This is a genomic window from Bradyrhizobium sp. BR2003 (assembly GCF_009720285.1).
Taxonomy (GTDB): Bacteria; Pseudomonadota; Alphaproteobacteria; order Rhizobiales; family Xanthobacteraceae; genus Bradyrhizobium; species Bradyrhizobium elkanii.
The window spans coordinates 1-53,438 of the sequence record NZ_SMYJ01000027.1 but is presented as its reverse complement, the minus strand read 5'-3'; the positions used below and the strand labels follow the sequence as shown (position 1 = coordinate 53,438).

Genomic DNA, 53,438 nt, shown 5'->3' with positions numbered 1-53,438 from the left:
CGAGCTTACGGCCCCGCGGTATTTCAGGCTAGTCCCGCGATGTGACATAATCGTTGCGGCCGCACCGATGCGGCCTTTGCTGGAGCTGGTGATGGGTGTCGATCTCCTGAACGTCAAAGGCCTGAGCGAGCTGGACCGCGAGGCGCCGGTCGTGATGGTCAATCTGATGCGGTTTCGCGCGCGGTCGCTCGACGGCGACGGCTCGGGCTGGGATGCCTATTTGCGCTACAGCGCGCTCACGGTCCCGATGATCAAGGCACGCGGCGGCACGCTGCTGTGGACCGGCAGCGCCGAGACTGTCGCGCTGGGCGAGCCGGCCGGCCAGCGCTGGGATTACCTCGCGCTGGTCTACTACCCGAGCGTCGCCGCCTTCATCGACATGATGACCTCGGCCGACTACGAGGACCGCTGCGACCCGCATCGCCGCAACGGCTGCGAGGAGCACGTCATCATCGCGACGCGCGAGGCCTACAGCAAGTTCAAGGTGGGGTGAGGCGATTTGGAGCGAACTTTCGTGATGGAGGTCGCGCGCCCATATCTGTCCCCGTCAGCCTGAGGAGGCCGCAACGCGGCCGTCTCGAAGGGTCGACGGCCCGACTGGGGCCGATTCATCCTTCGAGGCGCGCAAGAGCGCGCACCTCCAGCGACAATGGCTTAGCCATTGCGCGGGGATGACGGGTTTGACAGCGCGAGCGGCTGCAGTGCCGCGTGGCAGGCTGCTTGCACCAGCCGGCAGACCTCATCCCCCGACCGCCCCGCGCTCAGCGAGGCGAAGGTCGGATAGCTCGTCAGCGCGAAGATCAGGTCGACGGCGTCCTTGCGGGCCTGCGGTGACGCGCTCTTGCCCGCGATCCGGTCGATCAATGCGGTGACGCCGCGGCGGCGGCGCTCGTTGCGCTCGCGCACGGCCTCGGCGAATTCGGGATCGGTCGCCATCGCGTCGTGCAGCCGGCCGACCGCGGAATCCCGGCTCCAGAATCCGCAGAAGATCTCGACCATCCGGTCGAGCGCGGCGCGCGGATCGGCCATCGTCATGGCGTCGGCGAGCTGCTGCAGCCCGCCATGGCGCGCGATCTCGTCGAATACCGCCTCGAGCAGCCCGCGCCGCGAGCCGAACTGGTTGTAGACGGTCAGCCGGGTCACGCCGGCCGCCTTGGCCACCGTATCCAGCGAGAAGCGCGCGACGCTCTCGTCGCGCAATGTGCGCGAGGCGGCCTCGATCACGCGCTCGCGGGTCCCGGCGGCGGCGGCGCTGCGCGCCGGGCTCACATAGCTGCGCGGCGGCATCGGTTTGCCTTGCTTTCGTCAGATTGACTATACATTATGTATATCTAATTTCCAATGCCCATCCGGAGCGACATCATGCAGACCGCCCTCATCATAGCGCTGTCCCTTCACGTCCTGTCATCGGTGTTTTGGGCCGGCTCGAGCTTCACCCTGGCGCGCACCGGCGGCCTCGGCGGCGAAAAGCTGCTGTTTCCGCAAATCGGCGCCGCGACGATCGCGATCGTGACCGGCGCCACGCTCTGGCGCCTGGTCCACGAAGGCTCGTTCGGGCCGTCGGAGCAGATTTTGGCCGGTGGCGCGATCGCAGCGCTGGCCGCGATTGCCGTGCAGGTCATCGTCGGCGGCGGCGCGGTCCGGCAGCTGCGCAATGATGCCGGCGATACGTCAGCCGCGCGCTCGCGTCTGGCGGTCGCGCAGCGCATCGCCGCCGGGCTGCTCGCGGTCACCGCGCTCTGCATGGGCGCGGCGCGCTACGCCTGATGGTTTCTTACCTCCCCCGCAAGCGGGAGAGGGACGTAGTTCCGTTGCGGATGCAATCGTCTCAGAACTTCCGCACCAGGTACGCCGTGATCTCCTTCAGGCTGCGGATGCCGAGCAGCGCGAGGTCGCGGTCGATCTCGGCATGCAGCAGCGAGATCGCGCGCGCCACGCCAGCCTCGCCCGCGACCACGGCGGCATAGAGGAACGGCCGGCCGATCCAGACGAAGTCCGCACCGAGCGCCAGCGCCTTGATCACGTCGGTGCCGCGGCGGATGCCGCCATCGACCATCACGGTCATGTTGCCCTTCTGCGCCGCGATCTCCGGCAGCGTGCGCAAGCCGGAGACGGTGTAGTCGAGCTGGCGGCCACCGTGGTTGGAGACCATGACGCCGTCGCAGCCATGCTCGCGCGCCAGCCGGGCGTCTTCCGGGGCGATTAGTCCCTTGACCACTAGCTTGCCGCGCCAGCGCTTGCGGATTAGTTCGACATGCTTCCAGGCCAGCTGGTCGCGGCTGCCGATGTTGCGCATCAGGTTCTTGGACAGCACCGGCGGGCCCTGCTTGGCGTCCATGTTCTCGAAATGCGGCATGCCGTGATTGAACACGGTGCGCGCCCAGGTGTTGAGCAGCCAGTCGGGATGGGTGATGGTGTCCCAGAACACCCGCGGCGTGATCTCAAGCGGCACCTGGAAGCCGTTGCGGATGTTGTTCTCGCGGTTGGGCGGCACCGGCACGTCGGCGGTGACGACGAAGGTGTCGTAGCCGGCGGCCGCGACGCGATCGACCAGCGGCTCGATCCGCTCGGGAAGGCCGGCGAGATAGGCCTGGTACCAGGCCGAAGGATTGGCGGCGCGAACGTCCTCCAGCGTGATCAGCGAGGAGGCCGACAGGATCATCGGGATGTTGGCGGCGGAAGCGGCGCGCGTCAGCACGATATCGCCGCGATAGGCGCACAGGGCAGAGGAGCCCATCGGCGGAATGCCGAACGGCGAGGCGTAGCTCTTGCCGAACAGCGTCGTGGTCTGGTCGCGGCCGGAGACGTCCTGCAGCACGCGCGGCACGAAGCCGTATTCCTCGAATGCCCGGCGATTGTCGGTGCGGGCCATATCGGTCTCGGCGCCGCCGGAAATGTAGCCGTAGAGGAATTTCGGCAGCAGCCGCCGCGCCTGCGGCTCGAAATCGTCGAGCGTGAGATAGCGCCGCAGATGCCGCGGCACGGCGGGTGCTGCGCGGTTGACGGTTACGGGAGGCGGAGAGGGGGCTGCGGTCCGGTCGTGCACGTTGAGCGTTTCCGTTGTTCTTGGTTCTTGGTCGGAAGGCCAGACTAGAGCATGATCCGGAAAAGTGGATACCGGTTTTCCGAAAAGATCATGCTCAAACGATGAGATCATGATGCGATTCCATGAAAACGCATCATGATCTAGCGCCTGCCGGCGGGCCCGACAAATTTCTCGTTGAACTTGTTGACGGACTGGTTGACGTCGCTGAGCGTCTTGCGGGTCTCGGCGATCATGGCGCCGGATTTCTTGTCGAAGCTCTGGATCAGCTCGCGCAGCGAGATCACGGTCGGCAGCAGCTCGCCGCCATATTTGTCGCTGCCGAAGCTCTTCAGGAACTTGTCGGCCGCGGTCATCTTGGCGTCGACCGCGCTGATCCCGTCATCGGCGGCGTCGATGAAGCCGGCGATCAGCTCGCCATTGCCGGACAGCGAGTTGGTGAAGTTCTCGAGCCCGAGCAGCGAGTCCTTGATGTCGGCCTCGTTCTCGCTGATGACGCGGTCGACATTGCGCAGCGCGACGCGCAGCTTCTCCTGGATTCCCATCGTGCCTTCGGCGTCGGCCGTCAGCTCGGGAATGCCGTCGGCGCCGAGCGTCGGCGACGGAGCATCGTCGGTGCCGCCGGTGAAGGAGATCGAGGCGATCCCGGTGAGGCCCTGGAATTCGAGGCCGGCCTGGGTGTCCTTCTTGATCGGGGCATTGCCCTCGATCCGCGTCATCGCCACCACGCGGTGCCGGTCGAGCCTGATCGAGACCACCTCGCCGATCCGCACACCGGCGAAGTTGACGCTTGCGCCGCGGCGCAGGCCGGAGGCCGAGCCCTCGAAGATGACGCGGAACGGCACCATCCGCTTGATGCCGGCATAGCGCTGATAGCCCAGCCAGCCGCCGAGCGAGCCGGCGATCAGGGCCAGCGTCAGGGTGCCGATCAAGAGATTGCTGGCGCGCGCCATGCGTAAAACCCGTCTGCGAAGCGGACCTCAAGAGATAGCGGATTTGCCGCCGATAGTCACCGCACCTGACCCCTTACCTCGCCCCGCTTGCGAAGCGAGCCCCTCACCCCAACCCTCTCCCCATAAGAACGGGGAGAGGGAGAGGAGAATTACACGCTCTGCTTCCGCGACGCCGCGAAGACGCCGGCCAGCACCAGCGCGAAGCCGATGAAATGGAAAGCCTGCGGATGCTCGCCGATGAACACGATCGACATGATGGTGCCGAACACCGGAACCATGTGGAAGAACGGCGCGGCGCGGTTGGCGCCGATCAGCTGCACACCGCGGTTGAAGCACAGATAGGCCAGTGTCGAGGGGAACACCGCGACATAGAACAGTGACAGCAGATTGTTGATCGTGAGCTGCATCACCGGACGCGCGCCGAGTTCCCAGATGTAGAGCGGGATCAGGACCAGCGCGCCGCAGCCGAAGGTGAAGGCGGCGACCGACAGGCCGTGGATGTTGGGCCGCTTCAGGGTCAGCACCGAATACAGCGCGAAGATCACCAGTGCGACGATGAAGATCAGATCGCCCTTGTTGAATTCGATCTTCGACAGCGTCGTGAGATCGCCGTGCAGCAGGATCACCAGCACGCCGGCGAGCGACAGCAGCACGCCGAACAATTGCGCCAGCGTCAGCCGTGCGCCGAGCAGGATCAGCGACCACAGCGCGACCACCAGCGGTGCCGCGGATTGCAGCAGCAGCGTGTTGAGCGCCTGGGTGTGCTCAAGCGCCCAGTATTGCAGCGTGTTGAAGGCGCTGATGCCGGTGATCGACATCAGCACCATGATGCCGAGATTGTTGCGGATCACGGGCCAGTCGCGGACGAGGTGCTTCCAGGCAAACGGCAGGATGATCAGGAATGCCGCCGACCAGCGCAGGAACGACAGCGTCACCGGCGGAATGTGGCCGGCGGCGAGGCGGCCGACGATCGCATTGCCGGCCCAGCATGTCGCGGTGATGCAGAGCAACAGGTACGGCTGGTTGACGATCCAGGAGCCGGCCGCAGGCGTTGTTGTGGTGGAATCGGAGGCAGACATGAAAGGGCCCGGGGTTCGCGACGCCGCGGCCTGCCCGGCTGGCACCGCCGGGCCGGTATGGATCTCCCCGGCTCGGATCACAGACACGGATTCCGCCATTCCATCAATGGGGATAGACGCATCGCGACCATGCGCGAAGACCCCTTCACCGAGGCAACATGGCGGCGCTTGGCAGGGGCAGCCCCGCGCCGGTCGCGCAGGGAATCGAACGCCTGGTCCTAGCCGGTCTCCGGCGGCGTGGTCTGGCGCTTGACGATCTGCTCGGCGAGCTCGATCAGGATCCGCTTGGTGTCGGGGTCCTGCACGTCGCGAAACACCCGCAGCATGCGCAGTTCGAGCAGGGACTGCAGCGATTCCGCCGTCTGGCCGGCTTGTGTCGGCGCTGCCGTGGCCGGCCGGCGATTGAGGATGTCGGCGGCGATTCCGAGCATCTCGGCGACGGTCGCCAGGCGACCGGTATCGATTTTCACCGTGCCGTCGACGCCGTTCTTTTGCAGGGAGGCCCCGGCGCACAGGATCTCGGCGAGATCCGCCTGCGACAGCCCGATGGCGCGCCAGCGCGCCTGCACCAATTGGTCGATCTGGTCGTCCTGCGATGTGCTCATGGTGCGTTCAGACCATCTCCAGCTCGGTCCGTGGACAGCATTTCCGCTGCGAAGATTGGTAGCAAATGAACCAGCGGTTCGTCGCGATGGGACTTCTACGGATCATGCGGCTGGACAACGGGTCCTGCCGTACCGGGCAACGTGCGGGATGATCCGCGTCTCTACGCCAGCCGGGCAGTCGCGCCGGACGGGCACCGGAGTGCGCACCCTGGTCTGGGATGCGCACGTCAGCGTCATCCGGCCCTGGCCTTATTATCAAGACCGTGCGCGAATGCAATCAGGGGGCGATCGGGGAGATGAACCCAACCCGGATGTGTGACCGCGCCACAGATCGCGGTGTTTGGTCCTGGCGGGGCGATGCGGTCGGCATGGCGGCAGCCCCGCGAGCACCGCCATGGCTGCGCGGCGCCGCTTACAAATCGATGATCCCGAGCGCGATGCTCTTGGCCACCCCGTGGGTCTTGTTGGAAGCCTCGAGCTTGCGCAGCGCCTGCTTGATGAAGCCTTCCACCGTCTCCGGCGAAATGCCGAGGATCTGCGCGGTGTCGGCCACGGTCTTGCCGCGCGCCGCCCAGGCGATCACTTCCTTTTCCCGCCCGGTGAGCTTGATGGTCTCGGCGGCGTCCGCGGGTTTCAGGATGGTCGGCGCGTTGCGCTGGTCGCGGTTGACGATATCCATCGCCCGCTGCACCCAGTAAATCATCAACAGGTGCAGTTCATGGCGATGGCAGACGAACAGCTTGTCGAAGTCGCGCGGCTCGTCTTCCCAGAAGAACACCGTCGAGCTCGAATGCACGGCGCCGAGCCGGTCGCGATAGTGGAACGGCACGACGAAGCCGTCCTTGAATCCGAACTCCCGGGCGGCGTCCATCGTCTTGACCTCGGGCGGTCGCTTGCGTCCGCTTCGCTCCGGCAGCTTCAGGCTGCTCCAGCTGAACGGCGTGTTGGTGCGTCGTGACCGCGCCAGCGCCGGATCGGCATGAACGAACTCGTTCTGCACATACGCCCGCTTCCAGGCGTCGGGAAATGTGCCGATATGGTAGGGCAGATCAAGGTCGGGCCGGCCGGCATCGACAAAGGCAAAGCCCGAGAAGCCGTAATTCTGGACAACGCGATGCAATGACGAGCTGAGCTCGTCGATGGTATCCGACGCCTCGATGGTCGAAATCGCGTCTACCAGGCCCATTACTAAAACCCCCGGTTTCCGGGGGTACCACAGTTAACCCCTTTCGTTCCAGATGTTCTGCATTTGGAGGAAGGGATAATGCCGCATTTATTGGACGGCTATCATGCACTCATCACCAGGGAAGAGCTTGATCCGGCGCATGTCGGGGCGATGTTGCGGCTGCGCAAACGCCTGTTCGTCGATCATTGCGGCTGGCTTCTGACCACGGTCGGGGATGCCGAACGCGATCAGTTCGACTGCTGGTATACCGAGCACTGCCTGTTGTTCTCCGGCGTCGAGCTCGTCGGCGGCTTCCGGGCGATCCGCACCGATTATCCCTACCTCACCGCGTCGGTCTTCCCGCAGCTTGCGGTGCGCCGCTTTCCGAGCCGTCGCGATGCCTGGGAGATCAGCCGTTTCGGCGTGCTGCCTGATGTCGCGAGGTCGCAGACCGCACGCGTGAACTACGCGCTGATGTTCCGCTTCGCGGAGCTGCGCGGAGCGACGGCGCTGGTGGCGCTGGCCGACCTCTCCTATGAGCGTTTTCTCACCCGCATGGACATCCGCACCCGCCGCTACGGCCCGCCGCAGGTGATCGGCAATGATCGCATGGGCCGCCCGCTGACGGCGCTCGCCGGAGAAATCCCGCTCGGTCCCGCCGCCAATCCCGGCCTGACCAAATTCCTCGACCTTGGACGGCAATTGGAGATCCACGATGCCTCACATGTTCTCGGACGTTCGAGCATTCCAGCGTGATCCGCTGCGTCTGCTGTTGACGCGTGGCAACGAGTCCGCGCTGGGGCTGGTGCCGCTGCGGCTCGGTCCTGCGCCCGTCTTCCTGGTGAACGATCCGGATCTGCTGCGCCCGATCCTGAAGGCACCGGAGACCGACATCGGAAAGGGCAAGCTGATCAAGAAGCTTTCGCCGGTGCTCGGCCGCAGCTCGCTGATGCTGAGCGGCGAGGAGCACAAGCGGCGGCGAACGGTGCTGCAGAAGCACATGGCCAAGGGCAGCGTCGAGAAATTCCTGCCGCATATGTGCGCCGAGATCCGCGCAGTCGGCGCCAGCCTGGCGCGGCTTGGATCGTTCGATCCGCACCATGTCACCGCAATGCTGGCGCTGCGGACGATCTGCGTCGCGATCTTCGGCTCCCAGGTGATGTCGTCGGGCGACGAGGAAGCCCTGGTTCAGGCGGTGGGCGCGATCGAGGACGATCTGGCGGAAGAGATGTTCCGCGCGTTGCCGTTCGGTCCGGTGGCCTGGTATCGGCGGCGCAAGAACCGGGTCTGTGCCAAGCTCGCCATGTCGACGGTGGTGCAGCGACTGCGCCGCAAGGCGGGCTCGAGCAGCGCGCTGCGCGATCTCGAGGCGCTCGGCCTGACCGATCGCGATCTCGAGGACGAGATCCTGACTTTGCTGCTGGCCGGCCATCACACCACAGGTTCGACTGCGGCGTGGATGTTCTACCAGATGGCTGCCGATCCCGCCCTGATGGACGAGATTGCCGACGAGGCGGCGGAGTGCCTTGGCGACGACGGCGAACTGCGGCTCGACGCGGTGAAGCGCGCCAATCTGAGCGCGACGCTGGTCAAGGAGGTCTGCCGGCTCTACCCCAGCGCCTGGTGGTTCTCGCGCGAGGTGATGCAGCCGGTGACGATCGGCGGGCGCGACCTCAAGGTCGGCACCTCGCTTCTGATCTGCCCCTGGCAGCTGCAGCGCGACCCCCGGCATTTCGAGGATCCGGACCGCTTCCTGATGACGCGGCGCTACAACACCGATGCCTATATCCCGTTCGGCGCCGGCCCGCGCGCCTGCGCCGGGATGGGGGTTGCGATGCTCGAGCTGCAACTGCTCGCGCTGGAGATCGCCGCGGCCTATCGCTTCACCGGCGTCAGCCCGAATCCGGCGCCGTGGCCGAAAGCCTCGGTGACGCTGATTCCGCCGCCGATGACCATCGAGATCGAAGTCCGCGAGATGCACCCGCGCATCCCGCATCTCGGCGAGGAAGCCGAGCATCTGCCGTACATCCCACCCGTGGGTGCGGCGTCCATCAGCACACTACAATCGGTATCCCAATGACAACTCAGCTAACAACGGCCAGCGCCGGGCAAAGGGCCATGGATCAAGTGCAAGTGCGCAGTTTGCGCGACGTCATCGCTGTCTTGATCGAGCAGCGCAGCATCGTGAGGGCGGCCGGCGCAAGCTTCGCCGCGCATCTGCTCGACCTCGCGATCATGCAGCTGCGCCTCAACGTCAACGATATTACCGCGGAGGAGTTATCCGGTCTGTCCGACTTCGTCGGCGCGGAGTTCATGAGGGACAAATCCTCGCATTGATCGCGGCGATCGGTCTTCGTAGGATCAGTCTCGCGCAGGTTCAGTCCGGCGTCGCCACCAGCGGCTTCATCATGGCGCCGGCGGCAAGCGCGGCGTCGTTCGGATCGATTTCGATCTGCAGGCCGCGCTGGCCGCCATTGACGAAGACCGTGACGTGGGTGAGGGCGGTCTCGTCGATCGCGGTCGGGACCTTCTTCTTCTGGCCGAACGGGCTGATGCCGCCGACATGATAGCCGGTCAGCCGCTCGGCATCGGCCGGGCGCATCATCCTGGCCGACTTGCCGCCGAGGGCGGCGGCAAGCTTCTTCATGCTGACCTCGCAGTCGGACGGCACCACGGCGCAGACCGGCTTGCCGTCGACCTCCGCCATCAGCGTCTTGAGCATGCGGTTCGGGTCGACGCCGAGCGCCTCGGCCGCCTGCAGCCCGATGCTCTCGGCGCTGGAATCGTAGACATAGGTGTGAAGCTTGAAGGCAATGCCGAGCTTGCGCAGCGCCATCGTCGCTTGTGTCGAATTGGGCATGGACCCTGCCGGTTAATCTAGGTGAATGATCGCCGTAATAGGAGCTGCGATCAATCCACGGCACGTCGAGCGTCACGTTGCCGTAACATTAAATTCCCACCAGCCCGGCGCGGCCGGGCGCAGCATGGAATTTAATGGGGATATCAAAGGGTTGTAGCTCGTCTAAAAGGCGTAAACGGGCCCCTTCTTGCTTGCGCAGCCGAGCCGCTTCCGTTATCCGGTAGGCGCCTTGCGTGCGCGCGGCCGGGCGCCGCGATTTAGGCTGGGCATATCAATGCAGGTCGCTGTGGGCGGACGCGTTTTCGCCGCGATCATGGTCTGAAACACCTGAAGGGAACATCTTCGCAATGGCCAATGTTGTCGTCGTCGGCGCCCAATGGGGTGACGAAGGGAAGGGCAAGATCGTCGACTGGCTGTCGGAACAGGCCGACATCGTCGTGCGCTTCCAGGGCGGCCACAATGCCGGCCATACGCTCGTGATCAATGGCGAGACCTACAAGCTGGCGTTGCTGCCCTCCGGCGTGCTGCGCCCGAACAAGCTCGCGGTGATCGGCAATGGCGTGGTGTTCGATCCGCAGGCCTTTCTCGACGAAGTCGCCAAGCTGAAGGGGCAGGGCGTTGCGGTCGGACCGGACAATCTGCGGATCGCCGAGAACGTCACGCTGATCCTGCCGCTGCACCGCGAGCTCGACGCCCTCCGCGAATCATCCAACGCCATCACCTCGATCGGCACCACCCGCCGCGGCATCGGCCCGGCCTATGAGGACAAGGTCGGTCGGAGAGCCATCCGCCTGATGGACCTCGCCGACCTCGACACCCTGCCGCACAAGATCGAGCGCCTGCTGGCGCATCACAATGCGCTGCGCCGCGGCCTCAACCTCGCGGAGATCGACGGCAAGAGCATCCTGAACGAGCTGTCGGCGATGGCGCCGAAGCTGTTGCCCTATGCCGAGACGGTGTGGCGGCTGCTGGACCTCAAGCGCCGCGAGGGCAAGCGCATCCTGTTCGAGGGCGCGCAGGGCGCGCTGCTCGACGTCGACCACGGCACCTATCCCTATGTGACGTCGTCCAACACGGTGGCGGCGCAGGCCGCGACCGGCACCGGCCTCGGCCCGGGCGCGGTCGGCTATGTGCTGGGCATCTGCAAGGCCTACACCACCCGGGTCGGCCAGGGTCCGTTCCCGACCGAGCTGAACGACGAGATCGGCGAGGAAATCGGCCGTCGCGGCAAGGAATTCGGTGTCAATACCGGGCGCAAGCGCCGGGTCGGCTGGTTCGATGCCATGCTGGTGCGACAGACTGTCCGTACCTGCGGAATTGCCGGGCTGGCGCTGACCAAGCTCGATATTCTCGACGGGTTCGACAGCATCAAGGTCTGCATCGGCTACAAGCTCGACGGCAAGGAAATCGACCATCTGCCGGCGGGTGAGGGCGCGCAGGCCCGGGTCGAGCCGATCTATGAGATCATCGAGGGCTGGAAACAGCCGACGGCCAACGCGCGGTCCTGGGCGGACCTGCCGGCCCAGGCCATCAAATACGTTCGCCGGGTCGAGGAACTGGTGGGGTGTCCGATCGCCCTGCTGTCCACCAGCCCGGAGCGTGAAGATACTATTCTGGTACAGAATCCGTTCGAGGCTTAACGGGATATTACCTATATCCCTCCAATTGTGTGGAAATGGCTGACTACTACCCGCTGATCGCCCGTGCCATCGCCGGATTGGACCCCAACGCCCCCGGCGAAGCCCGCCGTGCGCTGTATGCGCGGGCGCGAACGGCGTTGATCCAGCAGCTCCGCGGCGTGCAGCCGCCGCTCTCCGAATCCGAGATCACCCGCGAACGGCTGTCGCTGGAAGAGGCGGTTCGCAAGGTCGAGTCCGAGGCCGCGCAGCGCGCCCGCGAGGCCTCCCGCCCCGGTGGCGCGGCGGTTGCCCGCGGTGGCCGCGCCAATGCCCGGCCCCCCGAGCCCAGTCCGGCCGACGCTGCCGCGCGCCCGCGGCCCCCGGCCGAACCCCGTCCGCCGCGCAATTTGCGTCCCGACGCGCCGCCGCCGGCCCCGCCGCGGCCGCAGAACCCGCCCGGTCCCGAGACCCAGGCGCCGCCGGCCCGCCCAGGCCCGCCCCGCCGCGGTCCGGAAGGCGCGCCCGTGCCGCCGGCCGCGCCGGGAGTGCGCGGCTTCCGCGACATCACCGCCGATGCCGACGATCTCGGCCGTGCCGCGGCGCAAGCCAGCCGCAACGCGCGCAAGACCTACGCCAACGTGCCGTCGCCCTCGCCGGAATTCGACCGGCTCGAGCCGAGCCTGGAGAATCGCGGCGGCGATCCCGAGGCGCCGTATTCCTACGACGAGTCGATCGAGGAGGCCGAGCGTTACACCCCGCAGCCGCCGCAGGGCCCGCCGCCGCAGCGGTCGCGGGGCGGCACCGGCGAGCGCGAGCCGAAGAAGCCGCCGCGCGTCGGGTCGATGTTCCCGTTCAAGACCGCGATCGTGATCGGCATCCTGCTGATCCTGGTCGGCACCGGCATCCTGTTCCGGCAGCAGGCCATGACCCTTGTCAGCAGCCTGCTCAAATCCTCGGCCCCGGTCGAGGCGCCGAAGGATGCCGCGTCGACGCCCGCGAGCAAGAAGATCACCGACCGCGTCGGCCAGCCCTCGTCGTCGGGCGAGACGGTCGCCCCGGTGGCGCAGCGCGTGGTGCTGTATGACGAGGACCCGTCGGATCCGAAGGGCAAGCAGTATGTCGGTTCGGTGGTCTGGCGCACCGAGCAGGTCAAGGGATCTGGCAACCAGAAGCCCGACATCGCCGTGCGCGCCGACATCGACATCCCCGATCGCAAGTTCAAGATGACGATGTCGTTCCGCCGCAACACCGATTCATCGCTGCCGGCGAGCCATACCGCGGAATTGACCTTCATCCTGCCGCAGGACTTCGCCAATGGCGGCGTCGGCAACGTGCCGGGCATCCTGATGAAGTCCAACGAGCAGGCGCGCGGCACGCCGCTGGCCGGGCTCGCGGTCAAGGTCACCGACGGCTTCTTCCTGGTCGGCCTCTCCAATGTCGACGCCGACCGCTCGCGTAACCTGCAGCTCCTGAAGGAGCGCTCGTGGTTCGACGTGCCGCTGGTCTACACCAACCAGCGCCGCGCCATCATCGCGATCGAGAAGGGGGCCCCCGGCGAGCGGGCCTTCAACGAGGCGTTCGCCGCGTGGGGCGAGTAGCGGCTCTCGCCTCGGTCGCCAGCAATGTCATCGCCCGGCTTCGTCCGGGCGATTCCGTATCGCAGCAACCTCAGCGGCTGTTGCAGCGCATTCGACGCGCAGAGCTCCGGAACATCGCCGCAGCTTTCGATTTTTCCCTAGAACCGTCGCGCGACCGCGTTACACTTGGCTGACGTCGGGCAAGGGCACGCCATGAAACGCTATCTGATCTTCGCAGCCATCGGTCCGTTCATCGGCGGCTTCCTGCTGCTGCTCATGACCACCTATCAGTCCGGCTACTGGACCGAGACCAACGGCGGCGAGGTGACCAAGCTGCTCGTCGTGTTCGTGAAGTCGCTGCAATACAATTATCTGTTCGGCATCGTGCCGTCGCTGATGTTCGGTGCGATCGACGACATCCTGATGCATGTGAGGCGGATCGCGCCGGTGGTGCGGATGCTGCTCGTCGGCGCGGTGGCGTTCGTTGGTGCGGCATTGACCTACGCCTCGCACGGCTCCGAGAGCGGCGCGGTGCAGTTCATCCTGTACGGATTGGTCGGCTTCATCCCGGGCGTGATCACGTCCTGGCTGGCGCACAAATATGCCGAAGAGCTGCACGCGCCGGCGCAGCCGGCTTCGCAGCACTAGGGCAGGTGCTCATTGCCAAGGGAAAAGCAGAAATCGCGATCGGCGATTTCGATCCAACGCCTAAATGAGCACGTCGCGATCGGACACGGGCCGCGCTCACGCACGGCGCGGAATAGATCAGCCATTGCGGTAGTCTTGTCACCGCAAGAGGCGCCGGAGGTCCGGCCGCCTTCACACAACTGTCATATCTGCGTCATGCAAACGTAGTCCCAATGTCACATCCGCGTCCGTCCTCGCGACCCGCGGCCGTTCGGGGCAGCGGCGATGCTGATCTCGGGCCTGCTCTATTCCGTGTTCGCGTATTTATTTCAGCCGTCGCTGCAGACGACCGGGACGCACGGGATCTGCATCCGGATTCGGGGAAAGGAATTTCGAGTGGCAGATGCAAGCTTCAGCCTTCTGACGGGCAACAGTATCGAAACGCGCTTGGTCCGGGCCGGCGGCGTGATCTTTCGCGAGGGCGAGCAGGCCAACGAGCTCTTCGTGATCAAGAGCGGTTATGTGCGCATTCAGGTCGGCAACAAGACCATGGCGGACCTCGCGCCCGACACGATCTTTGGCGAGATGGCGTTGATCGACAACGAGCCGAGGAGCGCGACAGCTACAGCGCTCACGGATGTCGAGCTCGTCCCGGTCTCGGAAAAGCAGTTTCTCTTCCTTGTGAGCCAGACGCCGCATTTTGCCCTGAAGGTCATGCGGACGCTGGCGCAGCGGCTCCGGACCATGAACAAGGGCGTCTACTGAACGCGAGCACGGCAGAGCCTCGAGGTAGCAGGCCTTGAAGGTGACACGGTGGTAATGTGACGCAACTTGAACCGCCTGCCTGCGTTACCATGTGATGGCCATGCCCGAGGACGACATCTTCACGCCCCACGCCGCGCGATCGCGGCCGCCTTTTGGCGGCGCGCAGGCGCGCGGCAAGGTCATCGACCAGGACGGGCGCGAGCTCGCCGATGGCCCGCTGCATCCGCAGTTCCAGGGTTTTCAGGGAGCCTTTCAGGAAGGCTTCCAGTTCGACTTCCGCAACTCCACCGCCGATCCGTTCGGCGATCTGACCCGCGAGCAGCGGCTACAGCGGCTGGAGACGATCGCAAAGCTGCTCGACGTCGCCTTCATCGTGCCGGGCACCAATGTGCGCTACGGCATCGACGGGCTGATCGGCCTGATCCCCGTGGTCGGCGATATCATCACCACCGCGATCTCGCTGTGGCTGGTGCGCGAGGCCCGGTTGCTGGGCGCGCCCTGGCACATCACCGCGCGGATGCTCGCCAACGTCGCCGTCGACGGCGTGATCGGCATGGTGCCGGTGGCGGGCGATGCCTTCGACGTCATGTTCCGTGCCAATATCCGCAATGTGCGGATGCTGCGGCGCTGGCTCGACAAGCAGCCGAGACTTTAACTCTCAAAACAAAAGCCCCCGGATCGATCCGAGGGCTTTTCGTTGAGCGAACAGCAGAAAGCTTATGCGGCGTCAGCGTCGGTCTGGCTGGCGGCCGGGCGCGGACGACGCGGCAGCGGGAAGGCCTCGCTCTCATAGAGCGAGCGGATGCCGTTCTGGTCGAAACGGGCCTCCTCGACCTGGAGATAGGCGCCGTTCAGCGAGTCCGCCGGCAGCTGCTCCATCGCGAACTGCACGGCCTCGGCAGCGGTGCCGAAACGGCGGTAGGCGAAACCCGCCCGCTTCTTCTTGCGGATCGCGGCAGGGAACAGTTCGGCAGATGTGTTATAGTTGAACGGACGCAGGGGACGCATGGTCGACGACCTCTTGTGTTCTTGTCAGTTGGCGTTGCGAAAGGGATTTTGGGGGACGGCCGGCCTATTATCGGCGGCGCGCCGTACACGTCATTTCGACCCCTAATATAGGCCTCTTTGACAAAAATGCGACCCCAGAAGCGCCCCTGACAGGGCACATGCTGAATCCGCGCATAGCACGGGTTCCGGCCAGATAAGTCATTTTGTTTCAATAGCTTATGGTGCTCAAATCTTGTCGAGCCAGGCCAGGATCGCGACCACGATCAAAATCACCCCGAAAAGGCCCATTCCGGAGTGGCCGAGGCCATAGCCATAGCCGCGAATTCGGCCGCTATAGCCGCCCAGCAGGATAATCAGCAGAAGGATGATGAGGATCAGTCCAAGCGACATGGCGCCCTCCTCAGAACAGGCGGCAGCCGCACGGCGAGACGCCTACGGCCCCGCAAATACCGAGCAAAGCACATTCCGGCCTGCGAGTCGTTAAGGCCGTCAGCCGATCACGAGGATGTTGCCGGGGGCGGGAGCGGCTAAGGCGGGATGTTTGCCAAGCCTACCATCGTCATTGCCGGGCTTGACCCGGCAATCCATCACGGAGAAACGCTCTCTCTTTCGATGGATGCGCGGGTCAAGCCCGCGCATGACGAGCGGAGTTGGCGCCGTTACTTCTTCTCGTTCAGCTTCAGCGCCGCCGAGTTGATGCAGTAGCGCAGGCCGGTCGGGCCGGGGCCATCGTTGAAGACGTGGCCGAGATGGCCGTCGCATTTCGAGCACAGTACCTCGGTGCGGATCATGCCGTGGCTCATGTCGCGCTCCTCGTCGACATGGCTCTCGACCGCGGGCTTGGAGAAGCTCGGCCAGCCGCAGCCGGAATCGAACTTCTGGTCGGATTCGAACAGCGTCTGCCCGCAGCCGGCGCAGACATAGGTGCCCTTGCGCGGATCATGCTCATACTCACCGGTGAAGGGCCGCTCGGTCGCTTTCTCGCGCAGCACGGCGTACTGCATCGGCGTCAATTCCTTGCGCCACTCGGCCTCACTCTTGCGGACCTTGCCGTCGGTCTTGGTATCGGACATTCAACCTCCTTTGCGAGATGCTCAGTTGGTGACCTTGGTGCTGCCCACCAGCGTCGGCTTCTCGATGTAGTTCTCCGCGAAGATCTTCTTCAGGTTCTCGACCTTCGGGATGTCGTTATAGGCAATATAGGGCTGGTTCGGGTGCAGCGTCAGATAGTCCTGGTGGTAGCCCTCCGCCGGATAGAACGCCTCCAGCGCGCCGACCTTGGTGACGATCGGCTTCTTGTAGACCTTGGCCGCGTTGAGCTGGGCGATATAGGCGTCCGCCACCTTCTTCTGCTCGTCGCTGGTGGTGAAGATCGCCGAGCGATATTGCGTGCCGGAATCGGGGCCCTGTCGGTTCAGCTGGGTCGGGTCGTGCACGACGGAGAAGAAGATCTGCAGGATCTTGCCGTAGGAGATCTTCTGCGGATCGTACTTGATCTCGACCGATTCCGCATGGCCGGTGGTGCCGGTCGAGACCTTCTCGTAATCGGCGTTTGCCTTGCTGCCGCCGGAGTAGCCGGACACCGCGCTGACGATGCCGGCGGTGTGCTGGAACACGCCTTGCACACCCCAGAAGCAGCCGCCGGCCAGCACCGCGGTCTTGATGCCGGATTCCGGCGCGCTCGCGGCCGGCGGCGGGATGATCACCGCGTCTTCGGCGGCAAGCGAGGGCGCAACGGCAAAAGCTGTAACGGCCAGCGCGCCGATCGCGGCGGCGCACAGCGAGAGGCGGCTGAGGGAGCTTTTGAGCATGGGTTCCTCGTGGGATCGCAAGTGGGGCCAGTCTAGAGCGGGAGCCGGCATTGGCCAATCAGGCCGGGCGGCTCCGACGCTTCAAAATACGGGCGAGGGGACGCTTTGTTACGGCTCCGGCCACACGGTTTCGTGAGGGCACGGCTCGTTCGACGGCGTCATTCCGGGGCGGTCCGCAGGGCCGAACCCGGAATCTCGAGATTCCGGGTTCGATGCTTTCGCATCGCCCCGGAATGACAGCGTCACACCACCACGCTCAGCCGCTTCGCTGCCCGCGTGATGCCCGTGTAGAGCCACCGCGCGCGCGAGTCCTGGAACGCAAAACTCTCGTCGAACAGCACGACGTCGTCCCATTGCGAGCCCTGCGACTTGTGCACGGTCAGCACGTAGCCGTAGTCGAACTCGTCATAGGGCTTGCGCTGCTCCCACGGCACGCCCTCGACGCCGCCGTCGAAGCATTCGCCGCGCACCGAGACCTTGGTGACCTTGTAGCCAAAATCCTCATCCGGCATCACGCGCATGGTGATGATCCTGGATTTCGACTGCGCGCGCGCCTTGACCCGCCACAGGCCGCCGTTGAACAGGCCCTTCTTGCGGTTGTTGCGCAGGCAGACCAGCTTGTCGCCGGCAACCGGCAGCGGATCCTCGATGTTCTGCCGCTGCCGCACCCGCATGTTGTAGGCGCGTCGGGTGTTGTTGCGGCCGACCAGCACCTGGTCGGCGCTCATCACGCGGTCCGGATCGAGCTCCTTGCGCGAGACCACTTCGCTCTCGCCGTGGCGGCCGATCTCGAGCTCGCGGCCCTCGCGGATATCCATCGACATCCGCACGATCGGATCGTCCTGCGCCTGGCGGTGCACCTCGGTCAGCATCGCGTCGGGCTCGGCATCGGTGAAGAAGCCGCCGCCCTGGATCGGCGGCAATTGCGCGGGATCGCCGAGCACCAGCAGCGGGCAGTCGAACGACATCAAATCGCGGCCGAGTTCGGCATCGACCATCGAGCATTCGTCGATCACGATCAGCTTCGCCTTCGATGCCGGCGCGTCGTCCCAGAGCTCGAAGCTCGGCTGCTCGACGCCGGACTCGCGGGCGCGGTAGATCAGGGAATGGATCGTGGAGGCGCTGTCGCAGCCCTTGTTGCGCATGACGAGCGCCGCCTTGCCGGTGAAGGCCGCGAACTTCACCTCGCCGTCGACGCCTTCGGCGATGTGGCGGGCGAGCGTGGTCTTGCCGGTTCCGGCGTAGCCGAACAGGCGGAACACCGGCGGCGTGCCGTTCTGGCCGGGCTTGGCCTTCAGCCAGTCGGCGACGGCTTTCAGCGCAGTGTCCTGATGCGGCGTGAAGGTGGTCATAAGCTTTCGGAAGAGTGAGCGCGCGACCGATAGCGCCGCGACTCAGCCCTCACAAGCTAACCATTCGCGCCGTCAGTGCAAGGCGCCGAAGGCCCGCCGTGAGCGGCGATCACTGCCAGCCCGGAACACCCCGCATGTCGGGCAGATGGTGCGCGATGCCCTTGTGGCAATCGATACAGGTCTTCTCGCCCGTGAACAGGAAGCGCTGGTGGGCGACGGAGGCGCGCGGCGACTGCTTGGTGATGTCCATGGATTGCGCGCTGTGGCAGTTGCGGCACTCTAGGGAATCATTGGCCTTGAAGCGGGCCCATTCGTGCAGCGCCAGTTCGAGCCGGTGGTCGACGAATTTGTCGCGGGTGTCGATGCTGCCGAAGATGTGGCCCCAGACCTCCTTGGAGGCCTGCATCTTGCGGGCGATCTTGTCGGTCCAGTTGTGCGGGACGTGGCAGTCCGGGCAACTGGCGCGAACGCCGGACCGGTTGGTGAAATGGATGGTCGACTTGAGTTCGGCTAACACGTTGTCGCGCATCTCGTGGCAGCCGGTGCAGAACTTCTCGGTGTTGGTCAGCTCGAGCGCCGTGTTGAAGCCGCCCCAGAAGATCACGCCCGCGACGAAGCCGGCGAGCACCAGGACGCCGAGCCCGAACACCGTGCTCGGCCGGATCAGCACGTCCCACAATTCAAGGGCAAAGTGCCAGACGCGGGCGAAAAAGCCCGCAGTCTGCTTCTGCTTTTCGGCTTCGTTCATCGCCGCCCACCCGGTGCTGCGCGATTCAGGATGGTGTCGATGTCGACGAAATCGTTGCTCACCGGCGGCGTCGCGACGTTCTGCGGCACGTGGCATTCGGTGCAGAAGAAGCGGCGCGGCGACACCGAGGAGAGGAACTGGCCGTCGCGGTCCATGAAATGGGTGATCGAGACCATCGGCGCCTGCGATTCACCGGTGCGGGCGCGCGCATGGCAGGACAGGCACTTATTGCCGTTGATGTCGACCTGGTAACCGTCGATCGAGTGCGGGATCACCGGCGGCTGCTCCGGGTAGTTGCGGATCTCCCGCTCCGCGGTGTTGCGCATCGGCGTCATCGGCGGCGCCGGGCCTTCCTCGTTGAGGGGAGCAGGGCCGCGCAGGGCGGAGTTGACGCCTTGCGCAAACAGCGAGCTCGATGCGGCCGCAAGCACAATCGCAAGGACGAGGATGGCGGACTTTCCGATCATGTCGTCGTCACCTTCTCGACGCGCACGGCGCATTTCTTGTAGTCGGTCTGCAGCGAGATCGGGTCGGTCGCGTCCAGCGTCACCTTGTTGATCATCTTGGATTCGTCGAACCAGGGGACGAACACGAGTCCGCGCGGCGGCTTGTCGCGGCCGCGGGTTTCCAGCCGGACGCGGATGTAGCCACGGCGCGACTCGACCTTGACCTCGTCGCCGCGGCGCAACTTCAGCTCGGCAGCGTCGTCCGGGTGCATGAAGCAGACGGCTTCGGGGAACGCCTTGTACAGCTCGGGCACGCGGCGGGTCATGGTGCCGGAGTGCCAATGCTCGAGCACGCGGCCGGTCGAGAGCCAGAGCGGATAGTCCTTGTCGGGCTCCTCCGCCGCCGGTTCGTAGGGCAGGGCGAAGATGCGCGCTCTTCCGTCGGGGAAGCCGTAGAACTGGACGCCGGCGCCCTGACGGACGTAGGGATCAAGCCCCTCGCGGAAGCGCCAGCGTGTCTCCTGGCCGTTGACCACCGGCCAGCGCAGTCCGCGCACCTGGTGATAGGTGTCGAACGGCGCGAGGTCGTGACCATGGCCGCGGCCGAACGACGCGTATTCCTCGAACAGGCCTTTGTGGACATAGAAGCCGAAGGCCTTCGACTCATCGTTGGCGTAGCCGGATTCGATGTCGCTGACCGGAAACTTGTCGACCTCGCCGTTGCGGTAGAGCACGTCGAACAACGTCTTGCCGCGGTACTCCGGCTTCTTCGCGATCAACTCCTCGGGCCAGACCTCCTCGACCTTGAAGCGCTTGGAAAACTCCATGAGCTGCCAGAGGTCGGACTTCGCTTCGCCAGGTGCTGATACCAATTGGTGCCACGCGTGGGTCCGCCGCTCGGCATTGCCGTAGGCGCCTTCCTTCTCGACCCACATCGCCGCCGGCAGAATGAGATCGGCGGCGAGCGCCGTCACCGACGGATAGGCGTCCGAGACCACGATGAAGTTTTCGGGATTGCGATAGCCGAGATAGGTCTCCTCGTTGGCGTTGGCCGCGGCCTGCAGGTTGTTGTTGACCTGGATCCAGTAGGCGTTGAGCAAGCCGTCCTTCAGCATGCGGTTCTGCAACACCGCGTGATAGCCGGGCTTGTCGGGGATGGTGCCTTCGGGAAGCTTCCAGATGTGCTCCGTCTTGTCGCGATGCTCCTTGTTGGTGACGACCATGTCGGCCGGCAGGCGGTGCGAGAAGGTGCCGACCTCGCGCGCGGTGCCGCAGGCCGAGGGCTGGCCGGTCAGCGAGAACGGGCTGTTGCCGGGCTCGGAGATCTTTCCGGTCAGCAGATGCAGGTTGTAGACAAGGTTGTTGCACCAGACGCCGCGGGTGTGCTGGTTGAAGCCCATGGTCCACAGGCTCATGACCTTGACCTTGGGATCGGCATAGAGTTCGGCGAGCGCCTCCAGCCGATTGAGCGGAACGCCGGCCATCTCGGCCGCCTTCGCCAGCGTGTAGTCGGAGAGGAACTTGACGTACTCGTCGTAGGTCATGTCGGTGGCGTCGCCGGCCTTGGCGCGTCCGGTCGCCTTCTTCTCGAGCGGATGCTCGGGACGCAGGCCGTAGCCGATGTCGGTCTGGCCGCGCTTGAACAGCGTGTGCTTGTCGACGAAGTCCTTGTTGACCCGCCCGGTCTTCACGATGTGGTTGGCGATGGCGTTGAGCAGATAGAGATCGGCCTGCGGCTTGAAGACGAGGCCGATATCGGCGAGGTCGAACGAGCGGTGCTCGAAGGTCGACAGCACGGCCACGCGGACATGCGGCGCGGAGAGTCTGCGGTCGGCGACGCGGGTCCACAGGATCGGGTGCATCTCCGCCATGTTCGAGCCCCACAGCACGAAGGCGTCGGCGGCCTCGATATCGTCATAGCAGCCCATCGGCTCGTCGATGCCGAAGGTGCGCATGAAGCCGACTGCGGCCGACGCCATGCAGTGGCGCGCATTGGGATCGATGTTGTTGGAGCGGAAGCCGGCCTTGAACAGTTTTGAGGCGGCGTAGCCTTCCCAGATCGTCCACTGGCCGGAGCCAAACATGCCGACACCGCTCGGCCCGCGCTTCTTCAAGGCCGCCTTGAACTTCTCCGCCATCACGTCGAACGCTTCGTCCCACGACACGGCGGTGAACTCGCCGTTCTTGTCGAATTTGCCGTTGGACTTGCGCAGCATCGGCCGGGTCAGGCGATCGTGGCCGTACATGATCTTGGAGAGGAAATAGCCCTTCACGCAATTCAGGCCGCGGTTGACCTCCGACTTGATGTCGCCATGGGTGGCGACGACGCGATTGTCCTTGGTCGCGACCATGACGCTGCAGCCGGTGCCGCAGAACCGGCACGGCGCCTTGTCCCACTTCAATTCGCTCTCGTTGCGTTCGGTGACGAGGTTGGCGGCTTTGGCCGCGACCGGCATGCCTCCGGCGAGCGCGGCCATCGCAGCCGCCTCCAGTTTCAGGATTTGACGACGGTCCAGTTTGGGCGCGGACATGGTGTTGACCTTCCCCGTTCGATCAGACGCTCGCGGCATCGACGGCGTGGAACACGAGCGATGCGGAGTAGACATGCGGTAATGCCGAGATTTCGTTCAAGGTCGAGCCGAGTGAACTCGCATTAGGCGCGTCGACAACGACGACGAACTTCCCCCTCTCGTCGCGGCCGTGGATCTCACAGCCGGGCAATGCGGTGATCGCGGCGGCGACCCTGTCGAGGTGGTCGGGTCGGGCTTGCACCAGGATGCTGGCGATCTCGCCGCCGGGCGGTGGCGGCACGTGATCGGTCGCAAGCACGCGGCCAGTGATGAGGGCGCGACGATCGATGGCGATGAGAGATCTGGTCACGGCGCGTGCGTTCCCTGGGCTGGTCAATGTGGTGGAGGAGGACCCGGGGGTCCCGCCATCATCTGGTAGATCCAAACCGCAAGGCCGTAGCTACCCACCGTGGCAACTGCCAGGGCAGGCATCAGGACCGCGGTGAGAAAGAGGAACGCAAAGATCTCCATGCGCCTTCGGCGCGGCCTCGCGCTCGCATCGTCGCTGGTTGCCAACATGCGTCGTCTCGTCAAAAAGTTGGGAGGGGGCCTCGTTGCCCTCCAAACAAGTAACAACGGGTCACGCTTGCGCACTGATCTAGATCAATGCGCGGCGAAAACAGCGGGAGATTCGGGATGATCTGCCGGTTGTTTCGCCCGGCGATAATCTTCGGCTGACCTCTCCCGCGTCCCGGAATTGGCGGAGGCTGGACTTCAAGGACCCGCGCAATAGACTGCGGTGCACAACAAGAAGCCTTGCAACATGCCTTGGGAGTGACTCCATGAAATTCGGCATCTTTTACGAGCTGCAATTGCCGCGCCCCTGGAACGACGGCGACGAGCTCAGGCTCTACCAGAACGCGCTGACGCAATTGGAAACCGCCGACCGGCTCGCTTACGACTACGCCTGGGTCGTGGAGCACCACTTCCTCGAGGAATATTCGCACTCGCCGGCGCCGGAATCCTTCCTCGCCGCCGCGAGCCAGCGCACCAAGAACATCCGGCTCGGCCACGGCATCTTCCAGCTCACCACCAATCATCCCGCCCGCGTCGCCGAGCGGGTCGCGGTGCTCGATCTCTTGAGCAACGGCCGCTGCGAGTTCGGCATGGGCGAAAGCGCCTCGATCACCGAGCTGACGCCGTTCGGCCGCGACATGGAAACCAAGCGCGAGGTGTTCGAGGAAGCCGTGCAGGCGATCTTTCCGATGTTCAGCAAGGTCGGCACCGAGCATCACGGCAAGTATTTCGATATCCCGCTGCGCAATGTCGTGCCGAAGCCGGTGCAGAAGCCGCATCCGCCGCTCTGGATGGCGTGCTCGCAACTGCCGACCATCGAACGCGCCGGGCAGAACGGGTTTGGCGCGCTCGGCTTTCAGTTCGTCAGCGCCGAGGCGGCGCATGCCTGGGTGCACGCCTATTACAACGCGATCACCAAGCGGCTGAAGAAGCTCGCCGACTACGAGATCAATCCGAACATGGCGCTGGTCTCGTTCTTCATGTGCGCGAAGACGGACGAGGAAGCGCGCAGGCGCGCCGACGGCGCGACCTTCTTCCAGTTCGCGCTGCGCTATTACGGCCAGGCACAAAACCGGCAGCGGCCGGCGCCCGGCACCGTCAACATGTGGGACGAGTACAACAAGTGGAAGCGCGACAATCCGGAGGCGCAGGAGGCCGCGCTGCGCGGCGGCCTGATCGGCTCGCCCGAGACCTTGCGCAAGAAACTGCGGCGCTTTCGCTCGTCGCATATCGATCAGGTGATCCTGCTCAACCAGGCCGGCAAGAACACGCATGAGCACATCTGCGAGTCGCTCGAGCTGTTCGCGAAGGAAGTGATGCCGGAGTTCCAGCACGATCCCGAGCACGATGCCTGGAAGAGGGGCGTGCTGGACAGCTCGATTAAGCTCGAGGAGATCGACACCCAGGCGTTCACGGACCGCTATGGTAAACTCGCGGTCAATGTCGGCTCGAAGGTGGCAGCCGCCGGCTGATCGACTGCTGGAGCACCGGCTCTGATAATCAGAGCCGATATTCCAGATTCTTGTTGGACGCGTTTTCTTCACGCGAACCGGTACCCACTTCGTTCGAAAACGCTTCTGTACCGCGACCTCGCGTTTCCGTGAGGAAAATAATTCGCTACGCGCGATCCGCGGCTTAAAAGAAACGGCACGCGCGATGCCGGCACCGAAGTGCTGGCATCGCTATTTTTGTGCGGTGCTCGACAGCTTCATTCGCGCGCCCCATCATCCTGACATCGCATGATCGTGCAGCGCGATAGCGCGCTTGATCGTCAGGAGAGTTTTGGAATGAAGCGTCGTGAGTTTCTCAAACTGTCGCTTGGCACGGCGGCGGCCGCTGCGCTGACGCAGCGCGCGCGAGCGCAATCGGGCGTGAAGGAGATTCGTATCGGCTATCAGAAGAACGGCGTGCTGGTCATCGCGCGGCAGCGCGCGACGCTGGAAAATCATTTCAAGCCGCAGGGCATCGAGGTGAAATGGGTCGAGTTTTCCTCGGGCCCGCCGATGATGGAGGCTATGAATGTCGGCAGCATCGATTACGGCGCGGTCGGCGATTCCCCGCCGGCGTTCGCGCAGGCCGCGGGTGCTGCTATCGTCTACGCCGCCGGGCAGCCGATCACCAACGGACAGGGCATCCTGGTGCCGCAGAACTCCGCGATCCGGACCATCGCCGAACTGAAGGGCAAGCGCGTCGGCTTCACCAAGGGTTCCAGCGCGCACAACATCACGGTGCAGACGCTGGAGAAGGCCGGTCTCACCTATGCCGACATCACGCCGGTCTATCTGACGCCGCCGGATGCGGGCCCCGCCTTCGCCAACGGCAGCATCGACGCGTGGGCGATCTGGGATCCCTACTTCGCGATCGGCGAGACCAAGCAGAACGGCCGCATCCTGGTCAACGCGAACGAGATCACCAAGACCAATTCGTTCTACATCGCTAACCGGGATTTTGCGAAGAACAACGGAAGCATCCTGCAACAGATCATCGATGTCACGACGTCGACCGCAGCCTGGGCCGAGGCGCATCGCGACGAGGTGGCGAAGTCGTTGAGTGCGGTGACCGGCATCGCGCTCGATATCCAGACCATCGCCGCGAACCGCTCGTCGTTCAAGGTCGGACCCGTGACCGACGACATCATCGCGACCCAGCAGGGCGTCGCCGACCGCTTCTTCAAGCTCGGCCTGATCCCGAAGCAGATCGCGATCCGCGACATCGTCTGGCGCAATCCCCAGACCTGATCGGCGCGCGTTTGGTCATTTCAATGCAGAGGATAGTCCCATGACGCGTTTATTTCGACGCTGGATCGCCCGCGCGGTGCTGTCGCTCAGCATCGTCGCCGCAACCGTCAGCGCCTCCTACGGCGAGGACAAGGTGGTCCGCATCGGTTACCAGAAATACGGCAAGCTGGTGCTGCTCAAGAGCAAGGGGTCCCTCGAGGACAAGCTGAAGGCGGTCGGCACCAAGGTGGTGTGGACCGAGTTTCCGTCCGGGCCGCCGCTGCTCGAGGCGCTCAATGTCGGCGCGATCGATTTCGGCAACACCGGCGAGGCGCCGCCGATCTTCGCGCAGGCCGCCGGCGCGCCGATCCAGTATGTCGCCTACGAGCCGCCGGCGCCGAAGGGCGAGGCGATCCTGGTGCCGAAGGACAGCGCGATCAAGTCGGTCGCTGACCTGAAGGGCAAGAAGGTCGCGCTGAACAAGGGCTCCAACGTCCACTACCTCTTGGTGAAGGCGCTGGAGAAGGCCGGCGTCAAATATTCCGAGATCGAGCCGGTGTTCCTGGCGCCGGCCGATGCGCGCGCGGCGTTCGAGCGCGGCGCGGTCGATGCCTGGGTGATCTGGGATCCGTTCCAGGCCGCGGCCGAGGCTGCGACCGGCGCCCGCACCGTCGCCGACGGCACCGGCATCGTCGCGAACTATCAGTTCTACTTCGCCTCGAAGAAATTCCTGCAGGCCGATCCGAAGCTCGTCGAGCTCGTGCTGGCGCAGCTGAGCGAGGTCGACGACTGGGCCAAGGGCGACATCCATGCCGTTGCCGAGCAGCTGGCGCCGAGCATCGGCCTGTCCTTGCCGGTGGTCGAGGTCGCGCTGAAGCGGCAGGCCTACGGCATCAAGCCGGTCACCGATGCCGTGGTCGCAGACCAGCAGCAGGTCGCCGACACGTTCTTCGCGCTCGGCCTGATCCCGAAACAAATCAAGATTTCCGACGTCGCATGGAGGCCGGGCACGTGAGCACCCCAACCAACGCCAACATCCTCTGGTTCCTGCCGACCCACGGCGACAGCCGCTATCTCGGCACGTCGATCGGCGGCCGCGAGGTGAACTTCAATTATCTGCGCCAGATCGCGCAGGCCGCGGATCAGCTCGGCTATTACGGCGTGCTGCTGCCGACCGGGCGGAGCTGCGAGGATTCCTGGGTGGTGGCCTCGGCCGTTGCGCCCTGGACCGAACGCCTGCGCTATCTCGTGGCGGTGAGGCCCGGGCTGCAGTCGCCGAGCGTCGCCGCACGCATGACCGCGACGCTGGACCGGCTGTCGAACGGCCGTCTGCTGATCAACGTCGTCACCGGCGGCGATCCGATCGAGAACAAGGGCGACGGCATTTTCTTAGGTCATGACGAGCGCTACGCGGTGACCCGCGAGTTCCTCAATGTCTACAGCGATCTCCTGGCGGGCAAGACCGTCAATGTCGAAGGCGAGCACATCCGGATCGAGGACGGCCGCCTGCTGTTCAATCCGGTGCAGTCGCCGCGGCCGCCGCTGTATTTCGGCGGCTCCTCGGACGCCGGCATCGACGTCGCGGTCGACACCGTCGACAAATATCTGACCTGGGGGGAGCCGCCGGCGCAGGTCGCCGAGAAGATCGCCAAGGTGAAGGCGGTGGCGGCGCAGCGTGGCCGCAAGCTCTCGTTCGGCATCCGCCTGCATGTGATCGTGCGCGAGACCAGTGCGGAAGCCTGGCGCGCCGCCGACGAGCTGATCCAGTATGTCACCGACGACACGGTGGCCGCCGCGCAGAAGATCTTTGCGCGGATGGATTCGGTCGGCCAGCAGCGCATGGCACAACTGCATGGCGGCCGCCGCGACAAGCTCGAGATCAGCCCGAATTTGTGGGCCGGCGTCGGCCTGGTGCGCGGCGGAGCCGGCACCGCGCTGGTCGGCGATCCCGAGACCGTCGCCGCGCGGATCAAGGAGTATCAGGATATCGGCGTCGATACCTTCATCATGTCGGGTTACCCGCATCTCGAGGAAGCCTATCGCTTCGCTGAATTGGTGTTCCCGCTGTTGTCGCTGGCGCAGGGCGGCAACGTGACGCCGATCCGGGTCAACACCGGGCCGTTCGGCGAGACCATCGGCAACGACTACCGTCCGCAGAAGCAGGCATCGCAATCATGAGCTTGATCGACAGTTTACCGCGCGTCGGCGCACCGAAGCTTCCGAAGGTCGACGGACTGATCCCCTGGATCGTGCCGCTGGCGATCGTGCTGGTCTGGCAGCTTGCCTGCGTCACCGGTTTTGTTCCCTCGCGGGTGTTGCCGGCGCCGACCGACGTCGCGGTGGCGGGATGGAAGCTGCTGCTCTCAGGCGAACTGGTCCGCAACATCTGGGTCAGCTTCTGGCGCGCCTCGATCGGCTTCTTGATCGGCGGCGGCATCGGCTTTGCGTTCGGCCTCGCCAATGGGCTGTCGCAGCTGTCGGCAAAGCTCACCGACACCACCTTGCAGATGGTGCGCAACATCCCGCATTTGGCGCTGATCCCGCTCGTCATCCTGTGGTTCGGCATCGACGAGTCGGCAAAGCTGTTCCTGGTCGCGCTCGGCGTGTTCTTCCCGATCTATCTCAACACGCTGCACGGCATCCGCACCGTCGATCCGCAGCTGATCGAGATGGGCCGCATTTACGGCATGACCGACGGCGAGCTGTTCCGCCGGGTGATCTTTCCCGGCGCGCTGCCCTCGATCTTCGTCGGCCTGCGCTTCGCGCTCGGCATCATGTGGCTGACCCTGATCGTCGCCGAGACCATCGCGGCCTCGTCGGGCCTCGGCTACATGGCGATGCAGGCGCGCGAGTTCATGCTGATCGACGTCGTCGTGCTCTCGATCCTGATCTACGCCTTGCTCGGCAAGCTCGCCGATAGCGCCTCGCGGGCGCTGGAGCGGCTGACCCTGTCGTGGCATCCCGCCTTCCAGAAGAAGTGAGAATGAGAATGCAAGAAGCGCTTCGTTTCGAAACCGCTGAAGCCGGGCCGGTCGACCGCACCGAGATCGTCGTGAAGGCGCGGCAGTTGCGGCGCGTGCCGGAAGGCGCGGCCCGCGGCCTGTCGCTGACCATCCGCGGCCTGCGCAAGGCGTTCGGCGACAATGAGGTGCTGCGCGGCATCGACCTGCACATCCCGGCCGGGCAGTTCGTCGCGATCGTCGGTCGCAGCGGCTGCGGCAAGAGCACGCTGCTGCGCCTGATCGCCGGCCTCGATGCGCCGACGGCGGGAAGCATCGCCTTCGGCGAACAGCCGAGGGCGCAGGACGTCCGCGTCATGTTCCAGGAGCCGCGGCTGCTGCCCTGGGCGCGCGTGCTCTCCAATGTCGAGGTCGGGCTGGGGCGCGAGCGCTCGTCTGCTGATGCACAGGCGCGCGCCGAGCGCGCGCTGGTCGAGGTCGGGCTCGGCGACAAGCGCACCCAGTGGCCGTCGGTGCTATCAGGTGGGCAGAAGCAGCGCGTGGCCCTGGCGCGGGCGCTGGTCAGCCAGCCCCGCGTGCTGGCATTCGACGAACCGCTCGGCGCGCTCGACGCGCTGACCCGGATTTCGATGCAGCAACTGCTGGAACGGGTCTGGCGCGACCAGGGCTTTACCGCGATCCTGGTGACGCATGACGTCGCCGAGGCGGTCGCGCTCGCCGACCGAGTGCTGGTCATCGAGGACGGCCGCATCGCCGAGGATGTCGCGGTCGATCTGCCGCGGCCGCGCCGGCGCGGGTCGGCCGAACTCGCCGCGCTGGAGGGCGAGATCCTGAAGCATCTGCTCGAAGGCAGCGAAGACAGTCTGTGAGGTCGCCATGAATTCCGTCGTCCGCAATGTTTCGATCGAGCCCGCGGTTGCGGCCGCCGAATTCCGCGGCGCGATGCGTCACCTCACCGGCGGCGTCAGCGTGATCACGGCCGGTCGGGCTAAGGATATTTCGGGAATGACGGTGACCTCGGTGTCGTCGCTCTCGGTCGAGCCGCCGTCCTTGATCGTCAGCATCAACCGCGCGGCCTCGTCATGGCCGCTGATCGCGCGCCATGGCGTGTTCGGCGTCAACATCCTGGCCGCGGATCAACGCGACATCGCCGAGCGCTTCACCGGCAAGGGCGGCCTGAAGGGCGCAGACCGCTTCACCGGGGCCGAGTGGACGACGCGTGCGTCAGGCGTCCCGCTGCTGGTCGGCGCGCTTGCCGCGGTTGATTGCAAGGTCGAGGAGACCATCGAACGGCATTCACACGTGATCGTCATCGGCCGCGTGCTCGACGTGATTGCGTCGGAGCGTACCGCCGCGCTGGCGTATTGGCACGGCGAGTATGTCGCGATCGACCATGAGGAAGACGCCGCACGGCTGGCTGAGGTCAGTCTGCCGTCGCGTCATGTTCATGCGAGGGGCGGGCGCTAGCGCGCCGTGCTTACGTGCTTATCCGGATCGGACTTTAGAAAACTGCGCTCAGCGATGCCGGGCTGTCGATGATCACATTGCTGCCGCGGACGCCGGCCCATACGGCCTGGATGGTCTGAGCCGAGGTGCCCAGGGGAATGCCGACGACGAGCGTGGTCGGGATACGGCCAAAGCTCGACGGGGTCTCGTTATAGGTGAAGCTTGCGACGACCGGCGAGACCGTGCCATTGACGGTGACTCCGAACACGCCGCCCGGAATATCGTTGCCCGTGGCGTAGGGATTCGGAACGTTAAGGGTGATGATCGCGGTGGTGCCGACGCCCTCCGGAATCGTCAGGCTGAGGCCTTGCATCGGCGTTAAAGTCGCGGAAGTCGTGGACAGGGTGCCGCTGGTCTGCGCGTAAAGAGCCATATCACTCTCCAGTTGTCAAAATTCGTAGCACAATAGGAGATTGAATACGGCAACTGTTCCCAAGATTCAAGGGAGGAACGGGCCAAAGGCGGCCGGCGCGGCATGTTGGCGGTGGCGCTTGCCCGGCGGGCGCATTAAATGCCGGTGGGATTTCAAAGACGTGACGGTTCAATGAAGCGCGTGGGAAGCTGGCTGTTCTACATCATCGGTGCGATCGCCGTCGCTTATCTCGTGCTCTATGCCTATGTGACGTTCACCGGTCGTGACATCACGCCGGGCGATCCGATCCGGATCTTCCGCAAGCCCGACGCGCCCAGCTATTCGTGACCCGAGGCAAACGGCGGGATTGCCCCGCCGCTTCCCTCCTTCTCAGCCGGCGTTTGCCATGCGTTGATAATCGGGCGCGCCATTGCCGGCCGGGGTGATCGGGATGCCGCCGTCGGCATATTCGTTCAGCTTGTTGCGCAGCGTGCGGATCGAGATGCCGAGGATGTTGGCGGCATGGGTGCGGTTGCCAAGGCAGTGCTTCAGCGTTTCCAGGATCAGGTCGCGTTCGACATCGGCGACGGTGCGGCCGACCAGCGCGCGGGTGACCTGCTCGGCGGCAAGCGTCGCGTGCGCGACCGCGGGCGCGGTCTTGGCGAGGTCGAGCCGGTCGCCGTCGGGGGTCAGGATCGCCTCAGAACCGATCTCGTCGCCCTGCGCCATCAGGACCGCGCGATGGATGGTGTTCTCGAGCTCGCGGACGTTGCCCTGCCAGCGGTTCGCGGTCAGGACGCGGCGGGCATCAGCCGAGATCGGACGGACCGGCATGCCGTTGGCCTCGGCATATTTCCTGGCGAAATGCTGCGCCAGCTCGAGGATGTCGGCCGGGCGGTCGCGCAGCGGCGGAATCTTCAGGTTGACGACGTTGAGGCGGAACAGCAGGTCCTCGCGGAAGGTGCCTTCGCGCACCGCCTCCGAGAGGTTGCGGTTCGAGGTCGCGATGATGCGGATGTCGACCGGCACCGGCTTGGTGCCGCCGACGCGATCGATCACGCGCTCCTGGATCGCGCGCAGCAGCTTGGACTGCAGCCGAACGTCCATCTCGGAGATTTCGTCGAGTAGCAGCGTGCCGCCGGTCGCTTCCTCGAACTTGCCGATGCGGCGCGCCACCGCGCCGGTGAAGGCGCCCTTCTCATGGCCGAACAGCTCGGATTCCAGGAGGTGCTCGGGGATCGCGGCGCAGTTGATCGAGATGAACGGCCGCTTGGCGCGGCCCGAGCGGGAATGGACGTAGCGCGCCAGCACTTCCTTTCCGGTGCCGGACTCGCCGGTGATCATGACGGAGGCGTCCGAGCCTGCGATCTGCTGCGCCAGCTTGATCACCCGGCCCATCGCCTCGTCGCGCCAGATCAAATCGCGCGCGTCGTTGGCGACCGCGGCCAGCACCGCTGCGATCAGCTCGGGATCCGGCGGCAGCGGGATGTATTCCTTGGCGCCGGCGTGGATCGCGGCGACCGCGGCGCGGGCATCGTTGGAGATGCCGCAGGCGACGATCGGCACGTGGATGTGCTCGGCTTCGAGCCGCATCACGAGGTCGCGGATGTCGAGACCGACATCGACCAGCAGGAGGTCGGCGCCCTTGCCGCCGCGCAGCACGTTCATCGCCTGTTCGGCGGCCTCGGCGTGGGTCACGGAGGCGCCGTTGTCCATCGCGATCTTGGTCGCGGTCGTGAGCTGGCCCTTCAGGGTGCCAACGATGAGAAGCCGCATGATGATCTCCTGTTCGTCTGGTCGCGCAGGTCCCGCGCGCTACCGCCTGAGTTGTTAAGAGCGTTCTGCCTTGATGATTTCGGTCATGGTCACGCCGAGCTTGTCTTCCACCAGCACCACTTCGCCACGCGCCACCAGGCGGTTGTTGACGTAGATGTCGATCGCCTCGCCGACGCGGCGGTCGAGTTCGAGCACGGTGCCCGGTCCGAGTTTCAGGAGATCGCCGACGTCCATCTTGGAGCGGCCGAGCACCGCCGAGACCTGCACCGGCACGTCGAACACGGCCTCGAGATCGGCCGCGATTCGCGCGGCATGCTCATCCTCGTTGTAGCCGATGTCGTCGATGCCGGGCGCCTCGGCGGAGTTGAGATCGGGAAGCGGGATTTGGGTGTCGGTGTCGCTCATGGTTCAGCCCTCAATCGCCTTCAGCCGGCCTGGCCGCGGGACGCCAGATAGCGCCCGACGAGTTCGTTGATCTTGCCTTCGATCGCGGCGCGTTCCAGCACGACGCCGCCATCGGCCCATTCGATCCGGCAGTCGCCGGTCGCAATCGTCGGCTCGGCCAGGATCACCAGCCGGCCCTGAAAGCCGGAATGCGCCGCCATCCGCTCGATATTGTCATGCGCCGCCTCGTAGAGCGCGTCATTGATGCGGACCACGAGATGCGGAGTCGCCACCAGATGCGAGAAGCAGTCGGAGACCAGCGCGGTGATCTCGCCGAGCGGCTCGCGCGCGATCAGCTCGGAGCAGAGCTTGCGGGCGACCGCGACAGCGACGTCCACCGCCTCGGTCTCCATCCGCGTCTCGATGCCGGCGAAGCGCGCCGCGATGCCCTTGATCGCGGTGCCGATCTCCTCCAGCGCCTGCGCGGCGCGGCGGTCGCTCTCGACCTTGGCCTCGCGCAGCGCGGCCTCGTAGCCGGCGCGATAGGCCCGTGCCTCGGCATCGGCGACCTTCTGTGCGACCTCGGCCGGCGTCGGCGCGCGTTCGCGCGCGCGGTCCGGCGCCGAGAAATCCGTGTCGAACAGGAATTTTGCGGGCGCGGCCATCAATACACCAGCTCGTCGTCGGCGCGGTTCTTGGTCAGCGTGATCTCGCCGCGGGCGGCAAGGTCCTTGGCGAGGTTGACCAAGAGCGCCTGCGCCTCGTCGACATCGCGCAGCCGCACCGGGCCCATCGCGGCCATGTCGTCCATCAGCATCTTGCCGGCGCGCGAGGACATGTTGCCGAGGAAGAAGCTGCGCACCTCCTCGTTGGCGCTCTTCAGCGCGACGCCGAGCTTGTCCTTGTCGATGTTGCGCATCAGCGTCTGGGCCGAGGCGGTATCGAGCTTGATCAAATCGTCGAAGGTGAACATCAGCGCCTTGATGCGCTCGGCGGATTCGCGGTTTTCCTCTTCCAGCGAGGTGATGAAGCGGGTCTCGGTCTGGCGGTCGAAATTGTTGAAGATCTCGGCCATCACCTCATGGGCGTCGCGGCGGCGGGTCTGCGACAGGTTCGACATGAACTCGGTGCGCAGCGTCTGCTCGACGCGCTCGATGACTTCCTTCTGCACCGCTTCCATCCGCAGCATGCGGCCGACCACGTCGAGAGCGATGTCCTCGGGCAGGATCGCGAGCACGCGCGCGGCGTGCTCCGGCTTCAGCTTCGACAGCACGACGGCGATGGTCTGCGGGTATTCGTTCTTGAGGTAGTTGGCGAGCACCTCTTCCTGCACGTTGGAGAGCTTCTCCCACATGTTGCGGCCGGCGGGGCCGCGGATCTCGTCCATGATGCCGGAGACGCGCTCGGCGGGCAGGTATTGCTGCAACAGCCGCTCGGTGGCGTCGAAATTGCCCATCAGCGCGCCGGAGGCCGACATCCGCGAGACGAATTCCAGCATCAGGTCCTCGACCACGTCGGCCTCGACGGTCCCGAGGGTCGACATGTGGACCGACAGCTCGCGGACTTCCTCGTCGTCGAGCATCGACCAGATCTTGCCGCCATACTGCTCGCCGAGCGCGAGCATCAGGATTGCCGCGCGCTTCGGGCCGGGTAGCGGCTTGCCCTTGGGTCGGGCGCTTTGCCGGTTCGCCAGCGTCGAGAGGACGGTGGCGATGTCGTTGGCGTTGGTAGTCTGGGGTACGGCGGCCATGTCAGTTCTCTACCGGCTCGCTCAGCCATTGACGGACGATGGAGACGGTTTCGTTCGGATTGCGTTCGGCGAGCTCGCCGACCCGGTGCACGGCCTGGGCGTGGACCTGGCCCTGGATCTGGGCAACGTCGATCAATTGCGCCGCGCCGCTGCCGCTCGGAATCAGCGCCTGTCCGGGCGTGCCGGTGCTCTCGGGGGCTTCGGCCAGCGCCGGCATGCCCGCGCCGGTCAGCGCCGGAATGACGTCGGCCGCGACGATGCGCTTGACCAGCGGACGGACCACCATGAACAGCACGACGAGGCCAAGCATCATCATGACGCCGAGCTCGATGACGTACATCACGTCATCCTTGGTGAATTGCAGCATGCCGAGCAGGCCGGTCGGTTCGGCGATCGGCTGCGCGGCGGGCGGCTCGGCGAAGCGCAGGTTGACGACCTCGACCTGGTCGCCGCGCTTCTGGTCGAAGCCGATCGCGGAGCGGACCAAAGCGGCGATGCGGTCGAGCTGCTCCTTGGTGCGGTCCTGGTAGACCAGCTCGCCCTTTTCGTTCTTGGAGTAGCTGCCGTCGACCAGCACCGCGACCGAGATGCGGTTGACGCGGCCGGCCTCGGTCACCTCGGTCTTGGTGGTGCGGGAAATCTCGTAATTGTTGGTCTCTTCGCTCTTCTTGCTCTGGTCGCGGGCGCGGGCGGCGTTGTCCTGGTTCTGGCTGCCCGGCAGTTCGTTGGCGACGGTGACCTGGCCGGAATTGTCGGCGGTGAGGCTGCTTTCCTCGCGGGTCTGGGTCGAGCGCAGCACCCGTCCTTCGGGGTCGAACTTGTCCGAGGTCTGGGTGATCTTGTTGTAGTCGAAGTCGGCGGAGAGCTGGACGCGGGCGCGGCCGGCGCCGACCACCGAGGAGACGATGTCCTCGACCTGCTTGCGCATCCGCTTCTCGAAGGCGGCGCGGCGCTCGTCGCCGACCGCGGCGTCGGCATCGGACTGGGCGCCGTCGGCGAGCAGCTGGCCGGCCTCGTCGACGATCGAGACCCGCTGCGGCTTCAGCCCGTTGACCGCGGAGGCGACGACGTGGCGGATCGCCCGGATCTGCTGCGGCTCCAGCGCGCCGCGCACCCTGAGCACGATCGAGGCTGATGGCTCCGGCGTCTCGCGCGAGAACAGCGGCTTCTCCGGCAGCACGAGGTGGACGCGCGCGGCCTGGACGCGGTCGATGGCGCGGATGGTGCGGGCGAGCTCGCCCTCCAGCGCCCGCAGATGGTTGATGTTCTGGACGAAGCTCGTGGTACCCAAGGCATCCGACTTGTCGAAGATCTCGTAGCCGACGCCGCCGCCCTTGGGCATGCCGCCCTCGGCGAGCTTCATTCGGAGCCGGGTCACCTTGTCCTTCGGCACCATGATCGCGGCGCCGTCACTGCGCAGCTCGAACGGGATCGCCTGGCGCTCCAGCTCCTTGATGATGGCCGAGGAATCCTCGGTCGAGAGGTCGGTGAAGAGGGTGGTCATCTGTGGCGTCGTGACGCGCATGATGACGAAAGCGAAGAAGCCGATCAGGGCTGCGGTGACCGCAACCATGGCCGCGAGGCGGGCCGCACCTAGACCTCTCAGGAAAGCAACCAGACTTTGCACCAACGGCCCCCAGGGATTCGGCCCGCGCGGGTCCGACTGGGCAAATATTGCCTAGGGTATGGTTTCCATATGGTTAACGAAGGTTAAGGACCGCGGCAAAATCGCGGACATGAAAAAAACCGGCTTCGCAAGGCGAGGCCGGTTTTCGTCAAATGCCACAGGATCGGCGCCGAATTACTGTCGATATTGCTGGATGCGGGTGGTGCGCAGCCCGGCCAGACCGTGCTGGTCGATCGAGAACTGCCAGGAAAGGAATTCATCGACGGTCAGCGTGTAGCGGCTGCAGGCCTCCTCGAGGGAGAGCAGGCCGCCGCGGACCGCAGCGACGACTTCGGCCTTGCGGCGGATGACCCACCGTTTGGTACCGGGGGCCGGCAAATCCGCAATCGTTAACGGGCTGCCGTCAGGCCCGATGACGTATTTCACCCTCGGGCGATGGGGTTCTGTCATGGCGTACTCACAAACTCTCAACCACTGAACTCGCAAGGGGTAAGCTACGCCTCCCGGTTTAAAATTTGCCTAAGCCCAAGCGTTCAATACGAATCTCGTTGGAACGGCCGGGAACAGGCGGCTCGGCCCGCCGGCAGGCAGACCGGCGCGCGGCGCAATTTGCGGTTCGGCGCGCTCAGATCGTGGGGCGCAGGGGACCGCGCGCCAGCGTCAGCAAGGCATCGGCGAGCGCCTCCGCGGCCTTGTCCGGCCGTCTTTTCTCGTAGATGGCGAATTCCAGATCGGGAAGCGGCGGCAGGCCGTCGCCGATTCCGAGAATGCGCAGGCCCGTGGTGACCGCGCTGAGCGGCAGCGGGGTGACGGCAAGGCCCGCGACGGCGGCGGCGCGGACGCCGGTCAGGCTCGGGCTGGTATAGACGATCTCCCAGCCGAGCTCGCCGTCGCGCAGCGCGGAGAGCGCGGCGTCGCGCGACACCGATCGTTCGCGGTACAGCGCCAGCGGCAGCGGCGCGCCGGGAACGAGATCGAATGTTTCCGCCGCAGCCCACACCAGCGGCTCGCGCCATACCAGGCGGCCTTTCGATGTTCCGAGCGGCCGCTTGGCGAACACCAGATCGAGCCGGCCCGCATTGAGCTGCTCGATCAATTCGGCGCTGACGCCGATCTGCACCTCGAGCTTGACCCCGCGATGCAGCGCGGCGAAGCGGCCGAGCGCCGACGGCAATGAGCCGCCGGCGACTTCCTCGACCACGCCGAGACGGACCGCGCCGGACAGCCGCGGCGCCACCAGCCGCTGCCGCGCCGCCTCCTCGAGCTGCAGCAGACGCCGCGCATCGCCGAGCAGCATCTCGCCTTCGTCGGTCAATGCGACGCTGCGCGTCGTGCGCCGGAACAGCGGCCGCCGGGTCTCGAGCTCGAGCCGCTTGATCTGCTGGCTGATGGTCGACTGGGTCAGATGCAATTGCTCGGCGGCGCGGTGGAAGCCGCCGCAATCGGCGACCGCGACGAAGGCCCGCAAAAGTTCGAGGTCGAGCATCGATTAATCCATATTCATAATCAATCATATTATAGAATATCGTTTCTATTATCAATGCCGGCCGCCTACCTTCGCTTCAGATGATCAAGCAAGGAGAGGCCATCATGTCGGAGACGACACCACAAACCGATCGCACGGCGCGCCTGGCGCGCGCGCGAGCTGTCTACGGTACAAATGGAAAGGTCTGTCCGCCCGACCGCGCGATCGAGCTGCTGGAAGCGGTCATCGCATCCGGCGACCGGGTGGCGCTCGAGGGCGACAACCAGAAGCAGGCGGATTTCCTGGCCGCGTGCCTCGCCGGGGTGACCCCGGCGCGGGTGCATGATCTGCACATGGTGCAGTCGGTGCTCGCGCTTCCCGATCATCTCGCGGTGTTCGAACGCGGCATCGCCAACCGCCTGGACTTCGCCTTTGCTGGCCCGCAGAGCCGCCGCCTTGCCGAGCTCGTCGCCGCCAAGGCGCTGCGGATCGGCGCGATCCATACCTATCTGGAGCTTTACGCGCGGATGCTGGTGGACCTGACACCGCATGTTGCGCTCATCGTGGCCGACAAGGCCGATCGCGACGGCAATCTGTACACCGGTCCGAACACCGAGGACACGCCGACCATCGCCGAGGCCGCTGCGTTCCGCGGTGGCGTCGTCGTGGCGCAGGTCAACGAGATCGTCGATCGCCTGCCGCGCGTCGACATCCCCGGCGACTGGGTCGATGTCGTGGTGCCCGGTCCGAAGCCCTATGCGATCGATCCGCTGTTCACGCGCGATCCCGCCAAGGTCAGGGACGAGAACGTCCTGATGGCGATGATGGCGCTCGCGGCGGTGTACGAACCTTATCAGGTGACTCGGCTCAATCACGGCATCGGCTATGCCACCGCGGCGATCGAGCTGATCCTGCCGACCTTTGCCGCCAGGCGCGGGCTGAAGGGCAAGGTCGCGCGGAATTTCGTGCTCAATCCGCATCCGACGCTGATCCCCGCCATCGAGGCCGGCTTCGTCGACAACGTCTATTGCTTCGGCTCGGAACTCGGCATGGAACGCTATGTCGCCAGCCGTCCCGATGTGTTTCCGGTCGGCGCCGACGGCAATCTGCGCTCCAACCGCGCGCTGGCGCAGGTCGCCGGACAATATGCCTGCGATTTGTTCGTCGGCGGCACCTTGCAGATCGACCCCGAGGGCAACAGCTCGACCGCCACCAAGGACCGCATCACCGGCTTCGGCGGCGCGCCGAACATGGGCGCCGATCCGCGCGGCCGGCGCCACGACAGCGTTGCCTGGCTGCGCGCCGGCGAGGAAGCAGGCGAGCGCCTGCGCGGCCGCAAGCTGGTGGTGCAGATGGTCCAGACCCGGCAGCCGAACGGCGCGCCGAGCTTCGTCGAGCGCCTCGACGCGTTCGACCTCGCGGCCTCGGCCGGCTTCGCGCTGCCGCCTGTCATGATCCATGGCGACGACGTCAGCCACGTGATCACCGAGCGCGGCGTCTGCAACCTGCTGCGTTGCCGCTCGCCGCAGGAGCGCGAGGCAGCCTTGCGCGCGGTCGCCGGCGACACCGAGTTCGGCCGGCGGCAGGACGCCGGGACGACCGACGGCCTGCGCCGCCGCGGCATCGTGTTGCTGCCGTCCGATCTCGGCCTCGACGTCGCGACGGCGACGCGCGACTGGCTCGCCGCGAAATCGATCGACGACCTCGTCGCCGCATCGGGCGGCCTCTACGCGCCGCCCGCCAAATTCCGCCGCTAGAAGGAGGCCCCCATGACCCACGCCGAGCACATCCCAGGCGGCCCACCGGCCTCGTTCGATCAAGCGAGGCAGCTCGCCGCGGCACTGTTGTCCGAGCGCGGCGAGGCGTCGGGCGCCCTGATCGCGCGCCAATTGCAGCAGACCATGCGCGCGCTCGATGCCGACGGCCGGCACGGCTTTCAACGCTATCTGGCGAGTGCGTTTCAGCCCGACGCGGCGGCGCTGCAGGATGCGGCGAAGCGTTATCTTGCCGACGGCACCGCGGCGGCCGCGGCCGCTTTGGCCGACGCCGCCGATCCGCCGCGCCAGGAGGTGCTGCGGCGGATGAACATGGCGCCCGGCGGCACCGCGAGCCTGATCGCGATGCGCAGCGAGATCACGGGCCGTCTCGGCTCCGAACCCGAGCTGAAGCCGCTCGATGCCGATCTCAAGCATCTGTTCGTCTCATGGTTCAACCGCGGCTTCCTCGAGCTTCGCCGCATCGACTGGCAGTCGCCGGCCGCCGTGCTCGAGAAGCTGATCGCCTATGAGGCGGTGCACGAGATCAAGGGCTGGGACGATCTGCGCCGCCGCCTTGCGCCCGACCGCCGCTGCTTTGCCTTCTTCCACCCCGCGCTGCCCGGCGAGCCACTGATCTTCGTCGAGGTCGCGCTGGTGCAGGGATTGGCCACCGCCGTGCCACCGCTGCTGGTGCAGGATGCGGATCAAGACAGCGCAGGCCTCAGGGCCGCGCATGCCGACACCGCGATCTTCTATTCGATCTCCAACTGCCAGGACGGATTGCGCGGCGTGTCGTTCGGCAACTTCCTGATCAAGCAGGTGGTCGAGGAGCTGCAAACGGAATTCCCGCAGCTGAAGCGCTTCTCCACGCTGTCGCCGATCCCGGGCTTCCGGCGCTGGCTCGGCCAGCAGCCGCAATCCGGCGGCAACGAGGTTGCGACGCTACGCGAGCTGGACCGCGAAGGCTGGTGGCATGACGCCGCGACCTGCGAGACCTGGCGTCCGGTCCTGATGAGGCTGTGCGCGCAATATCTCACGGGCTCGCCGGCGCCCGGGAATCGCATCGATCCGGTGGCGCGCTTCCATCTCGGCAACGGTGCCCGGCTGGAGCGGATCAATTGGCTCGGCAACACGGCCGACCGTGCGATGGCGGAATCCTTCGGCATCATGGTCAACTATCTTTATGATCACGACAGCATCGAGCGTAACCACGAGGCCTTTGCGCGCGTAGGAGAGATTGTCCGTTCACCGCAGGTGGACGCGCTTCTCTGATTTTCAACTCACCATACAAACAACGGAGCAGTAATATGATGATGAACAGACGCGCCTTCTCGACCTCCTTGCTCGCTGGAGCCGCGGCTTCACTGGTGTCCTCGCGCGGCATGGCCGCCACCACGCCGCCGGTCAAGGCGCGCAACGTCGTGCTGGTGCACGGCCTGTTCGCCGACGGCTCGTGCTGGTCCGAGGTCATTCCGCGCCTGCAGGCCGCCGGGCTCAACGTCACATCGGTGCAAAATCCGCTGACCACGCTGCCCGACGCGGTTGCCTCCGCGCAGCGGGTGCTCGATCGCCAGGACGGTCCGACCGTGCTGGTCGGCCATTCCTTCTCCGGCATGATCGTCACCGAGGCCGGCGTGCATCCGAATGTCTCGGCGCTGGTCTATGTCGCGGCGCGCGCACCCGATGCGGACGAGGATTACACCGCGCTGGCCAAGACCTATCCGACGCCGCCCGCGAGCGCCGGCATCGTGTTCGACGGCGATGAGGGCCGGCTCAGCGAACAAGCGTTCCTGCGCGATTTCGCCGGCGACCTGCCGGAGGCGAAGGCGAAGGTGCTCTATGCGGTGCAGCAGCCGTTCCACAAGCAACTGCTGGCCGGCAAGACCAGTCATGCGGCCTGGCGCAGCAAGCCGAGCTACTACGCCGTCTCGACCGAAGACCGCACCATCAATCCGGATCTCGAGCGCTTCATGGCCAAGCGGATGGGCGCCACCACGATCGAGGTGAAGGCCAGCCATCTCGCGCTGATCTCGCAGCCGGACGCGATCGCGCGGCTGATCCTCGACGCCGCGCAGCAGTCGAGCTGAGCGTCGGCGTACCGTGCGTGGGAGAGCTCCGCTTCTCCCGCGCACCGTGACGAAATCGCCGTGGGGACGTATAGGCGCTGCCGGGGCCGCCTAGCGTCAGACCGGTCGGCGCGCTTTACAGGATATGCGCGCCATGACCGTCGAGACTGCCGCGATCGCCGGCGTGCGGCACAAGGTCATGTCCGGCGGTGTCGCCATCCAGCGGCCGCGCGCGCTTGGTGCCGAGCGTGTTCAGCAGCGTCGCGACCACGGCCATCGCAACGACACCGGCAAGACTGAGCCCGATCTGCATCGAGAGCCGGTTCGAGATGTCGAACAGGTCGCATTGGCTGGCGAGCGCCAGCAGGACGCCGAGACAATAGATCGGCAGCGAATTCTCGCCACAACGCCTCGCGCTGCGCAGCATCGGCGTCGACAGTCCTCGCCAGCCCGCGGGGACGAGCCATGACGCCAGGATTGCAAGCGTCAGAAAATGCAGCAGCCGCAACGGACTCAGATTCGACTTGTCCATTGGAAGCAGCAGATCCGTCAGAGCCTGCGGCAGCAGCGGCGGCATGATGCCGTGGCCGAGCGCAACGACCAGGCCGAACGCAAGATAGAGCGCGGACAGAACAAGCGCGGGGCGCGACGTCACCCATCCCCGGATGGTCCTTCCCTCGATGACGTACCATGCGCCCAGCACGACCGGAAGCTGCCAGGCCAGCGGGTTGAAGAACCAGACGCCGTCGGGCCAGGCGGGAATGTTCCAGCCGAAGACATGCACCAGCACATAAAGCGACAGCGAAAGGCCAAGCGCCAGGTTGGGCGCGCGCAGCAGCAGCCACAGCAGCGGTGCGAACAACACGTGGCAGATCACAAAGACCGGAAGGACGTCGGTATTGACGGGGTGGAATTGCAGGACCGCGGCGTGCGCAAGCGCTGCGCCCGGACGTTCGAACAGAACCCGCGTATTGCTGTCGTCGGCGAGACGATCGCTGCCCGCGAGGTAGACGAGGATCGCGCAGGCGAGCGTCAGCAGCAGAAAGGCGGCATAGATATCCCATCCCCGCCGCAGCGAGCGGCCGATCATGCCGCGCCAGCCGTCGCGCTGACGCGCCCTGCCGTAGGCCAGTGCGCAGGTGACGCCCGAGATGAACATGAATATTTCGGCGGCATCGCAGAAGCCGTAGTTGCGCAGGGTCAGCCAGCTTCCGACGTTGTCTGGAATGTGATCGAGAAAGATCCACCACAACGCGATCCCGCGACAGACATCGATGCGCGGGTCGCGACCGGTCGATCTGAACTCCGGCGGAGTCTCGCCGAGCAATCGCTTCGAGCTGCGGGTTCGATCGTGCATCTATCGATCTGTCCGGCGTGCCCGCGCGGCCTCATCGGACATGGGTCGATGAGAGGCTCGGATGCTCCGAGGCGTGCGCGTGCCGGACTAGCCTCCGGCCAACCTGTATGATGGTGCGCTCCAGCTACCCGAGGGTTGGCGGCGCTTCCGCCGGCCAGCCGCAATCACGGGGGCCGGGTGGATCGCTATCCTCTGACGGCGCCGCCTGCGCGGCGTCGCCGATGGCCGGCAACAAATGCTGCTTTCGCATTTCGGCGAGGCGGGCACGACAGTACTCATGATAAAGCATGTCGAATATGGTGGACATGATCGAACGCCTTCTTGATCACTAGGTTGACTTTCCCACGTGACAGATTTCGACCATTTCAACCGGCGGCGATAACCGACAGTGCCGCAGGCAGTCCGACGCAACCAAAATCGATCAGTCGTTCTATTGAATGACCTGCGCATGGCGCCTTAGCCAGGAGACCGCGTACAGGGGCATGACACTGATTTGCGCTTGCACGCTGCCCGGAATGTCCGAAACGAATCCGATGGCAGCAATTATAAATAGAGCGATCGCGACTGCGTCTTCTTAAAGGGGAAATTTCGCCGCGATTTTCACGAGCATTATACACGTAATATTCAAATCACCAAGTGAACCAGTTCACATCACCATCAATCATAGGCGAATGACACTAGCAGACCGATAGCGTAGCTTCTTGGACTGATGCGCACCGGTCAGGCGAAGGCCGGTGCGTGAATCGCAAAATGCAGATACTGACTGTGGTGTGCCGCAGCATTTCATTCTGGTGTGTTTTGTGAAGGCTGGAGGTCCCCATGCCGACGGACGCAGCCAATTTTGCATCGTATCGATTTTCGACGCGCGACCTTCCGGAGCGCATTCGTATCCCGCTATGGCGCGAGCACTTTGGCCGCTGCATCGTGCACGCCGATATCGAGTCTCTATCGGAGTCTTCCTTCCAGGCCGATGCGTCGCTGCGAGCAGTTCAGGGTTTGCGCATGCTGGCGCTGAAAGGCACGTCGATGCGCTTCAGGCGTATGCGAGCGAACCTCGCCGATGGCGATGACTCCATCGGCGTCATTTTCTGCTCTCCGGGCAACAGTCAGCTATCGCAGCGCGGCCAGGAAGCCGACCTTCGCGCCGGCAATGCGATCGCAATTCTGCATTCCGAGCCCGCCAGCGTCACCTATATCGACGGCTCGCAATTCGGTCTGGCCGTGCCGCGCGAGGCGCTTGCGCAGCGCGTGACCGACGTCGAAAGCCTGGTCATGCGGCCGATTCTGCACCGGACAGAAGCATTCCGATTGTTCACCTCATATCTGAAATCGGTGCTTAGAACGAAAGCGCTGAGCACACCGAAGCTTCGCGATACGGTCGTGACCCATATCCACGATCTCGTCGCGCTCGCAATCGACGAGTGTCCTGCACTGGGCGAGAGCAGCGCGAGCGCTGTCGTCGCTGCGCGGCACCGTGCCGTGCTCGACTACATCGCCACGCACTTTCAGAAGCCCGGGCTCAGCGTTCAGACGGTTGCGCGTGGCCAGGGCATCTCGTCGCGCTATCTGCAGCGCCTGATGGCCTCATCAGGACCCTCGTTCACGGAGCGCTTGAATGAATTGCGGCTCCAGCTGGCGATCAAATTGCTCACCGAGCCTGGTGTCGGCCGTCGGCGAATTTCCGACATCGCGCTCGAGGTCGGTTTCTCGGATGTTTCGTATTTCAACCGTCTGTTCCGAACCCGTTTCGGCGATTCGCCACGCGGTGTCCGGCTCGCACGAAAGGGCTCTCACTGAGCCGAACGCCCTGATCGGCATGTGCGCGAGATGCCGCCTGGGCGACCGCTCCGGGCGAAGGGCGAGTTGGGTTGAGGCCAGCGGCTGTCGAGCGCCTCTCGGGGCTGTGCGCATTAGCTTATGTGAATCGAACCATCTTATGTGAATCGAAGCGCTACGGCGGCGGCTCTGCTCCCGGAGTGGCGAGCCATTGTTCGATCTGAACGGCGCGCTCGGCCTCACGGGCCTTCTTGAGAAGTCGTTCCCGCTCGGAGCCGGGAGGCAGGTGCGAGGCCCTTGCGCGGGCCGCCTCTTCCAGCTGAATGAGGCGGTATGCGAGTGTCGTGGTTTGCTTGAAGCGATTGCGGCGTTTCATTTGTGCAATTGTGTTTCAAACCCTGGTGTAGGTCCGAACCACGCTCGTCGCCGTTTGTTCCTATTGAACGGCAGGCCTGCCCTGTCTCGGCCGCGTCCTTGAGAGCACCATGCGGCGGGCCGGCGAAGGGATGCCGGACATCGGCCGGCGGCGTCGGTCTGCGGGAAGCGAGCCGAGCTGAGAATGACCGTCCGTCAGACGCTCGTCGAAGCCAAGGGGATCCGGAAGAGTTCGCGATCGCCCTCATCGCGAACCGAGATGAAATTACCGTCGCGAACCATCTCCGGCTTTTCAGTCCCGATCCGGTGCGCGATGAAGCTGCCGTGATCCTTGGCATCCTTGTCGTCGGCACAGTCGTGACCGAGGACGTCATGTGCGGGGATGTCGCCCGCGAGATGGAAGAAGTATCTGGGCATCTAGGTCAGCTTGTCCAAATTGCCGAACGGCTTCGCCAGCGGCGCGGTCTCGGCCTTCTTGATCCGCTGCGTGCCTTCCTCGGCAAGCCCGCTATCGTTGATGATCTCGGCGATGAGGTGCTTGACCCGTCCGCCGATCCTGTCAGCAATGCTTGTCATGGCTCACCTTTGTTCATCTCTCACGACTGAAGTATCGCTCGCGAATAATGTTCCTCCGAGGAGTGACAGCCCCACCCATCCGGAGAAGGAACAAATAACTGTCCGGAAGATTGGATCGCCAGCAACGGCCGAAGCTCGGGCCGAGCGGCTGACGCGAGAAGTCCGGTGACGAAGCGCCTGACCAGGAAAGAGCAGTTCGATCGATCGAAGATCAACATGCACGATCTGCGTCAGGTGAGATGCTGGACGCACGTCCTCGGCGTGTCGCGCGAACAGCTGCGTAAAGCCGTCGAGAAGGTCGGTGACTCCGCCGTGACGGTTCGCAAGGAGCTCGGGATTCCCGAGGAATGACATGGCCAGCGAACAGCAAATCCGGAATTACGCGCGGCAGCTCTGGGAGAAGGCCGGAAAGCCCGACGGCAGGGACAAGGAATTCTGGCGCGCGGCCGAGGTCGAGCTGAATGCGGAGAGCGAAAGTCCGGACGCGCCAACACTGGACCAGCCGAACAAGACGACCATTCCCGGATGAACGCCTTGGCCCGGGGGGCGTGCCGCGCGATTGATCGGGATCCTCCGTTAGGAACATTGCCATCCTGCCAAGGTTCTCGAAACGCCGCATGGAGCGGTGAGGAGGACGTTATGAAAAAGCTGGTCCTGATTTCTGTTGCCGCCGTATTGGCGTCGACGGGCGCTTTCGCCCAGAGCACGATTGTCGGCACGACCGGTGCCGGACATGCCGCCACCGTGCAGATCGAGCCGCAGTACCGTACGCGAATCCACAGCTATGTGACCGAACACAAGATCCGTCCCGTCGAGACGCGGGAGAGGATCGTCGTCGGCTCGCCTGTTCCGCGCGAGGTCGAGCTTGAAGCGGTGCCTGCCGATTGGGGCCCGTCGCTCACTAGATATCGCTATGTCTATACCGGCCAGCGCGTGATGCTGGTCGATCCCGACACCCGTACGGTCGTGCAGGAAGTCGAGTGAGGCTGCTGTGACGGCGGGCCGCCAGGAAGGGTGGCGGCCTCCGCTCAGCCGGAACGCCTCTAGAGGGCAAGCGCCGTTCGGTCAGCGGCCATCGACTGCGTCGGCCGCGGTCAGAGACCGATGCTGGCCACAGCGGCTTGCGCGATCCCCTTCGCGTCGAGGGCCCCGGTCTTGCCGATCTCGATGACCTTGCGGGCCACGATCTCGCAAAGCGGATCGTTGCGATCAACCAGACCCATCGAATGCAGCGCCAGGCTGAACGCCCTGTTGAAGAGATCGATTTGCTCCGGCGTGTATTCGCCCGTCTTCAGCAAGCGATTGATCGGCATGGTCGAGCCCCACAGCAAGCAGCCAAGTGACATGGCTATAGCATGGAACCCTCGCTCGCCGTGAGCGGTGTCAGTCTTTGGGCGGGCGCCGACCTTGGAGGCGGCAGGCGGAGGATGGCGTCCGGAAGTGATGCGATCAGGGGCGCAGTCGCGCACCGGAGAAGGACGGGAAGGGGGCGGCAAAACACCCCGACGGGCAAGCTTGAATCGAGAACCATCCTCGTCGTCCCGGCGAAAAGCCAGGACCCATTACCCCGAATCTCAGTGGTTGCACGACGCTGGGGCCGCCATCCCGTTCATCACCGGATACGGTGGTTATAGTCCTGGCTTTCTCGCCAGGACGACATGTGTGTATGCGTCACGCTAGCAACCGGCAACGCGCGCACCCAGCGCGCACGCAGGTCTTGGCTAGGCAGGTCTTGGCTAGGCAGGTCTTGGCTAGCTCGAGCCAGTCGCCCCGCGCACCACGCGCTTGATCTTGTCGGTGGTGTAGGTTTGCCCGCCGATCGAGAGCAGCGGCGGGGAGGCGGTCAGGTCGACGGAATCGACGACACCCTGCACCTCGGTCGAGATGGCGATCGGGTTGCCCTTGGAATCCTTGCCGGTCGCGGTCAGCGTGTAGGTGCCGGCCGGCCATTGCGTGCCGTCATTGCCCTTGCCGTCCCAGACGAAGCTGGCATTGCCCTGCTTCAGGCTGAAATTGCCGGAATAGGCAGTCTGGCCGGTCGAGCTGGTGATCGTGATGGTGGCGCTGGTGGCTTGCGGGGACACCAGATTCCAGGTCGCGGATTTGTCGAACTGCGTCTTGCTGCCGTCGACCGCGACCGTGTTGCCGACATAGACCAGCGCCTGGGTCGACTGCGCGCTCTTCTCGATCTCGATCAGCGACTTCAGCTGATCGTTGGATTTCAGCTGCTGTTCGACGCCGGCGAACTGCACCAGTTGCTGGGTGAACTGGTTGGTGTCGAGCGGGTCGAGCGGGTTCTGGTTCTGCAACTGCGTGGTCAGCAGCGTCAGAAAGGTCTGGAAATTGTCGGCGATGCCCTGCGACGAGGTCGTCAGGCCGCTGCCGCTGCTGCTTCCAGAGTTCGTTCCGTTGCTGGTGCCCGGTGCCGAGACGACGGGCGTCGGCATGGTTGCATCGACTGCCATGGTGAACTCCTTACACTCTGATATCGACGCCGCCGAGGGCGCCGGTTGCGCGGCCGTAGGAGCGACCCGCCGCTGCGGCGGGAACGCTGTCCTCCTCGGTGACGATCAAACGATGGGGGTTCGGATTGGGCTGGCCATTGTTGTTCTGGCCCGATTGCGACTGGTCGCGCAGGCTGAACTGCAATCCGCCATTGCCGGTCGAGAGGCCGGCATTGTCGAGCGCGCGCTGCAGCTGGTTGGCGTCCTGGCGCAGCATCGACAGCGTTTCCGGGCGTTCGACGGTGAGATGCGAAGTGACCTGGCCGTTGCGATCGACATCGATGCGGACATCGATGCGGCCGAGCTCGGCGGGGTCGAGCCGGATCTCGAAGCGACTCTTGCCGCTCTTGGCGGAGGCGGCGATCTGCATCGCAAGCCCGCTGAGCGGCACGGCGGCGCTTTGCGCGGCGTTGGTCACGGTCAATTGTGCGGTCGCGGACGGCGTCGTCTGGGTGGTCGCGGGTTGGGGCTGCAGTGCGTTCGCCGCCTGCGCGCCGGGATCGGGGGGCGTGAGCTGGGTCTGCGCGGCCGCGTGGCCGCCGGCCGCCGGAGTCGGCGCGGCATTGCCGTCGCCGCCCGCGTCGGCCTTGATGGCATCGGCCGCACCGTCGGTGGCGGCCTTCGCCTTGCCGGCAACGGCGGCCGGCTGCGCGGCGGCGGGAACGATGTTGGTCGGAGCAGCCTGCGCGGTGTTGGCGCTGCCTGCCGCGGCGCCGTCCTGGTCGGCCGGCATCGTCGCCGTCGCGTCCTTCGCGGTGACCTGTGTCTTGGCCTGCATTGTGGTCTTGGTGGCGGGCGTTCCGGCGGCAACCGTGGCGGCGAATGTCGCATCGCCAGTCGCTGTCGCGGCGCCCGAAGCCGTTGCCGCATCGCCGGGGGTGATGATTTGCGCGTCGGTCTTGACGCCGGCCGCCTTGGCGACCTTGTCGGCGTTCGCCGTGGTGGCCGCCGCCGCTGCGGTGTCGGCGCCGGCAGGCGCGCCGCTGCCGCCAGTTGCGCCGGTGCCGGCGATGGCCGAGCTTGCCGCGATCGCCGCAGCCGCGATCGCGAGCGGTGCGGCCGGCTGGTCGGACGGCGCGGTGGCCGCCGGTGTCGGGGCAGTCGCCGGTGTCGCGGCAACGGGAGCAATCACGGCATTCACGGTTGCCGCACCGGGATCCTGCTGCGCAGCGGCCTGCGTCGCGTCCGGCTTGTCGCCGGTCGATTTTGCATCGGAACTCGATTTCGAGTCGTCCGATTTCGATTTCGACTTGGTCTTGGACGGCGCGTCGCTGTCGACCTTGTTGTCGTCCCGCGAACTGCCGGAATCCCGCGACGTCCGGTCGGGGCCCGCGCTGGTGTCGCGGGGGCGCGCGTCGGTCGTCGAGGGCGGATCGTCGGACCGCCGCGAGGGTGCCGGCTGGGAGTCGTAGCGGCTGTCGTTTGCGGACGCAGCGTTGCTGTCGACCAGCGCGGCAAAGCCGTCGTTCCCCGCCTGCGAAGCGGGATCGGGCCGCGACGACCGCTGCGTCGCGCCCTGAAAAGACCGGCCTGCCAATGCTTCCGACGTGACGCTGACCACTGCCAACCCTCGCAAATGAGACTTCCGCCGTTTTGTCAGCAAGGAGTGGGCCAACCAGGGATGGCAGTAAATAATGAGTTATTTCAGTAGGTTACGGCTTCCTTGGTCGGCTGGAGCGGGTTCCCGGCGGGTCTCCTTTTTGCCCGGCGGCAAGATTTGCCGTCCACGCGCGGCACGGCAGAGCTTCCGCCGGATTGCCTCACCGGAATACGGCCTATATTAAAGGTGGCCTCCAACGCGTCCGAACCGACCGAACCGGCCTTGGATGTGTTCTAAGGCTCTCTGGACAAAAGGCTTTTTCCAATATCGTCGCAGAGCGCATAAGCTCGCCGCGACAGTGATCAATGACCGCTTAAAGATGCTCAACAGTCTGGATCTCGAAGGCCGCCCTGAAGATACACGGATCGTCGTTGCCATGTCCGGCGGCGTCGACTCGTCGGTGACGGCTGCGCTGTTGAAGTCGCAGGGTTATGACGTGGTCGGGATCACGCTGCAGCTCTACGACCACGGCGCTGCGACCCATCGCAAGGGCGCCTGCTGCGCCGGCCGCGACATCCACGATGCGCGCAATGTCGCCGAGCGGATCGGCATCCCGCATTACGTGCTCGATTACGAAAGCCGCTTCAAGCAATCGGTGATCGACAATTTCGCCGACAGCTACGCGCTCGGCGAGACGCCGGTGCCGTGCATCGAGTGCAACCGTTCGGTCAAGTTTCGCGATCTGCTCGCGACCGCGCGCGAGCTCGGCGCGCAGGCGCTTGCTACCGGCCACTATGTCGCCTCGCGGCGGCTTGCCGACGGATCGCGCTCGCTGGTCTGTGCCGCGGATGCCGATCGCGACCAGAGCTATTTCCTGTTCGCGACCACGCGCGAGCAGCTCGACTTCCTGCGCTTCCCGCTCGGCGACATGACCAAGCCGCAGACCCGCGAGCTGGCGCGCCGCTTCGATCTCGAGGTCGCCGACAAGCAGGACAGCCAGGACATCTGTTTCGTGCCGACCGGCCGCTACACCGACATCATCGGACGGCTGAAGCCGAATGCGATCGCGCCGGGCGACATCGTCGATCTCCACGGTCATGTGATCGGCCAGCACCAGGGCATCGTCCATTTCACCGTCGGCCAGCGCAAGGGGCTTGGCATTGCCTCCGGCAGCCCGCTCTATGTGGTCAAGCTCGATGCGGCGACGCGCCGCGTCGTGGTCGGGCCGCGCGAGGCGCTGCGGATGGACCGGATCGCGCTGCGCGACGTCAACTGGATCGGCGACGGCGCGCTGGATCGCGTGATCGGCGAGGGCATCGAGATCTATGTCCGGGTGCGTTCGACGCGCGCGCCGCAGCCGGCGTGGTTGCGCGCCGCCGATGGCGGCTATGAGGTCGAGCTCGTCGCCGGCGAGGAGGGCGTGTCGCCCGGCCAAGCCTGCGTGTTCTACGACGCAGCCTCCGGGCAGGCGCGTGTGCTCGGCGGCGGCTTCATCAGGAGTGCAAGCGCAAGCCGCGCAATACGCGCCGCGACGCAAGATGCGATGGCGGAAGCGGTTCGCGGATAGACAGAAGAAACGTCGGGGCAGGGGAATGGCTGGGGACATCGACCGCGAAGGGGTCGAAAAGGCGTATGGCCGCTGGGCGCCGATCTACGATCTGGTGTTCGGCAAGGTGTTCGATCAGGGCCGTCAGTCGACGATCGCGGAAGCCGACCGGATCGGCGGCCGCGTGCTCGACGTCGGTGTCGGCACCGGGCTCTCGCTCTCGGAATACAAGCGCACCACGAAACTATGCGGCGTCGATATTTCCGAGCCGATGCTGCGGCGGGCGCTCAAGCGCGTGCGCGCGCAGGGCCTCAGCAATGTCGAGGCGCTGGCGGTGATGGACGCCAAGAACCTCGCATTTCCGGATGCGTTCTTCGACGCGGTGGTCGCGCAATATGTCATCACCGCGGTGCCGGATCCCGAGGCGACGCTCGACGATTTCATCCGCGTCCTGAAGCCCGGCGGCGAACTGATCCTGGTCAATCACATCGGCGCCGAAAGCGGCCTGCGCCGCGTCTTCGAGCTCGCCTTCGCGCCGCTGGCGCGGCGGCTCGGCTGGCGTCCGGAGTTTCCGTGGGAGCGGCTGACCAATTGGGCGGCGAAGCATGGCGGGGTCAGCCTTGCGGAGCGCCGCCCGATGCCGCCGATGGGGCATTTCTCGTTGATCCGCTTCCGCAAATCGTGAGCTTGCGGCGATTTTGACGGGGAACATCGGCGCGCCGTCACGGTTTTCTCGTCATGAGGATCAATCGAACACTCGCTTTATCCTGTGTGCTGATGATGGCGCCCGCTGTGGCCGTGGCGCAGGCGCCGCCGACGCCCGCCACACCGCCGGCCCAGACCGCGCCACCGGCGCCCTCGCGCACCGCCGCAAATTGCGCACCGCAGCAGCCTTCGCATCCTGGTGCCGTGGTTCCGGAAGGAACCACCACCGGGCAGAGCAGACAGCCGCTGGGCGACAAGCTCGCCAAATCCGACGGGGTGTTGTGCCCGCCGGCCGGGGTCGATCCCGAAATGCGTGCGCCGACCCCGCAAGGCGGCAACACGCCGGTGATTCCACCGCCCGGCAGCCCCGGCGGCGACCCATCGGTGAGGCCGAAATAGCCTCTGTCTGCAATAAGTTGCTGCCCCGTCCGGGTTTGCTTGACAGGCGCGCATGCCACTCTTTATATGCCGCGCGTTCGCACCCGCGGCTCACCGGCCGCCGATTGCGAGCCCATGGCGGGGTAGCTCAGCTGGTTAGAGCACGGGAATCATAATCCTGGGGTCGGGGGTTCGAGTCCCTCCCCCGCTACCATGCTGACCCCCGGAAACGGAACGATCCTCGAACGTCTGTTTGAGAAGTGTTTCCAGATACCCTTCGATCTTAATTTCCGGCGCCTGTCGCGCCGGCGCCGGCATCACAGATACTTGCGTGACGATCTCTCGCAGGGCCTTTGCCAGCCCGTCGTCACCTTCCGCAAGGTCGCCGGCGATCAACTGATCCAACCGATCCAGATCACGAAGATACTGGTCGACGACCTTCGGATGCATGGTGACGACCTTCGGCGGTTCCTCAGAGGCGGCGAGAGCGGCCTTTGCAGTCTCCAAGGCCGCCCGCAGCGCCGGCATACGCTGGCCGGCTTCTTCCTTCGTGATGACACCATCGGCGATCGCGTCGACAAGCCGGTCGACGCCCCGCTGGGCGTCGGCAAGCCGGACTTCCAGCTTCGCCCGGGCCGCCGCGGCCCCGGCTGACTGTCGGCGCTGCTCCTCGTTGAAGACCTTCACGAAGTAGGCGATGGCTTCCCTTGAACCGATCTGCGTCTTTAGGCCTTCGACGACCGCACGTTCGATCCTATCCAGATAATAGGCCCGTCCATTGTCGCAGCCGGCGCCATGCTTGGCGCCGACGCATTGAATGCGGATGCGCCCCAGATCGCGATCCTTGATTTGCATCCCAGCACCGCAAGCGCCACAGCGCAGCAAGCCGGACAGAAGATATTTGAGCTTGCGTGCGCCCTTGGGGGCTTCGCGGGTACGCGCTTCCCTGCGCGCCTGCGCGGCATTGAACATGTCTTCAGCGACGATCCGAAGATGTGGCGCGTCGGCGCGCTGCCACTCTTTCTCCGGGTTCGGCCGGCTGATGCGCTTACCCGTCTCCGGGTCCTTCATCATGCGGACCCGGTTCCAGACGATCCGGCCGGCATAGACTTCGTTTTGCAAGATGCCGTGACCTCGGGCCTTGCTGCCGACAAGTGTCGACGATCGCCAAAACGATCCACGCGGCGGCTTGACCTTCTCGGCGTTCAACTCCAACGCGATCGCGTTCGGCGTCTCGCCGGCGACGTAGTCGGTGAAGATGCGACGAATGACTTCAGCTTCGTCGTCGACGATTTCCAGTTCACCGGGCTTGCCCATGATGGGCCGATAACCGTACGCCCGGCCGCCGGCGTGACGGCCCTCGCGCACAATGCCGGCCATTCCGCGGCGCGTATGCAGCGCCAGATTTTTTAGATAGTGCTCGCCCATCATGGCGCGCAGGGCGCCGTCCAGTTCGCCGACCTCGCCGCCTGCGGTGTGAAGGCCGATACCTAGGAAGTCCAGCCGGCGCCGTGCATTGTGGTAGTCCGCCTGACTGCGGAAGACGCGATCCATGTCTTCGGCGACGATGACGTCGA

The 53,438-nt window shown here is 65.3% G+C and carries 61 protein-coding genes, 1 tRNA gene and 1 pseudogene; 29 read left to right on the top strand and 34 right to left on the bottom strand.

The annotated features are described in order from the left end of the window. The first annotated feature begins 91 nt into the window (after positions 1-91). Positions 92-493 (top strand): DUF1330 domain-containing protein, encoded by a 402-nt coding sequence (locus E2I15_RS21640; protein ID WP_137479059.1) that lies wholly within the window; start codon positions 92-94, stop codon positions 491-493. Between the two features lie 161 nt (positions 494-654). Here E2I15_RS21640 and E2I15_RS21635 read toward each other — a convergent pair whose 3' ends face one another. Then, positions 655-1,287: a TetR/AcrR family transcriptional regulator gene (locus tag E2I15_RS21635; protein ID WP_137479060.1), complete on the bottom strand. Its 633-nt coding sequence runs from the start codon at positions 1,285-1,287 to the stop codon at positions 655-657. A 75-nt stretch (positions 1,288-1,362) separates the two neighbouring features. Here E2I15_RS21635 and E2I15_RS21630 point away from each other — a divergent pair, with 75 nt between their 5' ends. Next, positions 1,363-1,767 (top strand): hypothetical protein, encoded by a 405-nt coding sequence (locus tag E2I15_RS21630; RefSeq protein WP_170991526.1) that lies wholly within the window; start codon positions 1,363-1,365, stop codon positions 1,765-1,767. Positions 1,768-1,828: 61 nt separating this feature from the next. Here E2I15_RS21630 and E2I15_RS21625 read toward each other — a convergent pair whose 3' ends face one another. The 5 genes from E2I15_RS21625 to E2I15_RS21605 form a co-directional block, all read right to left on the bottom strand. Beyond that, entirely contained in the window at positions 1,829-2,983 is a 1,155-nt protein-coding gene (locus E2I15_RS21625) for an alpha-hydroxy acid oxidase (RefSeq protein ID WP_137479092.1), read from the bottom strand. A 203-nt stretch (positions 2,984-3,186) separates the two neighbouring features. Next, a complete protein-coding gene (locus E2I15_RS21620; RefSeq protein WP_137479062.1) occupies positions 3,187-3,996 on the bottom strand; it encodes an MlaD family protein in 810 nt (269 codons plus the stop codon). A 149-nt stretch (positions 3,997-4,145) separates the two neighbouring features. Continuing rightward, positions 4,146-5,075: a DMT family transporter gene (locus E2I15_RS21615; RefSeq protein WP_137479063.1), complete on the bottom strand. Its 930-nt coding sequence runs from the start codon at positions 5,073-5,075 to the stop codon at positions 4,146-4,148. A 218-nt stretch (positions 5,076-5,293) separates the two neighbouring features. Then, the gene (locus E2I15_RS21610) at positions 5,294-5,680 is read right to left on the bottom strand and encodes a hypothetical protein (protein ID WP_016842684.1); all 387 of its coding nucleotides are present in this window, start codon (positions 5,678-5,680) and stop codon (positions 5,294-5,296) included. A gap of 412 nt (positions 5,681-6,092) precedes the next feature. After that, positions 6,093-6,866 (bottom strand): helix-turn-helix transcriptional regulator, encoded by a 774-nt coding sequence (locus tag E2I15_RS21605; RefSeq protein ID WP_016842683.1) that lies wholly within the window; start codon positions 6,864-6,866, stop codon positions 6,093-6,095. A gap of 78 nt (positions 6,867-6,944) precedes the next feature. Here E2I15_RS21605 and E2I15_RS21600 point away from each other — a divergent pair, with 78 nt between their 5' ends. The 3 genes from E2I15_RS21600 to E2I15_RS21590 are packed head-to-tail and all read left to right on the top strand — an operon-like array spanning position 6,945 to position 9,182. Continuing rightward, complete coding sequence (locus tag E2I15_RS21600; protein ID WP_137479064.1) at positions 6,945-7,601, top strand: acyl-homoserine-lactone synthase; 657 nt, start codon at positions 6,945-6,947, stop codon at positions 7,599-7,601. Further along, the gene (locus E2I15_RS21595; RefSeq protein WP_246668073.1) at positions 7,561-8,925 is read left to right on the top strand and encodes a cytochrome P450; all 1,365 of its coding nucleotides are present in this window, start codon (positions 7,561-7,563) and stop codon (positions 8,923-8,925) included. Before E2I15_RS21600 ends, E2I15_RS21595 begins: the two co-directional genes overlap by 41 nt. Positions 8,926-8,963: 38 nt before the next feature. Beyond that, complete coding sequence (locus E2I15_RS21590) at positions 8,964-9,182, top strand: hypothetical protein (protein WP_016842680.1); 219 nt, start codon at positions 8,964-8,966, stop codon at positions 9,180-9,182. A 40-nt stretch (positions 9,183-9,222) separates the two neighbouring features. On the opposite strand, the gene ybaK is transcribed toward E2I15_RS21590, so the two are convergent. Next, positions 9,223-9,705 carry a Cys-tRNA(Pro) deacylase gene (gene ybaK / locus E2I15_RS21585; RefSeq protein ID WP_137479065.1) on the bottom strand — a complete coding sequence of 161 codons (483 nt, stop codon included), beginning with the start codon at positions 9,703-9,705 and terminating at the stop codon, positions 9,223-9,225. A 347-nt stretch (positions 9,706-10,052) separates the two neighbouring features. Between ybaK and E2I15_RS21580 the strand changes: the two genes are divergently transcribed. From E2I15_RS21580 to E2I15_RS21560, 5 genes are all read left to right on the top strand, one after another. Continuing rightward, complete coding sequence (locus tag E2I15_RS21580) at positions 10,053-11,345, top strand: adenylosuccinate synthase (protein ID WP_137479066.1); 1,293 nt, start codon at positions 10,053-10,055, stop codon at positions 11,343-11,345. 35 nt (positions 11,346-11,380) lie between these two features. Continuing rightward, the gene (locus E2I15_RS21575; protein ID WP_155262503.1) at positions 11,381-12,922 is read left to right on the top strand and encodes a hypothetical protein; all 1,542 of its coding nucleotides are present in this window, start codon (positions 11,381-11,383) and stop codon (positions 12,920-12,922) included. Between the two features lie 192 nt (positions 12,923-13,114). Then, a complete protein-coding gene (locus E2I15_RS21570) occupies positions 13,115-13,549 on the top strand; it encodes a DUF5413 family protein (protein WP_137483621.1) in 435 nt (144 codons plus the stop codon). A 264-nt stretch (positions 13,550-13,813) separates the two neighbouring features. Further along, a complete protein-coding gene (locus tag E2I15_RS21565; RefSeq protein ID WP_137483620.1) occupies positions 13,814-14,293 on the top strand; it encodes a Crp/Fnr family transcriptional regulator in 480 nt (159 codons plus the stop codon). 94 nt (positions 14,294-14,387) lie between these two features. Then, the gene (locus tag E2I15_RS21560) at positions 14,388-14,948 is read left to right on the top strand and encodes a DUF4112 domain-containing protein (RefSeq protein WP_137483619.1); all 561 of its coding nucleotides are present in this window, start codon (positions 14,388-14,390) and stop codon (positions 14,946-14,948) included. A gap of 62 nt (positions 14,949-15,010) precedes the next feature. On the opposite strand, the gene E2I15_RS21555 is transcribed toward E2I15_RS21560, so the two are convergent. The 10 genes from E2I15_RS21555 to napE form a co-directional block, all read right to left on the bottom strand. Further along, entirely contained in the window at positions 15,011-15,301 is a 291-nt protein-coding gene (locus tag E2I15_RS21555) for a hypothetical protein (RefSeq protein ID WP_016844322.1), read from the bottom strand. Between the two features lie 225 nt (positions 15,302-15,526). Beyond that, positions 15,527-15,691, bottom strand: coding sequence for a DUF3309 family protein (locus E2I15_RS21550; protein WP_016844323.1), 165 nt, complete (start codon positions 15,689-15,691; stop codon positions 15,527-15,529). A gap of 269 nt (positions 15,692-15,960) precedes the next feature. Beyond that, on the bottom strand, positions 15,961-16,374 hold the full coding sequence (msrB, locus tag E2I15_RS21545; RefSeq protein ID WP_137483618.1) for a peptide-methionine (R)-S-oxide reductase MsrB: 414 nt from the start codon (positions 16,372-16,374) through the stop codon (positions 15,961-15,963). 21 nt (positions 16,375-16,395) lie between these two features. Beyond that, complete coding sequence (gene msrA, locus E2I15_RS21540) at positions 16,396-17,112, bottom strand: peptide-methionine (S)-S-oxide reductase MsrA (RefSeq protein WP_137483617.1); 717 nt, start codon at positions 17,110-17,112, stop codon at positions 16,396-16,398. Between the two features lie 242 nt (positions 17,113-17,354). Beyond that, positions 17,355-18,464 carry an ATP-dependent DNA helicase gene (locus E2I15_RS21535; RefSeq protein WP_057017316.1) on the bottom strand — a complete coding sequence of 370 codons (1,110 nt, stop codon included), beginning with the start codon at positions 18,462-18,464 and terminating at the stop codon, positions 17,355-17,357. A 109-nt stretch (positions 18,465-18,573) separates the two neighbouring features. Then, a complete protein-coding gene (locus E2I15_RS21530) occupies positions 18,574-19,212 on the bottom strand; it encodes a NapC/NirT family cytochrome c (RefSeq protein ID WP_137483616.1) in 639 nt (212 codons plus the stop codon). Next, a complete protein-coding gene (locus E2I15_RS21525; RefSeq protein ID WP_170991815.1) occupies positions 19,209-19,679 on the bottom strand; it encodes a nitrate reductase cytochrome c-type subunit in 471 nt (156 codons plus the stop codon). The genes E2I15_RS21530 and E2I15_RS21525 overlap by 4 nt, the downstream gene beginning before the upstream one ends. Beyond that, positions 19,676-22,189, bottom strand: coding sequence for a periplasmic nitrate reductase subunit alpha (gene napA, locus E2I15_RS21520; RefSeq protein WP_137483614.1), 2,514 nt, complete (start codon positions 22,187-22,189; stop codon positions 19,676-19,678). The genes E2I15_RS21525 and napA overlap by 4 nt, the downstream gene beginning before the upstream one ends. Positions 22,190-22,211: 22 nt before the next feature. Further along, entirely contained in the window at positions 22,212-22,538 is a 327-nt protein-coding gene (locus E2I15_RS21515) for a chaperone NapD (RefSeq protein WP_137483613.1), read from the bottom strand. A gap of 23 nt (positions 22,539-22,561) precedes the next feature. Then, positions 22,562-22,747 (bottom strand): periplasmic nitrate reductase, NapE protein, encoded by a 186-nt coding sequence (napE, locus tag E2I15_RS21510; RefSeq protein ID WP_170991814.1) that lies wholly within the window; start codon positions 22,745-22,747, stop codon positions 22,562-22,564. A 263-nt stretch (positions 22,748-23,010) separates the two neighbouring features. On the opposite strand from napE, the gene E2I15_RS21505 reads away from it, so the two are divergent. The 7 genes from E2I15_RS21505 to E2I15_RS21475 all read left to right on the top strand — a co-directional run bounded on the left by E2I15_RS21505 (position 23,011) and on the right by E2I15_RS21475 (position 29,888). Continuing rightward, positions 23,011-24,216, top strand: a complete 1,206-nt coding sequence (locus E2I15_RS21505) for an LLM class flavin-dependent oxidoreductase (RefSeq protein ID WP_137483612.1) — start codon at positions 23,011-23,013, stop codon at positions 24,214-24,216. 315 nt (positions 24,217-24,531) lie between these two features. Further along, positions 24,532-25,482 carry a sulfonate ABC transporter substrate-binding protein gene (locus E2I15_RS21500; RefSeq protein WP_137483611.1) on the top strand — a complete coding sequence of 317 codons (951 nt, stop codon included), beginning with the start codon at positions 24,532-24,534 and terminating at the stop codon, positions 25,480-25,482. A gap of 40 nt (positions 25,483-25,522) precedes the next feature. Beyond that, complete coding sequence (locus tag E2I15_RS21495) at positions 25,523-26,476, top strand: sulfonate ABC transporter substrate-binding protein (protein WP_137483610.1); 954 nt, start codon at positions 25,523-25,525, stop codon at positions 26,474-26,476. After that, positions 26,458-27,639 (top strand): FMNH2-dependent alkanesulfonate monooxygenase, encoded by a 1,182-nt coding sequence (gene ssuD / locus E2I15_RS21490; RefSeq protein WP_137483609.1) that lies wholly within the window; start codon positions 26,458-26,460, stop codon positions 27,637-27,639. The genes E2I15_RS21495 and ssuD overlap by 19 nt, the downstream gene beginning before the upstream one ends. Beyond that, entirely contained in the window at positions 27,636-28,442 is an 807-nt protein-coding gene (locus E2I15_RS21485; RefSeq protein WP_137483608.1) for an ABC transporter permease subunit, read from the top strand. Before ssuD ends, E2I15_RS21485 begins: the two co-directional genes overlap by 4 nt. An 8-nt stretch (positions 28,443-28,450) precedes the next feature. Beyond that, a complete protein-coding gene (locus E2I15_RS21480) occupies positions 28,451-29,290 on the top strand; it encodes an ATP-binding cassette domain-containing protein (RefSeq protein WP_137483625.1) in 840 nt (279 codons plus the stop codon). 7 nt (positions 29,291-29,297) lie between these two features. Beyond that, entirely contained in the window at positions 29,298-29,888 is a 591-nt protein-coding gene (locus tag E2I15_RS21475) for a flavin reductase family protein (protein ID WP_137483607.1), read from the top strand. A gap of 34 nt (positions 29,889-29,922) precedes the next feature. Here the strand turns inward: E2I15_RS21475 and E2I15_RS21470 are convergent, their stop codons facing one another. Continuing rightward, positions 29,923-30,300, bottom strand: a complete 378-nt coding sequence (locus E2I15_RS21470) for a hypothetical protein (RefSeq protein WP_137483606.1) — start codon at positions 30,298-30,300, stop codon at positions 29,923-29,925. Between the two features lie 171 nt (positions 30,301-30,471). Between E2I15_RS21470 and E2I15_RS38805 the strand changes: the two genes are divergently transcribed. Continuing rightward, the gene (locus E2I15_RS38805; protein ID WP_170991813.1) at positions 30,472-30,627 is read left to right on the top strand and encodes a hypothetical protein; all 156 of its coding nucleotides are present in this window, start codon (positions 30,472-30,474) and stop codon (positions 30,625-30,627) included. 42 nt (positions 30,628-30,669) lie between these two features. Here the strand turns inward: E2I15_RS38805 and flbD are convergent, their stop codons facing one another. The 7 genes from flbD to E2I15_RS21435 all read right to left on the bottom strand — a co-directional run bounded on the left by flbD (position 30,670) and on the right by E2I15_RS21435 (position 37,302). Beyond that, positions 30,670-32,055: a sigma-54-dependent transcriptional regulator FlbD gene (gene flbD, locus E2I15_RS21465; RefSeq protein WP_137483605.1), complete on the bottom strand. Its 1,386-nt coding sequence runs from the start codon at positions 32,053-32,055 to the stop codon at positions 30,670-30,672. A gap of 54 nt (positions 32,056-32,109) precedes the next feature. Continuing rightward, on the bottom strand, positions 32,110-32,460 hold the full coding sequence (gene fliN / locus E2I15_RS21460) for a flagellar motor switch protein FliN (protein ID WP_137483604.1): 351 nt from the start codon (positions 32,458-32,460) through the stop codon (positions 32,110-32,112). Between the two features lie 20 nt (positions 32,461-32,480). After that, entirely contained in the window at positions 32,481-33,104 is a 624-nt protein-coding gene (locus tag E2I15_RS21455) for a FliH/SctL family protein (RefSeq protein WP_018273553.1), read from the bottom strand. Beyond that, entirely contained in the window at positions 33,104-34,189 is a 1,086-nt protein-coding gene (gene fliG, locus E2I15_RS21450; protein ID WP_018273552.1) for a flagellar motor switch protein FliG, read from the bottom strand. The genes E2I15_RS21455 and fliG overlap by 1 nt, the downstream gene beginning before the upstream one ends. A 1-nt stretch (position 34,190) precedes the next feature. Then, positions 34,191-35,816 (bottom strand): flagellar basal-body MS-ring/collar protein FliF, encoded by a 1,626-nt coding sequence (gene fliF, locus E2I15_RS21445; protein WP_137483603.1) that lies wholly within the window; start codon positions 35,814-35,816, stop codon positions 34,191-34,193. Positions 35,817-35,990: 174 nt separating this feature from the next. Next, on the bottom strand, positions 35,991-36,266 hold the full coding sequence (gene sciP, locus E2I15_RS21440; protein ID WP_002714638.1) for a CtrA inhibitor SciP: 276 nt from the start codon (positions 36,264-36,266) through the stop codon (positions 35,991-35,993). A 175-nt stretch (positions 36,267-36,441) separates the two neighbouring features. Beyond that, on the bottom strand, positions 36,442-37,302 hold the full coding sequence (locus E2I15_RS21435) for a LysR substrate-binding domain-containing protein (RefSeq protein ID WP_137483602.1): 861 nt from the start codon (positions 37,300-37,302) through the stop codon (positions 36,442-36,444). Between the two features lie 80 nt (positions 37,303-37,382). On the opposite strand from E2I15_RS21435, the gene mdcA reads away from it, so the two are divergent. From mdcA to E2I15_RS21420, 3 genes are read left to right on the top strand one after another with little or no spacing between them, the layout of a single operon-like run. Then, on the top strand, positions 37,383-39,038 hold the full coding sequence (mdcA, locus tag E2I15_RS21430; protein WP_137483601.1) for a malonate decarboxylase subunit alpha: 1,656 nt from the start codon (positions 37,383-37,385) through the stop codon (positions 39,036-39,038). Between the two features lie 12 nt (positions 39,039-39,050). Continuing rightward, positions 39,051-40,310, top strand: coding sequence for a malonyl-CoA decarboxylase (locus E2I15_RS21425; protein ID WP_137483600.1), 1,260 nt, complete (start codon positions 39,051-39,053; stop codon positions 40,308-40,310). Positions 40,311-40,345: 35 nt separating this feature from the next. Beyond that, on the top strand, positions 40,346-41,125 hold the full coding sequence (locus E2I15_RS21420; RefSeq protein WP_137483599.1) for an alpha/beta fold hydrolase: 780 nt from the start codon (positions 40,346-40,348) through the stop codon (positions 41,123-41,125). Positions 41,126-41,240: 115 nt separating this feature from the next. Here the strand turns inward: E2I15_RS21420 and E2I15_RS21415 are convergent, their stop codons facing one another. Continuing rightward, on the bottom strand, positions 41,241-42,461 hold the full coding sequence (locus E2I15_RS21415) for an OpgC domain-containing protein (RefSeq protein ID WP_137483598.1): 1,221 nt from the start codon (positions 42,459-42,461) through the stop codon (positions 41,241-41,243). A 124-nt stretch (positions 42,462-42,585) separates the two neighbouring features. Further along, the gene (locus E2I15_RS21410; protein ID WP_100213813.1) at positions 42,586-42,768 is read right to left on the bottom strand and encodes a hypothetical protein; all 183 of its coding nucleotides are present in this window, start codon (positions 42,766-42,768) and stop codon (positions 42,586-42,588) included. A 512-nt stretch (positions 42,769-43,280) separates the two neighbouring features. On the opposite strand from E2I15_RS21410, the gene E2I15_RS21405 reads away from it, so the two are divergent. After that, entirely contained in the window at positions 43,281-44,258 is a 978-nt protein-coding gene (locus E2I15_RS21405) for a helix-turn-helix domain-containing protein (protein WP_137483597.1), read from the top strand. 154 nt (positions 44,259-44,412) lie between these two features. On the opposite strand, the gene E2I15_RS21400 is transcribed toward E2I15_RS21405, so the two are convergent. The 3 genes from E2I15_RS21400 to E2I15_RS38800 all read right to left on the bottom strand — a co-directional run bounded on the left by E2I15_RS21400 (position 44,413) and on the right by E2I15_RS38800 (position 45,188). After that, positions 44,413-44,613: a hypothetical protein gene (locus tag E2I15_RS21400; protein ID WP_137483596.1), complete on the bottom strand. Its 201-nt coding sequence runs from the start codon at positions 44,611-44,613 to the stop codon at positions 44,413-44,415. 194 nt (positions 44,614-44,807) lie between these two features. Then, complete coding sequence (locus tag E2I15_RS21395) at positions 44,808-45,029, bottom strand: DUF6894 family protein (protein ID WP_137483595.1); 222 nt, start codon at positions 45,027-45,029, stop codon at positions 44,808-44,810. Continuing rightward, positions 45,030-45,188: a hypothetical protein gene (locus tag E2I15_RS38800; protein ID WP_170991812.1), complete on the bottom strand. Its 159-nt coding sequence runs from the start codon at positions 45,186-45,188 to the stop codon at positions 45,030-45,032. A gap of 165 nt (positions 45,189-45,353) precedes the next feature. On the opposite strand from E2I15_RS38800, the gene E2I15_RS21390 reads away from it, so the two are divergent. The 3 genes from E2I15_RS21390 (at position 45,354) to E2I15_RS21380 (ending at position 46,172) form a co-directional block, all read left to right on the top strand. Beyond that, a complete protein-coding gene (locus E2I15_RS21390) occupies positions 45,354-45,539 on the top strand; it encodes a DUF3606 domain-containing protein (protein ID WP_137483594.1) in 186 nt (61 codons plus the stop codon). A gap of 1 nt (position 45,540) precedes the next feature. Beyond that, positions 45,541-45,717, top strand: coding sequence for a DUF2934 domain-containing protein (locus E2I15_RS21385; protein ID WP_137483593.1), 177 nt, complete (start codon positions 45,541-45,543; stop codon positions 45,715-45,717). A gap of 110 nt (positions 45,718-45,827) precedes the next feature. Then, positions 45,828-46,172 carry a DUF1236 domain-containing protein gene (locus E2I15_RS21380; RefSeq protein ID WP_028333446.1) on the top strand — a complete coding sequence of 115 codons (345 nt, stop codon included), beginning with the start codon at positions 45,828-45,830 and terminating at the stop codon, positions 46,170-46,172. A 110-nt stretch (positions 46,173-46,282) separates the two neighbouring features. Here E2I15_RS21380 and E2I15_RS21375 read toward each other — a convergent pair whose 3' ends face one another. The 3 genes from E2I15_RS21375 to E2I15_RS21365 form a co-directional block, all read right to left on the bottom strand. Continuing rightward, positions 46,283-46,501, bottom strand: coding sequence for a hypothetical protein (locus tag E2I15_RS21375; RefSeq protein WP_137483592.1), 219 nt, complete (start codon positions 46,499-46,501; stop codon positions 46,283-46,285). A 438-nt stretch (positions 46,502-46,939) separates the two neighbouring features. Then, positions 46,940-47,653 carry a flagellar hook assembly protein FlgD gene (locus tag E2I15_RS21370; RefSeq protein WP_069276532.1) on the bottom strand — a complete coding sequence of 238 codons (714 nt, stop codon included), beginning with the start codon at positions 47,651-47,653 and terminating at the stop codon, positions 46,940-46,942. A 10-nt stretch (positions 47,654-47,663) separates the two neighbouring features. Further along, positions 47,664-49,253 (bottom strand): flagellar hook-length control protein FliK, encoded by a 1,590-nt coding sequence (locus E2I15_RS21365; protein ID WP_137483624.1) that lies wholly within the window; start codon positions 49,251-49,253, stop codon positions 47,664-47,666. Between the two features lie 358 nt (positions 49,254-49,611). Between E2I15_RS21365 and mnmA the strand changes: the two genes are divergently transcribed. The 4 genes from mnmA (at position 49,612) to E2I15_RS21345 (ending at position 52,075) form a co-directional block, all read left to right on the top strand. After that, on the top strand, positions 49,612-50,799 hold the full coding sequence (mnmA, locus tag E2I15_RS21360; RefSeq protein WP_137483591.1) for a tRNA 2-thiouridine(34) synthase MnmA: 1,188 nt from the start codon (positions 49,612-49,614) through the stop codon (positions 50,797-50,799). A gap of 25 nt (positions 50,800-50,824) precedes the next feature. Next, on the top strand, positions 50,825-51,463 hold the full coding sequence (locus E2I15_RS21355; RefSeq protein ID WP_137483590.1) for a class I SAM-dependent methyltransferase: 639 nt from the start codon (positions 50,825-50,827) through the stop codon (positions 51,461-51,463). Positions 51,464-51,516: 53 nt separating this feature from the next. After that, a complete protein-coding gene (locus E2I15_RS21350) occupies positions 51,517-51,882 on the top strand; it encodes a hypothetical protein (RefSeq protein ID WP_170991811.1) in 366 nt (121 codons plus the stop codon). 116 nt (positions 51,883-51,998) lie between these two features. Then, a tRNA-Met gene (locus E2I15_RS21345) sits at positions 51,999-52,075 on the top strand. A 524-nt stretch (positions 52,076-52,599) separates the two neighbouring features. On the opposite strand, the pseudogene E2I15_RS39865 reads toward E2I15_RS21345, so the two are convergent. Then, positions 52,600-53,178, bottom strand: a pseudogene (locus E2I15_RS39865) (recombinase family protein); the annotation flags it as partial. Positions 53,179-53,438 lie beyond the last annotated feature (260 nt).

Coding starts and splice junctions, on each gene's coding strand:
- E2I15_RS21640 (WP_137479059.1), top strand. CDS start 92: ATGGGTGTCGATCTCCTGAACGTCAAAGGCCTGAGCGAGCTGGACCGC.
- E2I15_RS21635 (WP_137479060.1), bottom strand. CDS start 1,287: ATGCCGCCGCGCAGCTATGTGAGCCCGGCGCGCAGCGCCGCCGCCGCC.
- E2I15_RS21630 (WP_170991526.1), top strand. CDS start 1,363: ATGCAGACCGCCCTCATCATAGCGCTGTCCCTTCACGTCCTGTCATCG.
- E2I15_RS21620 (WP_137479062.1), bottom strand. CDS start 3,996: ATGGCGCGCGCCAGCAATCTCTTGATCGGCACCCTGACGCTGGCCCTG.
- E2I15_RS21615 (WP_137479063.1), bottom strand. CDS start 5,075: ATGTCTGCCTCCGATTCCACCACAACAACGCCTGCGGCCGGCTCCTGG.
- E2I15_RS21610 (WP_016842684.1), bottom strand. CDS start 5,680: ATGAGCACATCGCAGGACGACCAGATCGACCAATTGGTGCAGGCGCGC.
- E2I15_RS21605 (WP_016842683.1), bottom strand. CDS start 6,866: ATGGGCCTGGTAGACGCGATTTCGACCATCGAGGCGTCGGATACCATC.
- E2I15_RS21600 (WP_137479064.1), top strand. CDS start 6,945: ATGCCGCATTTATTGGACGGCTATCATGCACTCATCACCAGGGAAGAG.
- E2I15_RS21595 (WP_246668073.1), top strand. CDS start 7,561: ATGCCTCACATGTTCTCGGACGTTCGAGCATTCCAGCGTGATCCGCTG.
- E2I15_RS21590 (WP_016842680.1), top strand. CDS start 8,964: ATGGATCAAGTGCAAGTGCGCAGTTTGCGCGACGTCATCGCTGTCTTG.
- ybaK (WP_137479065.1), bottom strand. CDS start 9,705: ATGCCCAATTCGACACAAGCGACGATGGCGCTGCGCAAGCTCGGCATT.
- E2I15_RS21580 (WP_137479066.1), top strand. CDS start 10,053: ATGGCCAATGTTGTCGTCGTCGGCGCCCAATGGGGTGACGAAGGGAAG.
- E2I15_RS21575 (WP_155262503.1), top strand. CDS start 11,381: ATGGCTGACTACTACCCGCTGATCGCCCGTGCCATCGCCGGATTGGAC.
- E2I15_RS21570 (WP_137483621.1), top strand. CDS start 13,115: ATGAAACGCTATCTGATCTTCGCAGCCATCGGTCCGTTCATCGGCGGC.
- E2I15_RS21565 (WP_137483620.1), top strand. CDS start 13,814: ATGCTGATCTCGGGCCTGCTCTATTCCGTGTTCGCGTATTTATTTCAG.
- E2I15_RS21560 (WP_137483619.1), top strand. CDS start 14,388: ATGGCCATGCCCGAGGACGACATCTTCACGCCCCACGCCGCGCGATCG.
- E2I15_RS21555 (WP_016844322.1), bottom strand. CDS start 15,301: ATGCGTCCCCTGCGTCCGTTCAACTATAACACATCTGCCGAACTGTTC.
- E2I15_RS21550 (WP_016844323.1), bottom strand. CDS start 15,691: ATGTCGCTTGGACTGATCCTCATCATCCTTCTGCTGATTATCCTGCTG.
- msrB (WP_137483618.1), bottom strand. CDS start 16,374: ATGTCCGATACCAAGACCGACGGCAAGGTCCGCAAGAGTGAGGCCGAG.
- msrA (WP_137483617.1), bottom strand. CDS start 17,112: ATGCTCAAAAGCTCCCTCAGCCGCCTCTCGCTGTGCGCCGCCGCGATC.
- E2I15_RS21535 (WP_057017316.1), bottom strand. CDS start 18,464: ATGACCACCTTCACGCCGCATCAGGACACTGCGCTGAAAGCCGTCGCC.
- E2I15_RS21530 (WP_137483616.1), bottom strand. CDS start 19,212: ATGAACGAAGCCGAAAAGCAGAAGCAGACTGCGGGCTTTTTCGCCCGC.
- E2I15_RS21525 (WP_170991815.1), bottom strand. CDS start 19,679: ATGATCGGAAAGTCCGCCATCCTCGTCCTTGCGATTGTGCTTGCGGCC.
- napA (WP_137483614.1), bottom strand. CDS start 22,189: ATGTCCGCGCCCAAACTGGACCGTCGTCAAATCCTGAAACTGGAGGCG.
- napE (WP_170991814.1), bottom strand. CDS start 22,747: ATGTTGGCAACCAGCGACGATGCGAGCGCGAGGCCGCGCCGAAGGCGC.
- E2I15_RS21505 (WP_137483612.1), top strand. CDS start 23,011: ATGAAATTCGGCATCTTTTACGAGCTGCAATTGCCGCGCCCCTGGAAC.
- E2I15_RS21500 (WP_137483611.1), top strand. CDS start 24,532: ATGAAGCGTCGTGAGTTTCTCAAACTGTCGCTTGGCACGGCGGCGGCC.
- E2I15_RS21495 (WP_137483610.1), top strand. CDS start 25,523: ATGACGCGTTTATTTCGACGCTGGATCGCCCGCGCGGTGCTGTCGCTC.
- ssuD (WP_137483609.1), top strand. CDS start 26,458: ATGGAGGCCGGGCACGTGAGCACCCCAACCAACGCCAACATCCTCTGG.
- E2I15_RS21485 (WP_137483608.1), top strand. CDS start 27,636: ATGAGCTTGATCGACAGTTTACCGCGCGTCGGCGCACCGAAGCTTCCG.
- E2I15_RS21480 (WP_137483625.1), top strand. CDS start 28,451: ATGCAAGAAGCGCTTCGTTTCGAAACCGCTGAAGCCGGGCCGGTCGAC.
- E2I15_RS21475 (WP_137483607.1), top strand. CDS start 29,298: ATGAATTCCGTCGTCCGCAATGTTTCGATCGAGCCCGCGGTTGCGGCC.
- E2I15_RS21470 (WP_137483606.1), bottom strand. CDS start 30,300: ATGGCTCTTTACGCGCAGACCAGCGGCACCCTGTCCACGACTTCCGCG.
- E2I15_RS38805 (WP_170991813.1), top strand. CDS start 30,472: ATGAAGCGCGTGGGAAGCTGGCTGTTCTACATCATCGGTGCGATCGCC.
- flbD (WP_137483605.1), bottom strand. CDS start 32,055: ATGCGGCTTCTCATCGTTGGCACCCTGAAGGGCCAGCTCACGACCGCG.
- fliN (WP_137483604.1), bottom strand. CDS start 32,460: ATGAGCGACACCGACACCCAAATCCCGCTTCCCGATCTCAACTCCGCC.
- E2I15_RS21455 (WP_018273553.1), bottom strand. CDS start 33,104: ATGGCCGCGCCCGCAAAATTCCTGTTCGACACGGATTTCTCGGCGCCG.
- fliG (WP_018273552.1), bottom strand. CDS start 34,189: ATGGCCGCCGTACCCCAGACTACCAACGCCAACGACATCGCCACCGTC.
- sciP (WP_002714638.1), bottom strand. CDS start 36,266: ATGACAGAACCCCATCGCCCGAGGGTGAAATACGTCATCGGGCCTGAC.
- E2I15_RS21435 (WP_137483602.1), bottom strand. CDS start 37,302: ATGCTCGACCTCGAACTTTTGCGGGCCTTCGTCGCGGTCGCCGATTGC.
- mdcA (WP_137483601.1), top strand. CDS start 37,383: ATGATCAAGCAAGGAGAGGCCATCATGTCGGAGACGACACCACAAACC.
- E2I15_RS21425 (WP_137483600.1), top strand. CDS start 39,051: ATGACCCACGCCGAGCACATCCCAGGCGGCCCACCGGCCTCGTTCGAT.
- E2I15_RS21420 (WP_137483599.1), top strand. CDS start 40,346: ATGATGATGAACAGACGCGCCTTCTCGACCTCCTTGCTCGCTGGAGCC.
- E2I15_RS21415 (WP_137483598.1), bottom strand. CDS start 42,461: ATGCACGATCGAACCCGCAGCTCGAAGCGATTGCTCGGCGAGACTCCG.
- E2I15_RS21410 (WP_100213813.1), bottom strand. CDS start 42,768: ATGTCCACCATATTCGACATGCTTTATCATGAGTACTGTCGTGCCCGC.
- E2I15_RS21405 (WP_137483597.1), top strand. CDS start 43,281: ATGCCGACGGACGCAGCCAATTTTGCATCGTATCGATTTTCGACGCGC.
- E2I15_RS21400 (WP_137483596.1), bottom strand. CDS start 44,613: ATGAAACGCCGCAATCGCTTCAAGCAAACCACGACACTCGCATACCGC.
- E2I15_RS21395 (WP_137483595.1), bottom strand. CDS start 45,029: ATGCCCAGATACTTCTTCCATCTCGCGGGCGACATCCCCGCACATGAC.
- E2I15_RS38800 (WP_170991812.1), bottom strand. CDS start 45,188: ATGACAAGCATTGCTGACAGGATCGGCGGACGGGTCAAGCACCTCATC.
- E2I15_RS21385 (WP_137483593.1), top strand. CDS start 45,541: ATGGCCAGCGAACAGCAAATCCGGAATTACGCGCGGCAGCTCTGGGAG.
- E2I15_RS21380 (WP_028333446.1), top strand. CDS start 45,828: ATGAAAAAGCTGGTCCTGATTTCTGTTGCCGCCGTATTGGCGTCGACG.
- E2I15_RS21375 (WP_137483592.1), bottom strand. CDS start 46,501: ATGCCGATCAATCGCTTGCTGAAGACGGGCGAATACACGCCGGAGCAA.
- E2I15_RS21370 (WP_069276532.1), bottom strand. CDS start 47,653: ATGGCAGTCGATGCAACCATGCCGACGCCCGTCGTCTCGGCACCGGGC.
- mnmA (WP_137483591.1), top strand. CDS start 49,612: ATGCTCAACAGTCTGGATCTCGAAGGCCGCCCTGAAGATACACGGATC.
- E2I15_RS21355 (WP_137483590.1), top strand. CDS start 50,825: ATGGCTGGGGACATCGACCGCGAAGGGGTCGAAAAGGCGTATGGCCGC.
- E2I15_RS21350 (WP_170991811.1), top strand. CDS start 51,517: ATGAGGATCAATCGAACACTCGCTTTATCCTGTGTGCTGATGATGGCG.